The sequence below is a fragment of the Mycobacterium simiae genome (assembly GCF_008370645.1).
Lineage (GTDB): Bacteria > Actinomycetota > Actinomycetes > Mycobacteriales > Mycobacteriaceae > Mycobacterium > Mycobacterium simiae_A.
The window spans coordinates 1-46863 of the sequence record NZ_VTZN01000018.1 but is presented as its reverse complement, the minus strand read 5'-3'; the positions used below and the strand labels follow the sequence as shown (position 1 = coordinate 46863).

The window sequence follows — 46863 nt, the reverse complement described above, 5'->3', positions numbered from 1 at the left end:
CGGCACCGGCGTCGCCGCCGGCGCCGCCACTGCCGCCGCGACCCGCAGGGTCGTTCTCCCCAGCAGGCAACCCCGTACCGCCGGTGCCCCCGATGCCGCCGGCGCCGCCGTCGCCGCCGACACCGCCGTGGCCGAACAGCCCGGCAGTGCCACCGACGCCGCCCTGACCACCGGCCCCACCGGCGCCGCCGTTTTGGCCGGCCAAGCCCGGGCCGCCGGCCCCGCCGGCCCCGCCGATCCCGCCGGCCCCGGCGGCGCCGAACAAACTGGCACTCCCGCCGGCGCCGCCATCACCGCCGCTGCCGCCAGCGGCGCCGGCCGCACCGATAGTTCCGGCGCCACCGGCGCCACCGGCGCCGCCGGCGCCGAGTAGAAAACCGGCGTTGCCGCCGGCGCCACCGGTGCCGCCAGGCCCGCCTATCCCGCCCGCGCCGCCGTTTCCGATGAGGCCGGCAGACCCGCCGGCGCCGCCCGGCGTTCCCGGATTCGTGCTGGCCCCACCGTTGCCGCCGCTGCCGTACAAGATGCCGCCCGGCCCGCCCGGCGTCCCCACACCATTGACCGTTGTCCCGTTGGCGCCGTTACCGATCAGCGGACGCCCCAGCAGTGCTTGGGTGGGCGCGTTGACCACCCCGAGCAGGCCGTCCAGCGCGTTGGCGGCTTCGGCGGATGCATACGAATTCGCACTGGCCAACATGGTGTTGGTGAACCGGTCATGAAACCCCGCTGCGCGCGCGGCCAGCACCTGATATTCCATTGCGTGCTGGGAGAACAACCCTGCGATTGCTGCCGACACTTCGTCGGCCGCTGCGCTGACCACAGTCGTCGTCGCGCTTGCCGCCGCGGCGTTTCCTTTGATCAGCAGCGCGCCGATACGTTGCACATCGGCGGCTACCGAGGCCATGGTTTCCGGTGAGACAAGTACGTACACCATCGGGCACCTCGCTGTACTCGCGACGACCATCGCCGGGAATGCGCCGAGCGATGGATTGCCCGAATGGTATGACATGGGCGCTGTGCGCGGGCCAGAAATGCCCGGCGGCACTGGTCAACATCGCTCTGTGTCCGGGCTAGTTGACGGCTAATTTTCTTTGCTGACTCTTCGCGACCAAGCGTAGTCTGAGAGCAGCTGGATGGGTTGCGGTATGCCCAAAAAGCCTGCCGCATAACAGAAAGGTTGCAAAATGAGTACAGTCCATTCATCAATTGATCACCACCCCGATTTGTTGGCTCTGCGCGCTAGCTACGACCGCGACGCGGAGTCGGCGCGAGCGCAATTCACCTTTGGGTTGGCGCTGCTGACCGGGCTGTATGTGGCCGCGTCGCCATGGATTGTGGGGTTCGAGGCCATGAGACACCTGGCCGGCTGCGATCTCATCGCCGGGATCGCGGTCGCAGTTTTGGCCTATGGGTTCGCCTCGGCGCTGGACCGCACCCACGGCATGACCTGGACCCTACCGGTGCTCGGCGTTTGGATCTTCTTCTCGCCGTGGATTCTTCAGGGCGTCACGATGACCGCCGGCATGATGTGGTCGCACCTCATCGCCGGTGGGGTGGTGGCTGCCTTGGGCTTCACCGCCGCCTACTTCGGGATGCGCACGCGAGCCGCGGCCCGACCCTCGTAGTCTCGAATCCCGCTCAGCGATGAGGGATTGCAGGTCCTGGCCGGTTCGCCCGGCCAGGGTTGGGGGCTATCCGCAGACCGCGCCGCCCGCGGCGGAGCCGACCAGCTTGACGTACTTGGCCAGTACGCCGGTCTGGTAGCGCGGCGGTGGCGGAGCGAAATCCTGCTGCCGGGCCGCAAATTCGGCCGGATCGGCCAGCACGTCAAGAGTGCGGGCGGCGACGTCGAGGCGGATCCGGTCGCCGTCGCGCAGGAAGGCGACCGGTCCGGCGTCGACCGCTTCCGGCGCGATGTGGCCCACGCACAGGCCGGTCGTTCCACCCGAGAACCGGCCATCGGTCAGCAACAGCACGTCCTTGCCCAGTCCCGCGCCTTTGATGGCACCGGTGATGGCCAGCATCTCACGCATCCCGGGGCCGCCTTTGGGGCCTTCGTACCGGATGACCACCGCATCGCCGCTACTGATGGTGCCGTCTTCGAGGGCATCCAACGCGGCCCGCTCTCCGTCGAAAACCCGTGCCACACCTTCGAAGACCTGGGAGTCGAAACCTGCTGTCTTGACCACCGCGCCATCGGGTGCCAGCGAACCGCGCAAAATGGTGATCCCTCCGGTCGAGTGGATCGGATTGTTAAGCGCGCGCAGTACCTTGCCGTCCGGATCTGGTGGGGCGATGGCGGCCAGGTTCTCGGCCACGGTCTGGCCGGTCACTGTCAGGCAGTCGCCGTGTAGCAGACCGGCATCCAGCAGTGCTTTCATAACGACCGGCACCCCGCCGATGTGATCGACGTGGGACATGACGTGGCGGCCGAACGGCTTGACGTCAGCTAAATGCGGCACCCGCGAGCCGATCCGGTTGAAGTCGTCGAGCGAGAGCGCGACGCCGGCTTCGTGGGCGATGGCCGGCAGGTGCAGCACCGCGTTGGTGGAGCCGCCGAATGCCATCACTACTGCGATGGCATTCTCAAAAGCCTCCTTGGTGAGGATGTCGCGCGCGGTGATGCCGCGGCGCAGCAGTTCCATGACGGCCTGACCGCTGCGGCGCGCGAACCCGTCGCGGCGGCGGTCGGTGGCCGGCGGCGCCGCACTGCCCGGTAACGACATGCCCATTGCCTCGGCGGCGCTGGCCATGGTGTTGGCGGTGTACATGCCACCGCACGCGCCTTCGCCCGGGCAGATGGCCCGCTCGATCGCGTCGACATCCTCCCGCGGCATCAAGCCGCGGGCGCATGCGCCCACCGCCTCGAACGCGTCGATAATGGTGACTTCGCGCTCGCTGCCGTCGGAGAGCTTGACTCGCCCGGGCAAAATCGAGCCCGCGTAGAGGAACACCGCCGCCAGGTCCAGGCGTGCCGCGGCCATCAGCATTCCGGGCAGCGACTTGTCGCATCCGGCCAACAGCACCGAGCCGTCGAATCTCTCGGCCTGGACCACGGTTTCGACGCTGTCGGCGATCACCTCTCGCGACACCAGCGAGAAGTGCATGCCCTCGTGGCCCATCGAGATGCCGTCGGAGACCGAGATCGTGCAGAACTCGAGGGGATAGCCGCCGGCGGCGAACACCCCCTCCTTCACCGCCTTCGCCAGCCGGTCCAGTGGGAGGTTGCACGGGGTGATTTCGTTCCACGACGATGCGACGCCGATCTGAGCCTTCGCGAAGTCTTCGTCCACCATCCCTACCGCGCGGAGCATGCCGCGGGCAGCGGTCTTTTCCAGACCGTCGGTGACATCACGACTGCGGGGCTTGATATCGGGTTCGGGCATCGTCCAAGTATGCTCGCGCCGCCACCGGCGCCAAAATCAGCGACCTCATACCCCGTTGGGGTATGAGGTAAGATCAATGGCAACAGCCCGATCGGAGATTCGTGCCGGATTGGGGCGTTTCGATCGTTTGGGAGAACCATGACAACCGGCTACGGGTATGCGCAGCAGAAAGACAATTATGCCAAGCGGCTGCGCCGCATCGAGGGTCAGGTGCGCGGGATCGCGCGCATGATCGAGGAGGACAAGTACTGCATCGATGTTCTCACCCAGATCAGCGCGGTCAACAGTGCCCTGCGGTCGGTGGCGCTGAACCTGCTCGACGAGCATCTGAATCACTGCGTCACCCGTGCGGTGGCCGAGGGCAGTACCGAGGCCGACAGCAAGCTCGCCGAAGCCTCCGCGGCTATTGCACGACTCGTGCGTTCTTGAGCATGTGGGCGTGTTGACACGCCGATATGTGTAAAGGCGTCGAGGCGGTGGCTACGGTGAATGCAGCGCAATCGGCGCGGCGCACTACAGCGGTGCGCCGGCGATTCGCGGCCAATAGAAGCCAACACCATGACTGCAGAGACCCGAACCGTTGCCGCAGCCGCGCGAACGTGGACGCCACGGATCGCTGCGCAGCTGACTGTGCTGGCCGCCGCGGCCTTCATCTACGTCACCGCCGAGATCCTGCCGGTCGGTGCGCTCGCGGCGATCGCGCGGAATTTGAACATCAGCGTCGTCCTGGTTGGGACCTTGCTGTCCTGGTATGCCTTGGTCGCGGCGCTGACGACGGTCCCGCTGGTGCGATGGACCGCGCACTGGCCGCGTCGCCGCGCCCTGGTGGTCAGCCTGGTATTTCTGACCATCTCACAGTTGATTTCGGCGGTCGCGCCTAACTTCGCGGTGCTGGCCGCCGGGCGGGTGCTGTGCGCGGTCACGCACGGTTTGCTGTGGTCGGTCATCGCCCCGATTGCCACCCGGCTGGTGCCGTCTAGTCACGCCGGGCGCGCCACTACCGCGATCTACGTCGGAACGAGCCTGGCGCTGGTAGTGGGCAGCCCACTGACGGCTGCGCTGAGCCTGATGTGGGGTTGGCGGCTGGCAGCGATATGCATCACGGTCGCGGCGGCCATCGTGACCGTCGTGGCCCGGTTGCTGCTGCCCGAGCTAGTGCTCAGCGCCGACCAGCTGCAATTCGTAGGCCGGCGCTCACGTCACCACCGCAATCGAGCGCTAATCATCGTCAGCCTGATCACCATGGTTGGCGTCACCGGCCACTTCGTCTCCTACACCTACATTGTGGAGATCGTCCGGCACGTCGTCGGGGTGCATGGGCCGAATGTGGCCTGGCTGCTGGCCGCCTACGGCTTTGCCGGTGTGATCTCGGTGGGCCTGGTGGCGCGCCCATTGGACCGCCGCCCGAAGCGCACCGTTATTTTCTGCACCGCCGGACTGACCGCGGCGTTCGTGGTGCTGACGGTGCTGGCGTTCGGCGGTCACCGCGCGCCGGTGACGACGCTGGTCGTTGGGACCGGCGCCATTGTGCTCTGGGGTGCCGCGGCCACTGCCGTGTCGCTGCTGCTGCAGTCCGCGGCCATGCGCACCGCGGCCGACGATCCCGACGGTGCCTCTGGCCTGTACGTGACCGCGTTTCAGGTGGGCATCATGGCCGGCTCGCTGGCGGGTGGGCTGTTGTACGAGCGCAGTGTGGCGATGATGCTCACCGCATCGGCCGGTTTGATGGGCGCGGCGTTGGTGGCGATGACGGCTTCCCGGCACGTGTTTGAGGCCCCGGCTCCGGCTGCGGGCGAAACGTCACACGTTCAGTAACGTTGCACGTCAGCGATGTGAACTGGGCGTCACGCGGGCTCGTGAGCGGTCGCCGAATGGGTGCTGAGCCGCGGCGCTGTGCCACACTGGGCTGGGTCGAAGAACGTGACCGGAGCGACCGGAGGGTAAGCGTTATGTCGTGCTGGACGAGAGGCCGCACTAGGGGAAGCCTTGTTGCCGCTGCGAACGCGGCCGGGGTGGCGGCTGTGCTGATGCTGGGCGCCGGTCCTGCCGTTGCGGATCCTGATGAGGCGCCCGGCGATCCGGCGGTGGTGGCACCGGCTGAACCGTCGTCCGAACCGTTGGCGTTGCCGCCGCTGCCTGACCCGCTGGCGCCGCCGGCTGATCCGGCGCCGATACCGTTGGCAGCTGGCCCGGTTGCCGGTCAGGATCCGACGCCTTTTACCGGTCAGCCGCCGTTCCGGCCGCCGACGTTCAACCCGGTCAACGGCGCGATGGTCGGGGTGGCCAAGCCGATCATCATCAACTTCCAAGTGCCCATCGCCGACCAGCCGATGGCCGAAAGCGCCATCCATATCTCGTCGATTCCGCCGGTGCCCGGCAAGTTCTACTGGATGAGCCCGACGCAGGTCCGCTGGCGCCCGCTGCAGTTCTGGCCGGCCAATACCGCGGTCAACATCGATGCGGCCGGCACCAAGTCGAGCTTCCGTACCGGTGATGCGCTGGTGGCCACCGCCGACGATGCCACCCATCAGATGACGATCACCCGCAACGGCGTGGTGGAGAAGACCTTCCCGATGTCGATGGGAATGGCGGCGGGTAACCATCAGACCCCCAACGGCACCTACTACGTGCTGGAGAAAATGCCTACCGTGGTGATGGACTCCTCAACCTACGGTGTCCCGGTCAACTCGCCGCAGGGCTACAAGGTGACCGTCTCCGATGCCGTCCGCATCGACAACAGTGGAAACTTCGTGCACAGCGCGCCGTGGTCGGTGGCCGACCAGGGTAGGCGCGACGTCAGCCACGGCTGCATCAACCTGGGCCCCGCCAACGCCAAGTGGTTCTACGACAACTTCGGCAGCGGTGATCCCATCGTCGTAAAGAACTCCGTCGGGACTTACACCAAGAACGACGGCGCGCAGGACTGGCAGATTTAGCAGCTGCAACGCCCGGGCAGGCGCGCCTGGCGATAGCTCATCGTCGCCTCTGCCCGCCTAGGAATCCCTGCTTAGATCGCTGCGGGCCTTGCTTCCCGGCTGCTATGTATAGCAACATACATAGACCGGGCGTTAGGCATCGAGGAGCGGCTGATGGGAAGCCCACGTCAACGGATGGTGGTGTCGGCGGCACTGCTGATCCGCGAGCGCGGTGCTCATGCCACCGCGATCTCCGATGTGCTCCAGCACAGCGGTGCGCCGCGCGGGTCGGCCTACCACTATTTCCCCGGCGGACGGACCCAGCTGCTATGTGAAGCGGTGGACTATGCCGGTGAGTACGTCGCGACGATCATTACCGAGGCGGACGGCGGCCTCGAATTGCTGGATATCCTGACCGAAAAATACCGTGACCAGCTGCTGGCCAGTGACTTTCGAGCAGGCTGTCCTATCGCAGCCGTGTCGGTCGAGGCCGGGGAGGGGTCCGACAGCGAGCGGATGGCCCCGGTGATCGAACATGCGGCGGCGGTGTTCGAACGCTGGTGCGATCTGCTCGCCCAGCGGTTCGTCGCCGACGGCATAGCTTCGGACCAGGCCTACGAGCTGGCGGTGGTGGCGACATCGACCCTCGAGGGCGCCCTGCTGCTAGCCCGGGTGCGGCGTGACCTGACGCCCCTTGATGCCATGCACAACCAGCTGCGCACCTTGCTGCTGGCTCACCTGCCGGAAAGGAACCCGCGATGACCACCACTGAATGGCAGCACACGGCCTGCATCCTGTGCGAATGCAACTGCGGCATCGTCGTGCAAGTCGAAGGCCGCAGACTTGCTCGCATTCGCGGCGACAAACAGCATCCGGGCTCGCAGGGTTACACCTGCAACAAGGCGCTACGCCTGGATCACTACCAGAACAACCGCGCTCGACTGACCTCTCCGATGCGCCGCCGCGCAGACGGGACATACGAAGAAATCGACTGGGACACCGCGATTGTCGAGATCGCCGAGGGATTCAAGCGTATCCGCGATACATACGGGGGCGACAAGATCTTCTACTACGGCGGCGGCGGACAGGGTAACCACCTTGGCGGTGCCTACAGCGGCGCGTTCCTAAAGGCCCTAGGTTCGCGCTACCGATCAAACGCGTTGGCGCAGGAGAAGACTGGCGAAGCGTGGGTTGACGCTCAGCTGTACGCCGGTCACACCCGGGGCGAATTCGAGCACGCGGAAGTGTCGGTATTTGTCGGAAAGAACCCGTGGATGTCGCAGAGCTTCCCGCGAGCCCGGGTGGTGCTCAACGAGATTGCCAAGGATCCAGCCCGGTCGATGATCGTGATCGATCCCGTCATTACCGACACTGCGAAGATGGCGGACTTCCACCTTCGGGTGCGGCCCGGCTCCGACGCCTGGTGCCTGGCGGCGCTGGCCGCCGTGCTGGTGCAGGAGAACCTTTGCAACGAAGTATTTCTCACCGAGCACGTGCACGGTGTCGACGCGGTGCGCGCGGTCCTACGCGAAGTCCCGGTCGCCGACTACGCGCAGCGGTGCGGCGTTGACGAGGAGTTGCTGCGCGCGGCGGCGCGGCGCATCGGAACCGCCGCCAGTGTGTCGGTGTTCGAAGACCTCGGGATTCAGCAGGCGCCCAACAGCACCGTGTGCTCCTATCTGAACAAGATGCTGTGGATCCTCACCGGCAACTTTGCGAAAAAGGGCGGCCAGCACCTGCATTCGTCCTTTGCGCCGCTGTTTAGCACCGTCTCGGGCCGCACGCCCGTCACGGGTGCGCCCATCATTGCCGGGTTGATTCCGGCCAATGCCGTCCCCGAAGAGATTCTGACTGACCACCCGGACCGGTTCCGCGCAATGATTGTCGAAAGTGGCAATCCGGCTCATTCGCTCGCGGATTCGACAGCGTGCCGGGAGGCGTTTCAAGCGCTGGAACTGATGGTAGTCGTCGACGTCGCGATGACCGAGACCGCCAGGCTTGCCCACTACGTATTGCCGGCCGCCTCTCAGTTCGAGAAGCCGGAAGCCACCTTCTTCAATTTCGAGTTCCCGCACAACGGTTTTCAGCTGCGCAGGCCGCTACTCGAAGCGCTGCCTGGAACCTTGCCCGAACCCGAGATCTGGGCGCGGCTGGTGCGCGCACTCGGGGTCGTCGCGGACGCAGATCTGCGGCCGCTGCGCGAAGCCGCGCAGCAAGGCCGTGAGGCGTACACGGCAGCGTTCCTTGGTGCGGTGGGCTCCAATCCGACTGTGGCGAAACTGCTTCCGTATGTGCTGTACGAAACACTGGGTCCCACGCTGCCGGACGGGCTAGCCGGCACCGCCGCGCTGTGGGGGCTTGCCCAGAAGACCGCGATGACCTATCCCGAGGCCGTCCGCCGCGCCGGCCACGCGGATGGCAACGCGTTGTTCGACGCGATCCTCAACAGCCCGTCGGGAGTCACGTTTACCGCGCACAACTACGAGGACGACTTCACGCTGATCGGCCACTCCGATCACAAGATCGCGCTGGAAATGCCCGAAATGCTGGATGAGATAAGGGCATTGACCCGGACGCCGGCACGGCTGACCAGCGCGGAATTGCCGATCGTGCTCTCGGTGGGTGAACGCCGCGCCTATACCGCCAACGACATCTTCCGTGATCCGTCCTGGCGTAAGCGCGATGCTGACGGGGCGCTGCGGGTCAGCGTCGAAGACGCCCAAGACCTCGGACTCATCGACGGCGGCCGGGCCCGCATCACCACGGCGGCGGGGACCGCCGAGGCAACCGTCGAGATCACCGAGACGATGCTGGCTGGACATGCCGCCCTGCCCAACGGTTTTGGGCTCGATTACATCGACGGCGAGGGACGCACCGTCATTCCGGGCGTCGCACCTAACGCGCTCACGTCTACTGGATGGCGCGACCCCTACGCCGGCACGCCGTGGCACAAGCACGTCCCGGCGCGCATCGAAGCGTGCCGAGCAGACGCAGAATCGCACGTCTAGCGGGCAAATTATGCGATTCTGCGTCTGCTCGCGCGAAGGGTGCCCCAGCCGCTGGGCCCGGCCCCAGGAACAGAGCGTCGTAGCAGGCCGCGACATTGCCGAGGTTTCCGGGCGGGTCGGTGTGGTGGTTGTGAGCCGGCGGCGGGGAACTTCCGTACTGCAGATTGGCGGAAACGGGGATACTGTGTCGCGTTTGCCATAGAGTTTGTTCGTTGCCAAGTTGCTCGACCGATCCGCCAGTCATCCGAGCATCTTGGCGGGAGGCGCGAAATGGTAGCTGCGGTGACGGCGGCGGGAATGGCGCCGGTGATGCGTTCCCGACGCACGTGCGGTGCCCGGGCGGTCATACCTGCGGAAACCGGGCTGTGGGTGGGCCGCCTTCGTTGGTGTTTAACAGCCACTGCGCGGCGGTCGCGCGCCGTGGAAACCCAGCTGGCAAAGGATAGGTGTGATGGACTTCATCGTCTTGCCGCCGGAGGTTAATTCGGCACGGATGTATGCGGGTGCGGGGTCTGCTCCGATGCTGGCGGCCTCGGCGGCCTGGGATGAGTTGGCCGCCGAGTTGGGTGTGGCGGCGGCCGCGTTTTCGTCAGTGACCGCGGGGTTGGCGGACGGGATGTGGCAGGGTGCGGCCTCGGCGGCGATGGCGGATGTGGCTGGCCGGTACCTGAGTTGGTTGAGTGCCGCGGCGGCGCGGGCCGGGGGCGCGGCCGCTGGGGCCAAGGCGATGGGCGCAGTCTATGAGGCTGCGCGTGCGGCCACCGTGCATCCGTGGGTGGTGGCGGCCAACCGGAATCAACTGGTGTCGCTGGTGATCTCGAACGTGTTTGGGCTAAACGCTCCGGGAATCGCGGCGGCTGAGGCCGACTATGAACGATTGTGGGCCCAAGATGTGGCGGCGATGGTGAGCTATTACCGTGGAGCGTCGGCGGTGGCGGCGCAGTTGGCGCCGTGGCAGCGGGCGATGCAAGCCTTGCCCGGCTCGGTGGCTGCCCCGCCTCCCGTTACCGCGCTCGCGGCCGCCGCACAGGCGATCAGCGTCCCGGCCCTGAATCTGGGTATCGGAAATATCGGCAGCCTCAATCTGGGCAGCGGAAACAGGGGCAATTACAATTTCGGCAGCGGAAACTTCGGCAATACGAATCTGGGCGGCGGAAATACCGGCGATACCAATTTCGGCGGCGGCAACGTCGGCAATACAAACCTGGGCAGCGGAAACAACGGCAGCTTCAATCTGGGCAGCGGAAACGGAAACACGACGCTCGGCGCCCTTGGCAACCAGAACATCGGTAACGGAAACATCGGTAGCCGAAACTTCGGCAGCGGAAACATTGGCGACGCAAACGTCGGTAGCGGCAACGCGGGAAGCCAGAACCTGGGCAGCGGAAACACCGGTAACGGCAACATGGGTAGCGGGAACAACGGCTCGTCGAACGTCGGTTTCGGAAACGTCGGGACCAACAACCTCGGCTTCGGTAACAACGGCAACAACAACATCGGCTTTGGGCTCACCGGCGACAACTTGATGGGCATTGGCATGCTGAACTCCGGCACCGGAAACATGGGCTTCGGGAACTCGGGCGACAACAATATTGGTTTCTTCAACTCGGGCAACAACAATGTGGGCTTCTTTAACTCCGGTGATCGCAACTTCGGCTTCGCGAACTCGGGTGACACCAATACGGGCGCTTGGAACGCGGGCCCCATCAATACCGGATTCGGCAACGCAGGCAGTGGCAACTTCGGTGTCGGGAACGGGGGCGGCGTTAATATGGGCTTCGGAAACGCGGGCGACGTGAACGTGGGCTCGGGAAACTCGGGCTTCGTGAACACCGGCAGCTTCAACTCGGGTGACATCAACACCGGCGACTTCAACGCGGGGAGCATCAACACGGGCTTCTTTAACGCGGGGAGCATCAATACCGGCCTCGCCAACGCGGGCAACCTGAACACCGGTATCGGCAGCGCGGTCGGCCAAAGTGGCCCAAACTCGGGCTTCGGTAACACGGGCAGCGGTAGCTCGGGCTTCAACAACTCCGGCGACAGCAGCTCCGGCTTCCAGAACCGGCAGCCGGTTGCCCTCGGTACCGGTAACTCGGGTTTCAACAATTCGGGCCAGGGCAGCGCAGGCATCGGTAACGTTGCCCAAGGCCTCTTCGGAGCCTTCAACGCGGGCATATTCAACACGGGCGGCGCCAACGCGGGCATCGCAAACGTGGGCAGCAACAACTCGGGCGTGGCGAACTCGGGCCTTCTCAACTCGGGTGGCTACAACACCGGCACCACCCTGTCAGGTTTCTTCCAGTAACGGCCCACCGCTGGGCCATGCGCCGGTGAAAGGCGCCGCGGTAGCTGGCGTGCCGAACTAGTTCCAGATCTGGACCCGGCTCGCCGGGTCCAGGAACAGCTCGTCGTCCTCGGTGACGTCGAAGGCGTCGTAGAACGCGTCGATGTTGCGGATGACGCCGTTGCACCGGAACTCCGGCGGTGAATGCGGGTCGACCGCGAGCCGCCGGATCGCCTCAGCCTCACGGGATTTGGTACGCCATACCTGAGCCCAGCCGAAGAATACCCGCTGCACACCGGTGAGGCCGTCGAGAACCGGTGCCGGCTGGCCGTTCAGCGAGAGCTGGTAGGCCAACAGGGCAATGGACAGCCCACCCAAGTCGCCGATGTTCTCCCCGACGGTGAATGCGCCATTCACGTGGTGGCTGCTGTCGAGTGCGCGCGGCGTGTACTGCTCGTATTGCTCGATCAATGCCGTTGTGCGGGAGGCGAATTCGGTGCGATCGCTATCAGTCCACCAGTCGACCAGGTTACCGTCACCGTCGTATTTGGCGCCCTGGTCGTCGAAGCCGTGCCCAATCTCGTGTCCGATCACCGCGCCGATCCCGCCGTAATTGGCCGCATCGTCAGCCTCGGCGTCGAAGAACGGTGGCTGCAAAATCGCTGCCGGAAAGACGATTTCATTCATGCCCGGGTTGTAGTAGGCATTGACTGTCTGCGGTGTCATGAACCACTCGTCGTGGTCCACCGGACCACCGAGCTTGGCAAGCTCGCGGTCGTGATTGACCGCATACCCGCGCTGGTAGTTGCCGTAAAGATCGTCGCGGTCGATCACCAGCTTCGAGTAGTCCCGCCACGTGACCGGATAGCCGACCTTGGCGGTGAATTGGTCGAGCTTGGTCAGCGCGCGTTGCCGGGTCGGCGGAGTCATCCAGTCCAGTTCGCTGATGCTGATCCGGTATGCCTCCTGCAGGTTGTGCACCAGCGCGTCGATGCGGGCCTTGGCGCCCGGCGGGAAATGCCTTTGCACATAGAGCTTTCCAACTGCGTCGCCGATCAGGCCCTCCACCAGCGCCACCGCCCGCTTCCAGCGGTCGCGGATTTGCTCGGCGCCGGTCAACCTGCGGCCGTAGAAGTCGAAATCTGCTGCCACGAGTTCACGGGTCAGCCAGGGAGCGCGGGCGCGGATCAAACGCCAGCGCGCCCAGCGCTTCCAGTCTTCGAGATCTTCGCCGGCCCACAACTGGGCGAAGGCGGTGAGGTAATCAGGTTGGCGCACAACCAGTTCGGATACTGCCTCCGGAGTGCTGCCCAGCGCGGCCACCCAGCCGGCCCAGTCGAAGCCCGCCCCCTCGGTTTGCAGCTCCGCGAAGGTGCGCAGGTTGTAGGTGAGCTCGGCGTCGCGCCGCTTGACCACATCCCAGTGCGCGGCGGCGAGTTTGTACTCCAGCGCCAGGATGCGGGCAGCGGTTCCGGCGTGGTCTTCGCTCTCGCCCCCGTACACCAGGCTGAACATCCGCGCGATGTGCCCCGGATAGGCGGCCAGCACGTCGGTGTGCTGCTCGTCGCGGTAGTAGGACTCGTCGGGTAATCCGATGCCGGCCTGCGAGACGTGCACCAGGTAACGCGTCGAGTCTTTGGCGTCGGTGTCGATGTAGAGGCCGACGCCGCCGCCCATTCCGGTGCGTTGCAGCGCACCGATCACAACTGCCAGCGCATCGCGGTCGGCGGCGTCATCGATGGTGGCCAGTTCGTCGAGCAGCGGTTGCACGCCGGCGCGCTCGACGGCCTCTTCGTCGAGGAAGCTGGCGTACAGATCGCCGATGCGCTGTTCGTCGGTACCCTCCGTGGCGCCTGCTTCGCTGGCCTCGATGATCAGGTCACGCACTTGTTCTTCGGCTCGGTCGAATAGCAGCCGGAAAGCGCCGTCGGTCGCCCGGTCGGCGGGGATCTCGAAATCCCGCAGCCAGCGGCCATTGACGTGGCCGAACAGGTCGTCTTGCGGGCGGGTATCGGCGTCGACGTAGCTCAGGTCAATACCCGAGCGGATGGCCTCTACTGTCACCCCGCCATCCTTCCACCTGGTTTCGGGTGCGACGATCGGGCCATGCCAGACGACGACGCCGACGTGGACTCGCAGCCAGCCACTTCCAGCCCCGACTCGGCGCGCGACGCGATGTTCTCCAGCTACGGCATCGCCTCAACTTTTCTCGGCTTGGTGTCGGTGGCCGCAGTTGTGCTCGGCGTCCTTATCTGGAAGAGCCACCGTGACGAGATTGCCGAACGTGGCTACCTGACTCGGGTTATGGCGGCCGCGGCCGAATGGACCGATGTGCTGATCAACATGAATGCCGGCAATATCGACGCCAGCCTGCAACGGCTGCACGACGGCACCGTTGGGCAACTCAACACCGACTTCGATGCCTCCGTGCAGCCCTACCGGCAGGTGGTGGAGAAGTTGCAGACGCACAGCAGCGGCCGGATCGAGGCGGTGGCGATCGAAACCGTGCACCACGACCTGGATACCCAGGGCGGCAGCGCCCGGCCGGTGGTGACCACCAAACTGCCGCCGTTTGCCACCCGCACCGACTCGGTGCTGCTAGTAGCTACATCGGTCGCCGAAAATGTTGGAGCCAAGCCGCAAACCGTGCACTGGAGCCTGCGCATCGATGTCTCCGACGTGGACGGAAAACTGATGATCTCCGGCTTAGCATCGGTCCGATGAGACTGCGATGAGAAACGCCTGGCGGCTGGCCGCATTCGACGTCGTGGCGCCGCTGGTCACGATCGGGGCGCTGCTGATGATCGGATTCGTCCTCGGCTGGCCGTGGTGGTGGATATCGGCGTGCTCGGTATTGGTGCTGCTGGTGCTGGAAGGTGTAGCTGTCAACTTTTGGCTGTTTCGCCGTGACGCCGTCACAGTTGGCACCGACGACGACGCTCCGGGATTGCGGTTGGCCGTTGTCGTCGTGTGCGCCGCCGCCCTGGTGGCGGCGGTGCTGACCGGCTACACCCACTGGACGACGCCGGACCGCGACTTCAACCGGGACTCGCGAGCGGTGGTACAGGTCGCCACCGAGATGGCCGAGGCAGTGGCGTCGTTCTCGCCGACCGCGCCCGACGCCTCCGCCGAACGGGCCGCGGCGATGATGGTGCCGGAAAAGTCGCAAGAATTCAAAGAGCAATATGCCAAGTCCAGCGCCGATCTGGCCCAGCGCAAAGTCACCGCTCAGGCCGCCACGTTGTCGGCCGGGGTGGAAGCACTGGGGCCGTCGGCGGCCAGTGTGGCCGTGGTCCTGCGGGTTACCCAGAACTCGCCCGGGCAACCCACCAGCCAAGCTGCGCCCGCGCTGCGCATAGCCCTGATCAAGCGCGGCAGCGACTGGCGGGTGCTCGATGTGACGCCGATCAACGCCCGCTAGAGGCGCGATTTCCCACTGCTCGCCGAGTGGGCACCGGCGGCGCCGAGTGTGCAGCGGCGGCGGTGAGTGGGCGCTGGCGGCGGCGACACGCCGCGCGGTGCCGCCATGGTCGCTCCCTCGGCGTTCAGTTGGAGTCCGCCGCGTTTTTCACCCGGACGAAGCGATCGGATAGCCGCCGCATCCGAATCATCAGCGCGGCGGACGGGCTGACGCTGCCGTCGAGATAGGTGGCTAAGTCCTCGACCCGCACGCCGACGCGCGACGCGAACTCTTGCTGACCCAAGCCGGACCGATCCATCAGCAGCTTCACGTGACGAGCAACTTCAGCACGCTCGTTGGCCGCCAGGTGGGTCCGGGCGCGATCGAGCACCTCCCACAGCGCCTTGGAAATGCCGTACGGCCGCGCTCCTTCGAGGACTTCTTCGACCTGGCGGGCGGTCCTGCCGTAGGGGTCGCGCTTGAGCGCGGCGGCAATGCGCTTCCAGGTGGCGATGTCGCCGCCCTCCAACGCCGTTCGGATCGCGGCGGTTGACCAAAACTCCACCGGCCGGTCGGCGTCCGGCCCGCTCGGTTGTCTGCCGGGCCGGCGCGGTGGCGGTGCGGGCGCAGGTTGCCGCTGGTCAGCTGCCAACGTCACCTCGCCTCCTCCAACATCGCGACGGCCACCGCCAGGCAGCGCTGCCTGACCTCCTCCCAGTTTGCCTTGGCATCGGTTGCGGGCCACTCATCATCGACATCAGACGGAACTGGATCGGCGAGCCGGCGAACCAGCTGCGTAGCCATCCAGCGCCCTCTAGGTGGTTGACAACAGTAATACCTATCCATTCCGGCCAGCACCACCGCCGCGGTCTCGGGCTCCATTGCGTCCACCATGTCAGCAAATTCGACGTAGTCGCGACGACTGTTACGGCTCATGATCAGGTAGCCCTTGAGCCGCAAAGTTTCGGCCCCGGTCGGAATCAGCAGCCGGTCGCCGGTGGGTAATTGGACGTTGGTGGTTTCCACCGGGCTGCGCCGCTCATACCGCATGCGGTTGGTCGTGGATGCTGCGCGCTGGGCGGCGATGGTCTCCAGTGCGTCGAGGGCGACCGAGAGGCGGCCGCGCCACAGGGTCACCGGATGGACCGGCCGCTCGGCCCACGACATCGCCCGGGCGATGCCGCTTCGGTAGGCCTGCCCGACCTTCCGGGCAGCCAACTGAGCGTTGCTCTCAGTCGGCTCGTCAGCGGAGACGGTGGCGCCGACGGGCGCGGCGACGTCAGCAGTGTCCTTACCGTCTTTGACCAGTTCTGGTAGGTGTTCCGGCCCTTTGCCGTAGCGCTGACAGCCGGTGAAGGCCAGCGGGTCGGCGACGCAGATCGAGTCGGGGGCCAGGCGCCGGAGCTTGGCCGCCGATTTCAGCACCATGCGTAGGTCCGCGCTGGGTGCGATCGCGGAGGCCATGTCGTCGGGAATGACCACCACGTCAGCGAGGTCCACTTCCGGGAGCGGCCGGTCGAAGTCGACCGAGGGCAGCAGCCGGGCCAGCCACCGGGGCAGCCACCAGTTCCACTGAGCGAACATCGCCATCAGGGCGGGCACCAATATCAGCCGCACGATGGTGGCGTCGACAGCAATCGCGACGGCACACGCGACGCCGATCTCGGCCACTAGCGGCATCCCAGCGAAAGCGAAGCCGCAAAACACCGCGATCATGATCAGGGCAGCGCTGGTAATGGTGCGCGCGCTGGTGCTCACGCCGTAGGCAACGGCGTCGCGGGTCTGGCCTGTGCGTAAGAAGCGTTCGCGGATGCGGGTCAGTAGGAAGATCTCGTAGTCCATCGACAACCCGAACGTCATCGCCAAAACCAGCGGGGGCACGGTGCTGTCGATGGAACTCAACTGCGGGAAGCCCAGACTTTGTGCCCAGCCCCACTGAAAAACCATTACCAGGCTGCCGTAGGCGGCCGCCACCGACAGCAGGGTCATCAGGACGCCTTTGAGCGCCAGGAACACCGAGTGAATCGAGATGAGCAACATCACGAAGGCGATCACGGCGACGAAGGCCAGCACCAGCGGCTGGGTCTGAGCTACCCGGTCATCGAAGTCCTGGATGAGCGCGGTCGGTCCGCCGACCTCGACCTGTGCCCCGCCGGCCGCCTTCGGCAACTGCGTCCGCATCCAGTCCACGGTGTTCCGGGCGCCCATGTCCTCGGGATCGACCGACAGCACCGCGCTGAGCAGTGCGCTGGTGTTGTCCCCGGCGAACTTGGCGGGCGCCACCGAGACAACATGGGGCCCTTGCATCATCTGCTGCCGGATCGCGGCGATCGTCTGGTGGTGGGCCGGTGTCGAGGCGCCTCCGTCGGGGAAGGTGACCAGCACCTGAACGGGGCCCAGGGCACCGGGTCCGAGCGCCTGGCCGGCCGCGGCCACCCCGGCCCGGATCTCGTGCGCGGAGTCGAATTGCCGCAGCAGGCTGTTGCCCAGCACCATCGATGCGGCCGGGGCGGCCATGAGCAGCAGCGCAATCGATGCCGCTACGGCGGTGATCCATGGCCGGCGCATCACCCAGCTGACCCAGCGGGTCCAGAACCGGGATGGGGTGCTATCCGGTTTGCGCGACCAGTGCAGCAGCGCAGAGCGCTTGGCGGCCGCCCTGGCGAAGGTGGCCAGCAACGCCGGCGTCAAGGTGGCCGAGGTGAACATCGCGACGGCGACGGCGAGAATCGCGCCGGTGGCCATCGACCGCAATGCCGGGGTATTGATCAAGTAAATGCCGGTCAGTGAGGCGATTACGGTCATGCCGGACAGCACCACCGCAAGTCCCGAGGTGGCCATCGCGGCATCGACGGCTTCAGGTGGCCGACGCCCGGAACGCAGCTCCTCGCGAAACCGCATCAGGATGAACAGCGAGTAGTCGACCGCGAGCGCGATACCGAACATCGATACCGTGGAGGTGACGAACACCGACATGGTGGTGTGCATGGACAGCAGATAGACCACTCCCATGGTGACGACGACCGTGCAAACCCCCAGAGCCAGTGGGATTGCCGCGGCGGCGAGCGAGCCGAAAACGGCCAGCAAGACGATCAAGATGATGGGCAAATTCCAGCGTTCGGCGCTGGCGATGTCGCGTTTGGTGTTGGCCGCGGCGGCGGCGCTGAGCGCACCCTGTCCGATGACGTAGAGCCGTACCCTGCCATTCGCGGTCTGCCCGGATTTGTCACCCGTTACCCCAACTCGTTCCCGCAGCTTCTTGGCGATGTCGCTGGTACCGGCATTGCGGGCGTCGAGCCGCAGCGACACCACATAGGGCCGGTCGGGCTGTGGGGGCCGCTGCGTGGGATTGGGTATCTCCGACACACCGGGGAATTCACTGGCGATCTGCCGCAGTTGCGCGACCGCGTCGTTGATGTCCTGGTAGCTGGCATCGGGGCGAGGGGTAGCCACCAGCGCTAACGCGGAGGCTCCCTGGTCTGGGTACTGCGCGTCGAGTACATCGTGGACCCGCAGCGACTGCGAACCGGCGACCTCGAAGCCGCCGCCGGTTAGATTTCCCGATTGCGTCAACGCCAAAAAAATTGCCGGCACCAAAGCCAGCAACCAGCCGGTGAAGACCAACCAACGAAATCTGCGCAGGTTGCGGCTCAGGCGCATCATGAACTGCTGGATGGTGTACTCCCCGTGTTTCTTGCGCACTGCGTGCTCGCGAGCCTACCGCAGTGCGCGCTGAATTATGCCGCCATATTGGTTGCTGAGCTGCAACGATGCTGACACTGCCGAGGCGTTGTTGGCGGCGCCGGCGCCCGAGGTGGCTGGATGCACAACCACTGAGCACGCTTGCGGCGCAGTGCAAGCTGCCGGTCTCGATTCCGCAGGCGCGCACCCTGGCGCAGGCTGTGCACGGCGCCGCTGGGCTGCCGGGTCTGCCGGCCGCCGGAGCGGCTCCGCCGGCAGCGAGTGGGCCGCTTCCAGGTCCGGGCCAAGGCAACCATGCCCGCTGACCTATCGCCCTGCCCCCGAACTGTGGTCGGGCGGGGGTAGCGGACCCTGCAAAGCTGTTTCGGCGGGGTCCTCGGAGTGGTCGCGCTGGGCGGCGATAATGCGCCCCAGTTCGGGGTCGGTCGGCGGGTCGTCGGTGTCGGAATCGCCGACTTTTTCGGTGCGGAACATGAAGAAGAACACCACCCAGCCGATGGCGGCAATGAGTAGCCAGCTGATCAGCCGGTAAATGAGCATCGCCGAGATGGCGTTGGGCAGCGCCATGCCGGCCGATACCAGGCCGGGCACCAGGACCGCCTCGACGACCAGCAAGCCGCCCGGCATCAACGGAATGGTGCCCACTGCGCGAGCCGCAGCGTAGGCGACCGTCAACCCGGCCACCGAGGCGTGGTCCCCGGCGGCGTAGGCGGCGAAACCCAGACATGCCACATCGGCGATCCAGTTGAACAGCGACCAACTGAACGCCACCCCCAGATCGCGCCGGCTCAACCTGACCGACTCGAGCTGCATCAGCAGCTGACGCCACTTCGCGACGCCGGTGTCGGCCGGCTTACCGCGAATTGAATTGACCCAGGCCAGGACCTGATTTCCGATTCCTTCGATCAGGTCCGGTCGCGACGCCACCGCCTGGGCCAGCAGCAGCAGCGCCACAAAACCGCCGAGCGTGAAGAGCAGTGAGAACGGGTTGTTTTTGGCGCCCAGGAAAAAGGCGCCGCCCAACCCGAGCAGGGCCAGGCCGACCGCCTGCAGGACTCCCGACATCACCAGCTGCCACGACGCCACCACCGTCGAGGCACCCCAGATGCGTTGCTGGCGCAGCAGGAAGGTGGCCGATAACACCGGGCCGCCGGGAAGCGTGGTGCTCAGCGAGTTGGCCGCATAGAACGCGGCTTCGGACCGCAATTGCTTGACGTGAACGCCCGCGGATCTCAACAGCGTGCGTTGGATCTGCGCGAAGCTGTGCATCGACGCGGCCGCTGCTGCCGTCGCAGCGACCAGCCAATACCAGCTGGCCTGGTAGATACTCACCCAGGCTTTAGCGAGCTGGTCTTTGACCAGCACCACCTCGACGGCAAGCACGACCGCGACGATGCCGAGGACTACCCAGCGCAGCCACCAATATCTGCCGCGCGACGGCGCGGCGTCGCGCTGGCCGACGAGCTTGCGGGCAGGGGCGTCGTGCGACACCGAATAAGGGTAACCGCGCAGGTGGTGACGCGATATCCGCACGTCGTGCACTGTGTCTGGCTCGTTCTGGGGTCGTGACCGGAATGTGCCGGCCGTGCTGCCACGTTGCTGCCGTGTTGTTGTCTTGGCGCCCGGTTAGGCTTGCCGAATGTCGGCAAGTCTCGACGATGCTTCGGTAACCCCGCTGGTACGCAAGACTGCGGCATGGTCGTGGCGCTTGTTGGTCATTTTCGCGGCCGCGCTTGCCCTGATCTGGGTCATCAGCAGGTTGGAGATCATCGTCGTTCCGGTGTTGCTGGCGCTGATACTGAGCGCGTTGCTGGTGCCGCTGGTGGACTGGTTGGACGAGCAAGGTATGCCACGCGGCGTCGCGGTGACGTTGGTGTTATTGGGCGGATTCGGGATTCTCGGCGGCATCATGGCGTTCGTTGTCAGCCAGTTCATCGTGGGGCTGCCCGATTTGGTCAAGCAGGTTGAGCGCAGCATCGACTCCAGCCGCAGATGGTTGATCGAAGGGCCGGCGCATCTGCGTCGCGAACAGATCGAAAACGCGGGTAACGCGGCAATCGAGGCGCTGCGCAACAATCAAGCAAAGTTGACCAGCGGGGCCATCTCGACCGCGGCGACTATCACCGAGTTGCTCACCGGCGCGGTGTTGGTGCTGTTTACGCTGATTTTCTTCCTCTACGGCGGCCGTGGCATCTGGCAGTACGTGGCCAAGATTGTGCCGGTCGAAGTACGCGACCGCGTCCACGCGGCCGGCCAGGCCGGATATGCGTCACTCATCGGATACGTGCGGGCCACCTTCCTGGTTGCCCTAACTGACGCGGTTGGTGTCGGAGCCGGGCTAGTCATCATGGGCGTGCCGCTCGCCTTGCCCCTGGCCTCGTTGGTGTTTCTGGGCGCCTTCATTCCACTGCTCGGCGCCTTGGTCTCCGGACTGGTGGCTGTCGTGGTGGCGCTGTTGGCCAAAGGGATCGTTTATGCGCTGCTCACGTTAGGTTTGCTCATCGCGGTGAACCAGGTCGAGGCGCATGTCCTGCAGCCACTGGTAATGGGTCGTGCGGTGTCCATTCACCCGCTGGCGGTGGTGCTGGCGATTTCGACTGGCGGCGTGCTCGCCGGCATCGTAGGTGCGTTGCTGGCGGTTCCCACGGTCGCATTCTTGAACAACGCGATGGCGGTTTTGCTGGCCAAGGATCCGGTCGCCGAATCCGAGCAGGAGGAAGACGCGGCTGCGGGCCTCGTTCACGCGACACCGGACAAACCCGACGACTCCGCTGCAGGCGACGCGAAAGAGCGTTAGAGGCGTCCCTCGCGGCGCAGCAGGTCTTGGGCGCTGAGCCCACCTGCACCGCGGCGGCGCTGACGCGCATTGTCGGCGCCGTTCTCGCCCTGCGCGCCGCGGGCATTCAGCTGCTCGGTGGCCGCCTCAGAATCGTCGCCTTCGGATCGTTGGACCGGCAGCGCAACCGTCACATCAGCCGAGTCGCCAGTTTCGCTGGAACGGTTCCCCGGAATAGGCATGGCGCGCGTCTCACCGGCCGACGGCTTGGGTGGTGGCGGGGCCGGGGGTATTGGCGTCGGCGGCTGGGTCTGAGCTCCTGACGGCTCGGCTGGCGCCGCGCCGCGGGTTTGCGCGCCTGGTTGCTCGGCGGTGGTGAGCCGAGCAGTGGGCGGTTCGCTTGGTTGGCTGGGCCTGGTCTGGATCTGTTTGGTGCTAGCACTGGACGGCCTGATCTCCGGCCGCGCCGTGCTGCGTGCACCTGACGACTCCGCTGAGCCGGGATCGTGGGGTGGCCGCTGGCCTCCGGCAGCACCCGCGGCCACCAGCCCGGCGGTGACCGGCGGCCGCACGCGTCCCGTGCTGACCGGGCGCTTGCGTTCGTCGGGCAATTGGATTTCACCCAGCCCGATGCGGGTCTGCAGTCGTCGCATCCAGCGCGGAGCCCACCAACAGTCGTCGCCGAGCAGCTTCATCACCGAGGGCACCAGGAACATCCGCACTACGGTCGCGTCCAGCAGCAGCGCCGCCATCAAGCCGAAGGCCAGATACTTCATCATCACCAGGTCGGAGAACACGAACGAACCGGCCACCACGGCCAGCACCAGGGCGGCTGCGGTGATGAGGCGGCCGGTGGTCGCGGTACCGATCCGGATCGCTTCCTGGGTGGACATGCCGCTTTCTCGGGCCTCGACCATCCGCGAGACCAGGAACACCTCATAGTCGGTGGCCAACCCATATCCGACCGCTACCACCAGCGCGATCACCGGGGCCGTCAACGGGGTCGCGGTGAAGTTCAGCAACCCGGAGCCGTGCCCGTCGACAAAAATCCACGTCAAGATGCCCATGGTGGACCCGAGCGTCAGTGCGCTCATCACCGCGGCCTTGATCGGTAACACCACCGAACCGAACGCCAGGAACATCAGCAGCGTGGTCGCGGTGAGCAGGATGACCAGCATCGCCGGCATGTTGGCGAACAGGCTGTGAATCGAATCCTGTTCTAGTGCCGGCGTGCCGCCGACGTAGACCTCGAGTCCCTTGGGTGGCGTGATCGCGCGCAGCTCTGCCAGCTTCTTCGGCGCATCACCAGGGTTGATCAAGCCGTTCTGCAACACCCGTACCGACGGATCCTTCGAGGCGCCGGGCGCAACGCTGCGCTCCTGCCACATATTTGCCGGGTCGTTGTCCGGTTCGATGAATCCGCTGATCGTCATCGCCTTACTGCGGATGTCGGCCACCTGCTGGTCGGTGACCGGCGCATGGTTGGTCGATTGGATTACCAGGGTCAGCGGATTGGTGCGGTATCCGGGGAAGAGCTGGTCGAAGTGCTCCTGCGACTGGCGCACCGCGTTGTTCGGCGGCAGATACTTTTCGCTCATACCGCCGAGCGACAGGTTGAACAATGGGATGACCAGCAAGATCATGCCGAGAATGATGGGGATGGCGAACACCAGCGGCCGCTTCATCACCCAGTTGACCAGCTTGCCCCAGAAGCCGGCCTCGACCTCTTCACGGGTCTTGGTCTTCTGCAACCGGTCGGCAAGCCAGTTCAGGTAGGCCCGCGACACCTTCCAATTGCGCAGGAACGGCACCCGGAATGCGGTGCGCACGCCGAGCGCGTCGACGTGGCGACCCAGGACGCCCAGCACGGCCGGCAGCAGCGTAATCGACAGCAGCGCAGCCAGCCCGACCGCGGCAATTAGCGCGTAGGTCAGCGATTTCACGAAGCCTTGCGGCAGCATCAGCAGGCTGATCCCGGAGGCGATGATCAGCACGGCTGAGAAGGCGACCGTGCGCCCCGCCGTCATCACGGTGCGCCTTACCGCGGCCTCAGTGTCGTAACCCTCGGCGATCTCTTCCCGGAACCGGCTCACCACGAAGAGCCCGTAGTCCACGGCGATGCCCAGACCGATTAACGAAACGACGGGCTGGGCGAAGAAGTGCACCGGACCGAACACCGCGATCAATCGCAGGATGCCGAGGGCGCCGGCGATACTCAGGCCACCCACCAGCACCGGGAGGCAGGCCGCGACCGCGCCACCGAATACCAAGAACAGCACCACCGCGACCAGCGGCAGCGCCAGCACCTCCATGCGCCGCTGGTCGGTGGCAATCGTGCCGGTCAACGCCTCGGCCACCGGCTCGAGCCCGGCGAGTTGGACGGTGCCGCCGTCGAGCTTCTGCAGCGACGGGGAGATGTCCTTGTAGTTGGTCAAGATGGTGTCGTCGTCGTCGCCCTTGAGCGGTATAGAGACGAAGGTGTACTTCTTATCCTCGGTGGCCATGCCTTTGATGACCGCGCTGGTGCTATCGGGCGCCCGCAGGTAGCCCGCCCAGCCCAGCACCTGGTCGGGATGGTCCTGCACGAACTGGTTGAGCTCGTCGGTGATCTTCTTCGACCACGCCGGGTCGTTGACCGTCTTACCGTCGGGTGCTTTGAAAATTGCGACGATGTGGCCGGTCCGGTCGCGGCCGTAGACCTGGTCACCCAGTATCGACGCCTTCACTGACTGGCTGCCCTCGTCGTAGAACCCGCTTTGGGTGACGTGCTGGCCGAGGCTGAGTCCGAAAATGCCGCCGCCAAGGCATAGCGCCACGGTGACGCCGATCACGATGAACCGGTAGCGGTACACAGTTCGACCCCACCAGGCGAACACGTAAGCTCCTTACTGGATCGCTAGCGACCCCGCACTGCTGTTTGGTTGTCATACACGCGAGGTCAACAGGGAAGACAGCGGCCGGAATGGCTGCAGCCAGGCCCCCTGCTCGGGTAGCGAATCAAGGCCGATTCGCGGGAGCGGTTCCCGGAAAACACCAGCGATGTCCTCCAGGTCGACAAACTCCAAGGTATCCGACGCTAGCGCCCAACTAGCGTGTTCACGAAATCCGAGCACTTGAACCGGAGTTCCGCCGCGAGCAATTTCTTCCAGCGGCTGCCGAAACGCCTGGCCGTCTGCCGACGCCACAACCAGCGCGGCCAGCCCTTCGCGGTAGCGCTGACCGATGTGTTCGAGCATGTCCCGGTCGACATCGCTGTCCTCGTCGACCTTGGGTTTCGCGAAGACCGCGAATCCGACGTTGCGCAGCGCGTCGACCCAGGGACGGACCACTTCGGCGCTACCGGGCGCGATATTGGTAAAGACGGTGGCCTCCGGTTCGACGCGGATGTCTGGGCCGCTGGGCGTCCGGGCTGAGACTTCGGCGGTACGGGCCAGCAGCCAGCGGCCCAGCGCGTCGAAGCGAGGGCGCTCCAGGGCTGTCGGTCGGCGGCCCAGGATGGAGCCCAGCCCCATGTCGAGGTTGGGAGCGTCCCATACCAGCAGGACACGGCCCAGCGCTGGGGTAAAAGCAGTAAGGCTGTCCTGCGATAACCCCTCCGCCTGCACTGATGGCTGAGCCACGGGTTCGGTCGCTGGTGCGCTCACTTCTTTGGTCAGGCTCATCTAGTCATCTGATTTCGGGTCTCTTCCAGATCAGGTCGTGGACGGCGCTGCCGGCGTTGTGGGCTTTGGTCTCGTACTTGGTAGTGGGGCGGACGACCGAGATGGGCAGGGAATCGGCGCGCGGATCGACACGTACCAGATGCGGTTCGGCGTCGCCGGCGGCGGCAATGTGTTCGGCATAACCGAGGTGGTCGGTCGCGGCGTGCAGCACACCGCCGGGGATCAACCGGTCAGCGATCAGCGCCATCGTCGCAGGCTGCAGCAGCCGGCGTTGGTGGTGGCGGGCCTTCGGCCAGGGATCGGGGAAGAAGAGCCGGACAGCGGCCAACGAACGCGGCTGGATCAAGGATTTCAGCACGTCGAGCCCGTTGCCGCGGATCAACCGGATATTGGAGGTGTTCGCGCTGTCGATCGCGCACAACAGTTGCGCCAAACCCCGGCGATAGATTTCTACGGCGATCACGTCGACGTGCGGCTCGGTTTGTGCCATCGCCAGTGTCGAGGTACCGCTGCCGCAGCCGATTTCCAGCACCAAGGGAGCGTCCCGGCCGAACCAGGCCCGGGTGTCCAGTGGTTCCTCGCTGCTGTCGTGGGGTTGGGCTTGGCGACCGAGTTGCGGCCATCGCCGATCCCAGGTCTGGCGCTGCGCGTTGGACAGTGCCGAACGGCGGGAGCGAAAGCTGGTGGCGGGCAGATAGCCCCACGCGCTTCCCGCCTTATCGCCTGCGGACGGAGCCGGCGGGTCGGGACGTAACCCAACCTCGGGTTGCGCATGCATTTGTCCATGGTGGCCTATGAACCCCGGGTGTAGCCGGTCCTGGTCCAGATTGATACCCAACAGTTGCCTTCGGCTGGTAGCAGGCCTCGCATATTTGGTTCGGCGAGCTCGGAGGATTGATGAGCCACAACAGCTATTGAGCATCTCTCGTGCGCGCTTGCAGTAGTGCATGATACGAGTCACACGCTAAGGCGGGAGGCCTTGACATGTCGTTTGTGACCGTGGTTCCCGAGATGCTGGTGACGGCGGTGCAGGACGTGGCGAGCATCGGTACGTCGGTAAGCGCGGTCAACGCCGCCGGCGTTTTCGCCGTTAGCGTTGGCGGCAACGGGGGCCACGCCGGCACTGGCGTGGGGCCTGCCAACGGCGGCACACTTGCCGGCGCTGACGGGACGAACGGATTGTCCTAGCTGCATGGACATTCCGGGGGTGTCAGCCCGGGATGACTCGGCTTCTTGCCGACCGGTTGCTCAGCGCCGGCTACCGGGTCGGTCGGGGTGCCAGACCTTCGGCGAGACGCCTTGTCCTGCCACGACAGAACTGATGCACTGGCCCGCTGCAGGGTGACTCGCGTAGCTGGGGCTGAGCTGCCACCATTCGTTGGCGGTATTCGGCCGTCAGTTGGTACGAACAGGGAGACATGACGGGACAGGGGCACCAGCTTTTCGCCGACCAGCTGACGGCTTTTGCTGCCGCGACCGCCGACCAGCGGATTCAGCCGGTCGCCGAACGGGCCGCCGAGCCGTTGCGGGTGGTGGTGCGGGGGCGTCGCGGGGTGGGTTGCAGCACGGTGGCGCACGCATTGGGGCGCGCCGGAGTCCCGGTGGCGTCCCACCCAGATGCCGCCGATGTGCAGGTGTATGTCCTCGCTGAGGTGCTCAAACCCGAGGACCGCGACGCTATAGCTGCAGCCAACGCCGCTGGGGGAACGGTGGTGGTGGTCTTGAACAAGGCAGATTTGACCGGGTTCACCGGGGCGGGGCCGATGGCGGCGGCACGGACCCGCTGCGCGCATCTTGCGGCGTTGGTCGGCCAGCCTGTCGAGCCCCTGATCGGGCTGCTCGCGGTCGCCGCGCTCGACGACCTCGACGAACCGTGTTGGCCGGCGCTGCGGGCGCTGGCCGCCGACCCCGCTGGCCTGGCCTGCCTGGACCAGTCTTTCGACGGGTTCTTGGCTGGGGACCTCGGAGTGCCCACCGACACGCGGCTGCAGCTGATCGAGGCCCTTGACCTGTTTGGTATCGCGGTTGGTGTGGCGGGATTGCGGCGGGGCGGCACACCGGCGCGGGTGCGGGCGTTGCTGCGCACGCTCAGCGGCATCGACGCCGTCGTCGCCAAGCTCACCGCCGCCGGCGCCGAGGTGCGCTACCGCCAGGTGCTGGAGGCGGTCGCGGCGCTGGAGGCGTTGGCGGTCACCGATGAGTGCATCGGCGAGTTCTTGTCTTGTGACGCCACGGTGATGGCCCGGATGGCCGCCGCCCTGGACGTGGCGGATGCATGCGGGCTGAGCCCCGCAATGGAAGCCGTCCCGTCGGCTGGTCCGGCGGCCCACTTACAGCGTGCGATGTGCTGGCAGCGCGGCCGCCAGGCCGCCTGGAGCGACCTCCATCGAGCCTGCGCTGCCGATGTCACCAGAGGATCGCTTCGCCAGTGGGCGCAGGCGGGCGGGTCGGCCCAGTCTGGGGCGTCACAGTGATCGCCGCGACCCCCGGGGATCCGGTTGCCCGGGTGGATGCGCTGGTGGCCGCGATTGGGCCCCCGCTGGATGCGCCGCCGATCGGACGCCGCGATGTGGTGCTGGTGACCGGTCCCTGGCTGGCAGGGGTCAGCAGTGTGGCCGCCGCGCTGCGGGAACGGGTGCCGCAACACCGGTTCGTCGAGGCGCCGGAGCCGGGACCCGCGCATGCACCGGTAGCGGTGGTGTTCGTTGTTTCCGCGACGACCCCGCTGACTGAATCTGACTGCGCACTGCTGGATGCAGCCGCCGAGCACACCGACGTGGTGATCGGCGCGGTGTCCAAGATCGACGTGCACCGCACTTGGCCAGATGTGCTGATAGCCAACCGAGCCCTGCTGGCCGGGCACGCGCCGCGCTACCAGAAGGTGCCCTGGGTGGGGGTGGCCGCAGCCCCCGAGCTCGGGCCCCCGCTGCTGGACGAGCTGGCCGCGACGGTCCAGCACCAGCTCGCCGATGGCAGGATCGCCCAGCGAAACCGGCTACGGGCATGGAAATCGCAGCTGCAGACGGTGGCGCAACGGTTCGATCGTGACGTCGAGGGCGCCGGTCGGCAGGCGCAGGTAGCCGAGTTACGCGAGAAACGCAGTGCGGTGCTGCGGCAGCGGCGCCGGTGGCGGACAGCGCACGCCCTTGCGCTGCGGTGCCAGCTCCAGCGGGCCCGGGTGCAGTTGTGCTATCTCGCCCGCCATCGTTGTGCGTCCCTACGCGGTGAGCTGCAGGAGGAGATCGCGGGCTTGGCCCGACGGCGGATTCTCCACTTCGAAAGCGATTCCCGCGGCCGCGTCCACGAGGTACTCGCCGAAGTGAGCGAAGTAATCGAGACGCACCTGGCTGAGGTGGCGCAGGCGCTGCGCCTGCCGGTGCAGCGGCCCGCCGTCGACCAGCTGCCGACCGTCACCATCTTGGCCCCGCCCTTGACCTCACGTGGCCTGGAAACCCGGCTCATGCTGGTACTAGGTGCCGGTTTCGGGCTGGGTGTCGCGCTGGGGCTGGGTCGGTTACTGGCCGGGCTGGCCCCAAGCTCGAACCCGTGGCTAACTGTGGCCGGGATCGTCGGCTGCGTTGTGCTCGGGCTGGCGGTGACCCTGTGGGTGGTCAACACCCGTGCGGTGCTCGGCGACCGAGCAACGCTGGACCGCTGGACGGGTGACGTGACGTCGTCGCTGCGGGCCGTGCTGGAGCAATTGGTAGCCACCCGGGTGCTGGCCGCCGAGTCGCAGCTGAGCACCGCGCTGGGTGCACGCGAGGAGGCGGAGAACACCCGGGTGGCTGACCGGGTCAGTCTCATCGACAGCGAGCTACGCGAACACGCCACCGCCGCCGCCCGGGTCGCCGCCTTGCGGGACGAGCTGATGCCGACGATCCGGGCGGCACTCGACGCGGTAGGTGCAGAACTGGGTGAACCGGGTATACCGAGCACTAACACCCGATCGGTGTCGTCGCGTGCCGCCGCCGGCAGCAACCTCGGAATGTCTTGGTCTTTCTGAATCGGTCTTGTGAGGAGGCTTATACCCGCCTAGGCCTTCCCCGACAAGTGATGCACGATAACCTGTATGAAAGCTCACCGGGTCAACAGTTGTGCTGGCGAACACATAAGCAGACCCAAAATGGATTTCCGAAGCCGTTAACTACGCAGCAGAATCTCAGGAGAGTTCGATGACCTCAGCGACCATCCCCGGTTTGGACACCGCGCCGACGAATCACCGGGGGCTGTTGTCCTGGGTGGAGGAGGTCGCCGAGCTGACCGAACCGGACCGGGTGGTCTTCGCCGACGGCTCCGACGACGAGTTCCAGCGGCTGGCCGATCAACTGGTCGCGGCCGGGACCTTCATCCGACTCAACCCCGAAAAGCACCACAACTCCTACCTGGCGCTGTCGGACCCGTCCGATGTCGCGCGGGTCGAGTCGCGGACGTTCATTTGCTCCGAGCGCGAGATCGACGCCGGCCCCACCAACAACTGGATGGACCCCAACGAAATGCGGTCCATCATGAAAGACCTGTACCGCGGCTCGATGCGCGGCCGCACCATGTATGTGGTGCCGTTCTGCATGGGTCCGCTGGGCGCCGATGACCCCAAGCTCGGGGTGGAGATCACCGACTCCCCATACGTCGTCGTCTCGATGCGGACCATGACCCGGATGGGCAAGCCCGCCTTGGAAAAGATCGGCGACGACGGCTTCTTCGTCAAGGCGCTGCACTCGGTCGGCGCGCCCCTGGAGGAGGGGCAGCAGGACGTGCCGTGGCCGTGTAACGACACCAAGTACATCACCCACTTCCCGCAGACCCGCGAGATTTGGAGCTACGGCTCCGGGTACGGCGGCAATGCACTGCTAGGCAAGAAGTGCTACTCGCTGCGGATCGCCTCGGCCATGGCCCACGACGAAGGCTGGCTGGCCGAGCACATGCTGATCCTCAAGCTGATCTCGCCGGAGAATAAGGCCTACTACTTCGCCGCCGCGTTCCCGTCGGCGTGCGGCAAGACCAACCTGGCAATGCTGCAGCCCACCATCCCCGGCTGGCGTGCCGAGACTCTCGGCGACGACATCGCCTGGCTGCGGTTCGGCAAGGACGGGCGCCTGTACGCCGTCAACCCCGAGTTCGGCTTCTTCGGGGTGGCGCCGGGCACCAACTGGAAGTCCAACCCTAACGCGATGCGCACCATTGCCGGCGGCAACACGGTGTTCACCAACGTCGCGCTCACCGACGATGGTGACGTGTGGTGGGAGGGCCTGGAGGGCGACCCGCAGCACCTGATCGACTGGAAAGGCAACGACTGGTACTTCCGCGAGACGGAGACCAATGCGGCGCACCCCAACTCCCGCTACTGCACCCCGATGTCGCAGTGCCCGATCCTGGCTCCCGAGTGGGACGACCCGCAGGGCGTGCCGATCTCCGGCATCCTGTTCGGCGGTCGCCGCAAGACCACCGTTCCGCTGGTCACCGAGGCCCGCGACTGGCAGCACGGCGTGTTCATCGGCGCCACCTTGGGCAGCGAGCAGACCGCTGCGGCCGAGGGCAAGGTCGGCAATGTGCGCCGAGACCCGATGGCCATGCTGCCGTTCCTGGGCTACAACGTCGGCGATTACTTCCAGCACTGGATCAATCTTGGCAAGAACGCGGACGAATCCAAGCTGCCTAAGGTGTTCTTTGTCAACTGGTTCCGCCGTGGCGACGACGGTCGCTTCTTGTGGCCCGGCTTCGGGGAGAACAGCCGGGTGCTGAAGTGGATCGTCGACCGTATCGAGCACCAGGCCGGCGGCCGCACCACGCCGATCGGCACCGTGCCAGCCGTCGCGGATTTGGATCTAGCCGGCTTGGATGTTGATGCTGCCGATGTGGCCGAGGCGCTGAGAGTCGACGCCGACGAATGGCGCGCGGAACTGCCGCTGATCGAGGAGTGGCTAGAGTTCGTCGGCGAGAAGCTGCCGACCGGCATCAAAGACGAGTTCGAGGCGCTCAAAGAGCGGTTGGCCGAAGCAGAGTAGCTACAGGCTGTTGCTGCCCGCATGACGCCCGTCAAGGCGCGCGTCGTACAGTCGGCCCATGCAGATTCGCCAGTACCTGGGCGATAAGCCGGCGGTAATCCTGCACCCGAGTGGCACGGTGGTCAGCTTCGGTGAGCTGGAAGCCCGTGCCAACCGGTTGGCGCATCGATTTCGTGAAGCCGGTCTGCGTGAAGGTGACGTGGTCGCCATCGTCATGGAGAACAACGAGCACATCCACGCGGTCATGTGGGCGGCTCGCCGCAGTGGCTTGTACTACGTGCCGATCAACACCCACCTGACCGCGGCCGAGGCCGCCTACATCGTCGACAACTGCGGCGCCACAGCGATGATCGGATCGGCGGCGTTGCGCGATACTTGTGCGGGCCTGGCTCAACATTTGCCGGGCGGGCTACCGAAGCTGCTGATGATCGCTGACGGCGACCTCCCCGGTTGGGAACGATACCCGGAATGTGTTGCTGCCCAACCCGACACCCCGATCGAGGATGAACTCGAAGGCGACCTGCTGCAGTACTCGTCGGGAACCACCGGCCGACCCAAGGGCATCAAGCGCGCATTACCACATCTGCCCCCGGATCAGGCGCCTGGATTGATGTCGGCGCTGATCGACTTCTGGATGGACCGTGATGCGGTGTATCTGAGCCCGGCCCCGCTTTATCACACCGCTCCATCGGTGTGGTCGATGAGCGCGCAGGCCGCCGGCATCACCACCGTCGTGTTGGAGAAATTCGACCCGGAGGGGGCCCTCGACGCGATCGCGCGCTACCGGGTGACCCACGGCCAGTTCGTGCCGGCCATGTTCACCAGGATGCTGAAACTGCCTGAAGCGGTTAGAAATTCGTATGACATCTGTAGTCTCCAGCGGGTGATACACGCGGCCGCGCCGTGTCCGGTGCAGATCAAGAAGCAGATGATGGACTGGTGGGGACCGATCGTCGACGAGTACTACGCATCCTCGGAAGCAATCGGGTCCACGTTGATCACCGCCGAAGACTGGCTGGCGCACCCCGGATCGGTAGGCAAGCCGATGGGGGGCGCGGTGCACATCGTCGGTGCAGACGGCGCGGAGCTGCTGCCCGGCCAGGCCGGCGAAATCTACTTTGAAGGCGGGTTTTCCTTCGAATACCTCAACGACCCTTCGAAAACCACTGCGGCGCAACATAAAAAAGGCTGGGTGACGGTGGGTGACATCGGCTATCTCGACGACGAGGGCTACCTGTACCTGACCGACCGGCGCCACCATATGATCATCTCCGGCGGAGTCAACATCTATCCGCAGGAAGCCGAGAACCTGTTGGTGACCCATCCAAAGGTGCTCGACGCAGCGGTGTTCGGCGTTCCCGACGACGAGATGGGGCAGCGCGTGATGGCGGTCGTGCAGACCGTCTACTCCGCCGATGCCACCGGGCAATTCGCCGACGAGCTACTGGGGTGGTTGCGAGACCGCTTGTCGCACTTCAAATGTCCCAAAGCTATTGCGTTCGAGGCGCAGCTGCCGCGCACCGACACCGGAAAGCTCTACAAGAACGAACTGATCGAGAAGTATTCGGTGTGATCTATGCTCCGGGTGGTCGACCTGTCTGGTCCATCGAGCTCCGACATCGGCTCACTACCGGGTGTTGTCGTCGCGCATGGCCCGCTGGTGAACGAATCATGGTTTAATACAGCGACTTTCACGCTATCTGAAGAGCCCTGTGCTGATCGTAGAGTGGTCACGGTGGATTCAGTACCCGAGACAGTGGCCGAGCTGACGGAGCGTTGCCGGCGCTGGCCGCACGCCAGCGCCGTCTGCGACGATGTGCTGCGCACCGTCGATCCCGCTGGTGCGACGCTAGCCGGCGTGGTAAACGAGTCCCTGGCCTATTCCACCTTGCTGGCCGGGCCGGAGTTCGCCCGTTGGCTCGACGAGCGCGGGCCGGCCCGCGTGCCTGTTAGCGCCGATCCGGTGTTGGCGCAGCGCGACGAAAACACGGTGCATGTCAGGTTCAACCGACCACAACGGCACAATGCGTTTTCCGCCGACACGCGCGCCGCGCTGCTGGAGGCGTTGACGGTTGCGCAGCTGGACCCCTCGGTCACCGCAATCGTGTTGGGCGGCAACGGTCCCTCGTTTTGCAGTGGCGGAGACCTTGCCGAGTTCGGCACCTTCGCCGATCCAGCAAGCGCTCACTTGGCCCGCACCCGCCACAGCCCGGCCCTGGTGCTCGATGCGCTGACCGCCCGGCTCGGCCGGGCATGCCGCGCCGAGGTGCATGGCCGAGTACTGGGCAGTGGCCTGGAGCTGGCCGCGTTTTGCGGATGGGTGCAGGCCCGGCCGGATACGGTGTTCGGGCTGCCGGAGTTGGGTCTGGGCCTGATACCCGGTGCCGGCGGCACCGTCAGCGTCACCCGCCGGATTGGGCGTTGGCGCACCGCTTATCTGGTGCTGTCCGGCCGGACCATCGACGCCGAGACCGCGTCGGCGTGGGGCCTGGTGGATGCGGTATCGCCACGCGGGCGCTCAGAAACCCGAATAGGTGGTGATGGTTGAGGGGGTGTTGTGATCCACCGACACGGCCACCGCGATGATGATCACGTAGAGCACCGCGAAGATCACGGCAAGGACCGCCCCGACGATGGCGCTGATGATGGCCCACTTCTTGGCGTTGGCGGATGCGGCCTGCGCCTCGGCATAGCGGCCTTGGGCCCACAACCCGGAAACCTTGGTGGAGTACACGATCGACACGATCCCGAACGGCAGACAACACAGCACGGTGGCCAGAATCGCCCAGACGAGATAGTTGTCCGGCTCTTGGGCATAGCCTGGTTGCGCAGCCGGCCAGCCCGGCTGCGGCTGCTGCTGGGGCTGCCACCCCGGCTGCTGGCCCTGCCACTCCGGGGAACCTCCGTACGGCCCTGGCGGATAACTCATGCAGCTGCCTTCCTCGGGTTTGCTGAGCGAAGTCAGGCAAATATACAGCACGGGCCGCCTGCATAGCGGTTAGATGCCGCCGCGGGCCACCAATTGTGCGGTGATCACGTTGCGCTGGATCTCGTTGGTGCCTTCGCCGACGATCATCAGGGGCGCGTCGCGGAAGTACCGTTCGACGTCGTATTCGGTTGAGTAGCCGTAACCACCGTGGATGCGCACCGCGTTCAGGGCGATCTCCATCGCCACCTCGGAGGCGAACAGCTTTGCCATTCCTGCTTCCATGTCGCAACGCTGGCCGCTGTCGTAGCGTTCGGCGGCATAGCGGGTGAGTTGGCGGGCGGCAGTGAGCTTGGTTGCCATGTCGGCCAGATAGTTGCCGACGGCCTGATGCTTCCAAATCGGGCGACCGAAGCTTTCCCGCTGCTGGGCGTAGGCGAGTGCGTCTGCTAGGGCTGCGGTCGCCACGCCCAGGGCGCGGGCCGCGACTTGGATCCGGCCTGTTTCGAGTCCCTTCATCATTTGCGAAAAGCCTTCGCCCGTAGCATTTCCCAGCACAGCGGAGGCGGGCGTCCGGTAGTTGTCGAAGGACAGCTCGCAGGACTCGACCCCCTTGTAGCCCAACTTGGGCAGGTCGCGCGACACCGTCAGCCCTGGTCCGGGCTCGACGAGGACGATCGAGATGCCGGTGTGGCGCGGGTTGGCATTGGGGTCGGTTTTGCACAGCAACGCGATCAGCCCGGAGCGGCGCGCATTGGTGATCCAGGTCTTGGCGCCGTTGATCACCAACGTGTCGGGGTCGTCCGGCAGCGCGGTGGTCGACATGTTTTGCAGGTCTGAACCGCCGCCCGGCTCGGTGAGCGCCATGGTGGCCCGCAGCTCGCCGGTGGCCATCGGCGGCAGATACTTGCGCTTTTGGTCGTCGGTGCCGAACAAGGCGAGCAGCTTGGCGACCACGGTGTGTCCGCCCATCGCGCCGGCCAGGCTCATCCAGCCGCGGGCCAGCTCCTGGGTGACCTGTACGTAGCATGGCATCGACACCGGAGAGCCGCCGTACTCTTCGGGAACGGCCAGGCCATAGATGCCGATGCGTTTCATCTGCTCGATCCACCCCTCGGGGTAGCGGTTGGCATGTTCGACTTCGCGCACGGTCGGTTTCACGTCGCGGTCGATGAAGGCTCGCACGGTGGCGACCAGCATCGCCTCTTCGTGGTTGAGGTCGTTGCTCACCTGTGTCATATTGACCGTCCATTCGACCGGCTGCCAGCATGTGGCGTTGTGACATACGCGGAAACCCGGCACGGCGGGCCATACTTCGACGATCTTTCCGTAGGCCAAGTATTCGACTGGGCGCCGTCATCGACCCTGTCGTTCGGGTTGGCCGCGGCGCATCAGGCGATCGTGGGGGACCGGCTGCGGTTGGCGCTGGATGCCGAGCTGTGCGCCGCGGTGGTTGGCGCCCCGGCGCTGTTGGCACACCCGAGCCTGGTGTGCAACGTGGCGATCGGGCAGTCCACGCTGGTGACCCAGCGGGTCAAAGCCAACCTGTTCTACCGCGGGCTGAGGTTTCACCGATTTCCGCTGATCGGTGACACCATCTATACCCGTACCGCAGTGGTCGGTTTGCGGGCTAACGCGGCCAAACCGGGCCGTGCCCCTACGGGTATGGCGGCGCTGCGGATGACCACCGTCGATCAGGCCAATCGGTTGGTGCTCGACTTCTACCGGTGTGCCATGCTGCCCGCCAGCCCCGGCTGGCGTGCTGATGGACCCGGCTGGGCCGACGATCTGTCGCGCATCGGCGCCGACGCGGTGGCCCCGGCTGTCGACCCGACCGCACGTTGGGACGCCGACGCCTATCGCAGCCGGGTACCCGGGCCGCACTTCGACATCGGCAGCTCGGGAACGCTGCTGCGCAGCACCGCCGACCTGGTTAGCAGCGCACCGGAGCTGGCCCGACTCACGTTGAATATTGCTGCCACCCATCATGATTGGCGCGCCAGCGGACAGCGGCTGGTGTACGGCGGGCACACCATCGGGCTGGCGTTGGCGCAGGCGAGCCGCCTGCTGCCCAACCTGGCGACGGTGCTGGGCTGGGAGCACTGCGACCACACCGGGCCGGTGCGCGAAGGCGACACCCTCTACAGCGAGCTACACGTCGAGTCGGCCGAGCCGACCGTAAATGGGGGGGTGCTGGGACTGCGATCGCTGGTCTATGCGGTCAGCGACGCGGCGGACGAACCCGACCGGCAGGTGCTGGACTGGCGCTTCACCGCGCTGCAGTTCTAACGGCTCAGCCGGCGCTGCCGGGGATGCCCTCGGTGCCGAGTGCGCCGGGGGTGCCGGGTGCGACGGGGCTTGCCGGGATGCCACCCAGCCCGCCGTCACCGCCGTCGCCGTGCCTGCGGTGTGCCCCGTCGGTGCCGTGCCGAACAGCGGCCGTCCGAACAACGTCTCGCTGGGGGCATTGATCAGATCGAAGATCTGCTGCATGGGTGCGGCATTGGCGGCCTCAGCCAGGGCATATGAGCTCGCACTTAGCCATTCAGAACGTCTCCATCGCTGGGCCAGCCCCACTGCACGTCTCGAGGGGCTGGTCGGTGCTGCGGCAAGCATGAGCTGCGCGCACCATGGTGGGGTGAGTTCGGCGCCGTCATCATTGGCCACACGATGGGGCAGTAGCGGGCTGGCGTACCTGACCGGTCTGCCGGGCGGGCCGCCTGACTTCTCTCGCGCCAACATCCTGGGCCGCGTAGAAACGATCGCCGCCGATGCGGCCACCCTGCTGACCGGACGGGCCGGGCTGTTACAACTGACGCGCCGGGGCCGCGTGTCGGCCGGCGGTGCCACCCAGTTGCTTGCGGCCGCAAACGGATGGCTCGCGATCACCCTGTCTCGCGCTGACGACGTCGATGCGATTCCCGCGCTAGTGCACGCCGATTGCGTGCCTGAAGATCCGTGGCCGACACTTCAGCGTTGGGCGGCCACCTGCGCGGTATCCACAATCGTCGAGCAGGCGCAGCTACTCGATATCCCCGCTGCGGCTCTGGCTGAGGCTACGGCCACACCGCCGCGGGTACGTCGTATCGCGCCACCAGGATCCCCGCGGGCGGCGGCCGGTCTGCTCGTCGCCGACTTGTCGTCGATGTGGGCCGGTCCCCTCTGCGCGCAATGGCTGGCTCGAGCCGGCGCAATCGTGGTTAAGGTCGAAAGCCCGCGCCGCCCCGACGGTACCCGAGCCGGCAACCGCGCATTCTTCGACTGGATTAACGGTGGCAAGCTGTCCTATTGTCTTGATTTCGACCAGTCCGCCGAGCAGCTACGTGCCCTGTTAGAGGTCGCTGACGTGGTGATCGAGGGATCGCGGCCCGCCGCGCTGGCGCGGCGCCGGTTGGGGCTTGACTATCTTGCGCCGCGACGGGGACGAATCTGGTTGCGGATCACCGGACATGGTCAGGCTTCGGGCCGCCCGGCGTTTGGGGATGACGCCGCGGTGGCCGGCGGCCTGGTCGGATCCGCTGCCGACGGGCCGGTGTTCTGCGGCGATGCGATCGCCGATCCGCTGACCGGTCTGGAGGCGAGCCTGGCAGTGGCGGAGTCGTTGAGCCGCGGCGGCGGCGAACTCATCGACGTATCCCTGGCATCCGTCGCCGCCACCTATGCCGCGTTGCCGGTAACCGCATCGGCATCGGCGCAGCCGGCCCCGCCCCCGGCGCCGCCGCCGCCGTCCAGGGCTGCAGCCGAACTCGGCGCCGACAATGCCATGGTGTACCGCCTAGTCAGCGAGAGACGCTGCCTGTCATGCTGATTCGGCGGGCCGCCATGCTTGACGGCGCAGTCGTTGATATCCGGGTGGGCGCTGTCATCGATGAGGTCGGCGACGGACTTGTGGCCCGGCGCGGAGAATGCGTGCTCGACGCAGGCGGTGGCACCGTGCTACCTGGCCTGTACGACCACCATGTGCACCTGCGTTCGGCAGCCTCAGCGCTCGATTCGCTGTGCGTCGGACCGCCTGCCGTTGGTAGCAAAGACCGCTTGGCTCAGCGCCTTTCGGAGGTCTCGCCGGGCGCGGATGGATGGATTCGCGCTGTGGGCTATCACGAGTGCGTTGCCGGGCGGTTGGATCGGGACGTCCTTGACGCACTGGTGCCCGAAATTCCCCTGCGTATCCAGCATCGCAGCGGCGCACTGTGGATCCTCAACTCTGCGGCATTGGGCCGCGTCGGCCTGCCTGACCACGTCGACGGTCGCCTGTCGAGCGCCGATCCGACCTGGTCCAATGCGCTGCCCCGGCGCCAGACCAACCTCGCGGAGCTGAGTCGCCGGCTCACCGCCGTGGGAGTTACTGGAGTCACCGACGCCACACCGGATTTGGGAGCCGACGAGATGGATCGGCTGACAGCGTCGCATCGCCGCGGCCAATTCCGACCGCGCGTGCGGTTTCTGGCGCCTGGGAAGATGATCCTGCGAGAAGACGGTCTTGATCTGGACGCCTTGGCGGCTTGGATCACCGAGTGCCACAACGTCGGCCGGCCGGTCGCGGTGCACTGCATCACGGCGGCTCAGTTGATCGTGACCATCGCCGCCCTGCGCGATGCCGGTCCGCATCCGCTCGATCGGATCGAGCACGCCGCCATTGTGCCCACCGACACCGTGTCTGACCTTTTCGATCTGGGCCTTACCGTGGTGACTCAGCCCAACTTCGTCGCCGAGCGCGGCGACCACTATCTCACCGCGGTACCCACCGCGGACCTACCACACCTATGGCGGGTTGCATCGCTGCTGAAAGCACGTGTGCCCGTTGCGTTTTCGACCGATATGCCATTCGGCAGTGGCGACCCTTGGGCGGCCATGCGGGCCGCGGCGCGTCGCACCACGCCAAGCGGCGCAGTTCTCAACGCACGAGAGTGTGTCTCAGCGCGAACGGCTTTGACGCTGTTCCTGGGGCAGCCGGATCAACCGGGCCGGGTACGTACCATAGCGGCCGGACAGCCAGGCGACCTATGCCTGCTATCGCAGGAACCGGCGGCCGCGCTGGCTGAGCTAGACGCCGATATGGTGACCGCTACCATCATCGGCGGTGAGATCGCCTACTTGGCAACCTGAGTGAGGGCCGGCGTCATGCGCCGGTAGCGGTGTCGCCGACACGTGGACGGCCAAGCTTGCCCGTTTCCGGCAGCGGGCAACGCCCCGGCCAGGGACGCGATGGTCTCACTCACCCAGTGACGCCCGAAGCTTGGGGTCAAAAAGTTTCGGTATGGCGAACCATCAAGCGTATCCGCGTGCTGCGCCACGGTATCGGCTAGTGACGAAATCTGGCCGGATTACGACTTTGCTGAGACAATCTGTCCGCCGGCGCCGTAATAGTTGGCAGTCTGTGGTGTAGGCGAGCGAGGATCGGGGTACGGATGGAGGTGCTGGCGCGTGCGGTCCCTGACATTGAGTTATCCGGGCGTGGACGTTCTGCCCGGTCGGGCACGATACGAGGGGCGTGAAGTGCTGGGGCATCTGTACGATCGGGCGCTCGATGGCGAACGTTGCTGGATCCGTCATGACGATGGTGAGTTACGGCCGTTGCCGACCCACCGTTGGTTGGGCAGCCGTTCCGCCGAGCAGGTGGTTGCCCCTGATGAAGTTGACGAGACCTTCGATGAGGCTTTCGATGAGGCAGTCGCCCAGATGTGCAGCGGGCCGACTATCGAACTGGGATGCGGCCCGGCGCGGCTGGTGGCGCGGCTGGTGCAGCGGGGCGTCCCCGCGCTCGGCATCGACCGTTCCGCGGCCGCGGTCCGATTAGCCGGTCGCGGCGGTGCCCCGGTCCTCCTGGGCGACGTGTTCGAGCCGCTGCCGGGCGTGGGTTCTTGGCAGACTGTCTTGCTGGTCGACGGGAATGTCGGCCTGGGTGGTGACCCGCTACGAATTCTGGGTCGGGCGTCGGAGCTGTTGTGCAGCGGCGGACGTTGTGTGGCTGAATTCGAGGCCCAGGCTATCGGTATCCGATCCCGCTGGGTTCGCCTGGAGTCGGCGCGCGATATTGGGCCGTGGTTCCGATGGGCGTCGGTTGGTGCGGACAGCGCCGCCAGCTTGGCCGCGCAGGCGGGTCTCACGCTGACCGGCGTCCGATTGGTCGCCGGTCGGGTGATCGCGATCCTGGTGGCCCGGTGACTGTTCCGGACAAGGATCTTCAACAAGACGCCGCATACGGCTTTCCGCAGCGACTTTGGCGCGCGGTGGAGCGACATCCACCACCGGGTCTGCGGCGCTCGGCCCGGTTTCGCAGTCCGCTGCGCGGCCCCTGGCTGACGTCGGTATTCGGGCTGGTGCTGCTGGTGGCGCTGCCGATCGTGATCATCACCGGGTTGCTGTCTTATATCGCCTATGCCCCGCAGTTTGGTCAGGCTATTCCGGCCGACGTCGGGTGGCTGCGACTGCCGGGGTTTTCCTGGCCCACCCGCCCGTCATGGCTGTACCGGCTGACCCAGGGCCTGCACGTCGGGCTGGGCCTGGTGCTCATCCCGGTGGTGTTGGCCAAGCTCTGGTCGGTGATCCCGAAACTGTTCGTCTGGCCGCCCGCTCGTTCCATCGCCCAGCTGTTGGAGCGGCTGTCGCTGTTAATGCTGGTTGGCGGCGTGCTGTTCGAAATCGTGACCGGAGTGCTCAACATCCAGTACGACTACATCTTCGGGTTCAGCTTCTACCAGGGCCACTATTTCGGGGCCTGGGTGTTTATCGTGGGGTTCCTGATGCATATCGCCGTCAAGATTCCGCGCATGATCGCTGGATTGCGTGCACTGCCGTTCCGAGAAGTGTTGCGTACCAATGTGATTAACACCAGCACCGAACGGCCCGATGCCACCGGCCTGGTGACCGCTGCGCCGGCCGAACCGACAATGAGCAGACGCGGGGCGCTGGCCATGGTCGGGTCCGGAGTACTGCTGATCGCGGTGCTCAGCGTGGGCCAGACCCTCGGCGGACCGGCGCGCGGCCTGGCCCTGCTGCTACCCCGGGGCCGGGGTCGCGATTTCCCGGTCAACAAGACCGCCGCAGCGGCCGGGATCACACCCGACAGCGTCGGGCCGGGTTGGCGGCTGGTGCTACGCGGTGGACCGTCGGAGGTGGTGCTGGAGCGCGCCGCTCTGGCCGGATTACCGCAACATACCGCGCGGCTGCCGATCGCCTGCGTTGAGGGCTGGTCGACGGTGCAGACCTGGAGCGGGGTGCGGTTGACCGATCTGGCCCGACTGGCCGGGGTGCCCACGCCGCGCGCGGCGCACGTGACGTCGCTGCAACGGGGCGGTGCCTTCGGCGCAGCGACTCTACAACCCAACCAGGTCAGCGATCCCGACGCGCTGTTGGCGCTGCGGGTCAACGGTGCCGACCTGCCACTGGATCACGGCTATCCCGCCCGGATCATCGTTCCTGCGCTGCCCGGTGTGCACAACACCAAATGGGTTGCCGCCATCGATTTCGAGCCGAGTTGAGATGCTAAGGCTGCCAGAGCGTTTCGGCTACTATTACGGCGCACGTTGGTTGCACCTGCTGACCATGCTGTCCGGTTTAGCGCTGTTCGGCTACATCGTGGTTACCGCTGGGCCGGCCACCCTGTGGAATCCGCAGACCTGGTGGCAGTCCATCGCCGTCTGGTTCGCTGCCGCCGTGATCGGCCACGACCTGGTGCTGTTCCCGCTGTACGCGCTGGCCGACCGGATGCTCCCAGCGCGCCCGCGCCGCCAACCAAAGCTCAGCGCCCGCAACCACATTCGAATTCCGGCCATGGGCGCCGGGCTGACCCTGCTGATCTTCCTGCCCGGTATCGTCGAGCAGGGCGCTGCGACCTACCAGGCTGCAACCGGAGAAACCCAGCAGCCGTTTCTGGGCAGGTGGCTGCTGCTGACTGCGGCGATGTTCGCCGTCAGCGCCGTCAGCTATGCCGCCCGGCTCGCCAGAGGGCACCGACAGCAACGAGCGCTCCGGACGACAGTGGCGATTAACCGTGGTTAGCGCCAACTAGCCGGGGTACGCTCCCCCCATGACGGCGAGCGGCCCGACGATGATGTCCCAGGTCAAAAGGTTGTTGCACGCCCGTCCGGGGGACTATCTGCTGGCGTTAAGCGTTGCGGGGGCCGCGCTCCCGGTGGTGGGCAAACACCTTGAGCCCCTGGGCAGTGTCACCGCGATGGGCGTCTGGAGTGTCCGGCATGCGCCGGAATTCATGTCCGCCCGGGCCAGGGAGTGGCTTAACCCGGGGATCAACGAGGCCCGCCGCCGCGACCGCGCCAGCACCAGCGAGGTTTCCGCGGCGGCGCTGCGCGGCATCGTGTCGCCCGCCGACCTGGAGCTCGAATGGCCGGCACCGGAGCGCATCCCGCCTGTTTGGGGAGCCCTGCGGCACCGTCGCTACCTGCATCGTCGTGGGGTCCACTACGGAAACAGCCCCGCCCAGCTGCTGGACGTGTGGCGTCGTAGCGACCTTCCCACCCAGCCGGCGCCGGTGCTAATTTTCGTCCCCGGCGGCGCCTGGATACACGGCAGCCGCACCATCCAGGGATACGCACTGTTGTCGCGCATGGCCGAGCAAGGGTGGGTGTGCCTGTCGATCGACTATCGAGTCGCGCCGCACCACCGCTGGCCGCGCCACATTCAGGACGTCAAGGCCGCCATAGCCTGGGCTCGCGCCAACGTCGACAAATTCGGTGGAGACCGCGACTTCATTGCGGTAGCGGGATGTTCGGCTGGCGGGCACCTGTCGGCGTTGGCCGCGCTCACTGCCGACGACTCGGACTACCACTGCGAACTACCGCAAGGTGCGGACACATCGGTTGACGCCGCGGTCGGCATCTATGGTCGCTACGACTGGGAGGACCGTTCGACCCCCGAGCGTGAGCGATTTGTCGACTTTCTGGAGCGGGTAGTGGTCAAGCGGACGATCATGCGTCACCCGCACGTGTTCCGCAACGCGTCGCCGATCGCCCGGGTCCATAAGGATGCGCCACCATTCCTGGTGATCCACGGCAGCCGGGACAGCGTCATCCCGGTGGGGCAAGCACGCACGTTCGTCGAGCGGTTACGCGCTGTGTCTCGGTCCCTGGTCGCCTACGTCGAGCTGCCCGGGGCCGGCCACGGCTTCGACCTGCTCGACGGTGCTCGCACCGGGCCGACCACACACGCGATCTCGCTGTTCCTCAACCACGTTCACCGCACCCGGAAACAGTTAGCTAAAGAGATCATCTAGGCACCTACCGGCTGTAAGGTCGCGCTATGACCAGGGGACTGCGGTGAAACGGCTCAGCGGCTGGGACGCTGTCTTGCTTTACAGCGAAACACCCAATGTGCACATGCACACCATCAAGGTCGCAGTGATCGAGCTGGACCCGGACAGCCGTGAACTCGGCATCGATGCATTTCGCGAGGTCATCGGTGAGCGCCTGACCAAGCTGGAACCGCTGGGGTATCAGCTTGTCGACGTTCCGTTCAAGTTCCATCACCCGATGTGGCGTGAGCACTGCGAGGTCGATCTCAACTACCACATCCGGCCCTGGACGCTGTCGGCCCCGGGCGGCCGGCGTGAACTGGACCAGGTGATTGGTCAGATCGCCAGTACCGCCCTGGACCGCAGGTACCCGCTGTGGGAGATGTACTACGTCGAAGGGCTGGTCAGCCATCGGGTGGCGGTGGTCGCCAAGATTCACCACGCGCTCGCCGACGGCGTGGCGTCGGCGAACCTGATGGCGCGGGGCATGGATCTGCTGCCGGGACCCGAAGGCCACCCGTATGTCCCGGACCCGGCTCCGACCAAGCGAGAGCTGATGAGTTCGGCTTTTGTGGACCACCTGCGTCACCTGGGGCGCATCCCCGCGACGATGCGTTACACGGCACAGGGTCTGGGGCGGGTGCGACGCAGTTCGCGCAAGCTTTCTCCAGAACTGACCCGGCCGTTCACCCCGCCGGCGACTTTCATGAACCACAAGATCACGCCCGAGCGCAGGTTCGCCACGGCGACGTTGGCGCTCGACGATGTCAAGCAGACCGCCAAGTTGCTCGGCGTCACGATCAACGACATGGTCTTGGCCGTGTCCACCGGAGCGCTGCGGAGCTTGTTGTTGCGATACGACGGCAAAGCCGAACCGCTGCTGGCCTCCGTTCCGGTGGCCTACGACTTCTCACCGGAGCGGATCTGCGGCAACCACTTCAGCGGAATGCTGGTGGCGCTGCCCGCCGACTGCGACGATCCGCTGCAAAGGGTACGAGTCTGCCGCGAAAACGCGTTGTCGGCCAAAGAAAGTCACCAGCTCCTAGGGCCGGAGCTGATCAGCCGATGGGCGGCCTACTGGCCGCCGGCGACTACCCAGGCGATGTTTCGCTGGATGTCCGGCCGCGACGGGCAGAACAAAGTGCTCAACGTGAACATCTCGAACGTTCCCGGGCCGCGCCAACGCGGCAGGGTGGGCGGCGCGCTGGTGACCGAGATCTATTCGGTGGGACCGTTGACCGCGGGCAGCGGGCTGAACATCACCGTGTGGAGCTATGTCGACCAGCTCAACATCTCTGTGCTGTCCGACGGCGCCACCGTCCAGGACCCGCACGAGGTGACCGAGGCCATGATTGCTGATTTCATCGAAATACGCAGGGCCGCGGGGCTGTCCGAAGAGCTTACAGTCGTCGAGCTGGCGATGGCTCAAGCTTGATCAAAGGCCTGATCTACACCCGAAGGAGCTGTGCAGCACGGTGAGCGAAGAGACCGGCACCACTGAACCCGAAGTCCTTGTCGAGCAACGTGATCGGATTCTGATCATCACGATCAACCGGCCGCAGGCCAAGAACGCGGTCAACGCCGCGGTCAGCCGCGGCCTGGCCGACGCGATGGATCGCCTCGACTCCGACGCCGCCCTCTCGGTGGGAATCTTGACTGGCGCGGGTGGGTCCTTCTGCGCCGGAATGGATCTCAAGGCGTTCGCCCGCGGCGAAAACGTTGTGGTGCCGGGCCGCGGCTTAGGATTCACCGAGCGTCCCCCGATCAAGCCACTCATTGCGGCGGTGGAGGGGTACGCCTTGGCCGGTGGCACTGAGCTGGCGCTAGCCACCGACCTGATTGTGGCCGCCCGGAATTCGGCGTTCGGCATCCCAGAAGTCAAGCGTGGTCTGGTTGCGGGTGGCGGGGGACTGTTGCGGCTACCCGAACGCATCCCGTACGCGATCGCCATGGAGCTGGCATTAACCGGTGACAGCCTGTCGGCTGAACGCGCCCACGAGCTGGGTCTGGTCAACATCGTGGCCGAGCCGGGTGAGGCGTTGCCGGCCGCGATCGCGCTGGCCGAGAAGATCACTGCCAACGGGCCGCTCGCGGTGGCCGCTACCAAGCGGATCATCACCGAGTCGCGCGGGTGGAACCTGGACAACAGGTTCGCCGAGCAGATGAAGATCCTGGGCCCGGTGTTCGTGTCCAACGACGCCAAGGAGGGCGCGATCGCGTTCGCCGAGAAGCGCCCGCCCCGCTGGACCGGTAGCTAGTGCGTCGGGCTGCGTCAGCCCCCAGGCTGCATAAATCCCGTGCTCGCGCAACGCTGTCAGCATCAGCTCCGGGCCCGGCCGAAAATGAAATTGGGGAAACCCGGGAATGTCGTTCGCCGAAAGCGATACGGTGTTGTCCGGAGCGCGGGCGATCCTTATGACTCATCGGGGAGGCTTGAATGGGTTTTTCGTTCGCGGTGCCTGAGGTTATGACTGCAGCGGCTGGGGAATTGGCTGGCCTCGGCTCGACGGTGAGCGTCGCTAACGCGGCCGCGGCAGCCAACACATTAGGGATACTGGCCGCCGCCGAAGATGAAGTGTCGGCAGCGGTTGCGGCGCTGTTTTCTGCCCACGGGCAGGCATATCAGACGCTCAGTGGGCACGCCGAGGCTTTTCACGCCCAGTTTGTGCAGGCATTGACCGCCAGTGCGGGCTCCTACGCCAGTGCCGAGGCTGCTAGCGCCTCACCACTGCAGCAATTACTGGACACGATCAACGCGCCGAGCTTGGCGCTGACCGGGCGCCCACTGATCGGCAACGGCGCCAACGGCGCCCCGGGATCCGGTCAAGACGGCGCACCGGGGGGCTGGTTGTTCGGTGACGGCGGCGCGGGTGGTTCTGGCATCGGGAGCCAAAACGGTGGGGCAGGCGGGGCAGCCGGACTGATCGGCACCGGCGGTGCCGGCGGGGTCGGCGGCAGCTCCCAAACATCGGCTGGGGGCGCAGGCGGCCAGGGCGGGGCCGGCGGATTGCTTTGGGGCAGCGGTGGATCCGGCGGCGCCGGCGGGACGACGGCCGTCGGCGCGACCGGCGGAGCGGGCGGCGCTGGTGGGTCGGGTGGATTGCTGGGCGCCGGCGGCGCCGGCGGAATGGGCGGTGCCTCAGATGCCAATGTTGGCGGAGCGGGCGGCGCCGGCGGGACCGGCGGACTGCTCGGCGGCTTAGTCGGCGCGGGGGGCGGCGCCGGCGGGGTCGGTGGGCTCGGCGGGACTTTGGGCGGTGTCGGTGGCGCTGGCGGCGACGCCGGCTTGCTCGCCGGCTCAGGCGGGTCCGGTGGGGCCGGCGGCGTTACCAATGGGGGTCCGTCGGGTGCGGTGGGCGGCAATGGAGGCAACGCCGGCCTGCTGGTCGGCGACGGCGGCGCCGGTGGGGCTGGCGGGTTCAGCACGGTCGGGGTCGGCGGCAGCGGCGGAACAGGCGGCAGCGCTGGTTTCGTGTTGGGCAGCGCCGGGGCCGGTGGATCCGGTGGGGCAAGCATGAGCGGTGATGGCGGGTCCGGCGGGGTGGGCGG

General features: G+C 66.1%; 37 protein-coding genes. 26 read left to right on the top strand and 11 right to left on the bottom strand.

Going from position 1 to position 46863, the window contains the following annotated elements; genetic code table 11:
- Positions 1-934 (bottom strand): PE family protein (locus tag F0Q45_RS05220; protein WP_149652925.1); only part of this gene is annotated, 934 nt, incomplete at its 3' end.
- A gap of 250 nt (positions 935-1184) precedes the next feature.
- Between F0Q45_RS05220 and F0Q45_RS05215 the strand changes: the two genes are divergently transcribed.
- Positions 1185-1625 (top strand): SPW repeat protein, encoded by a 441-nt coding sequence (locus F0Q45_RS05215; RefSeq protein WP_149652924.1) that lies wholly within the window; start codon positions 1185-1187, stop codon positions 1623-1625.
- Positions 1626-1691: 66 nt separating this feature from the next.
- On the opposite strand, the gene ilvD is transcribed toward F0Q45_RS05215, so the two are convergent.
- Entirely contained in the window at positions 1692-3386 is a 1695-nt protein-coding gene (gene ilvD, locus F0Q45_RS05210; protein WP_149652923.1) for a dihydroxy-acid dehydratase, read from the bottom strand.
- 138 nt (positions 3387-3524) lie between these two features.
- Here ilvD and F0Q45_RS05205 point away from each other — a divergent pair, with 138 nt between their 5' ends.
- From F0Q45_RS05205 to F0Q45_RS05180, 6 genes are all read left to right on the top strand, one after another.
- Entirely contained in the window at positions 3525-3815 is a 291-nt protein-coding gene (locus F0Q45_RS05205; RefSeq protein WP_149652922.1) for a metal-sensitive transcriptional regulator, read from the top strand.
- A gap of 129 nt (positions 3816-3944) precedes the next feature.
- Positions 3945-5201, top strand: a complete 1257-nt coding sequence (locus tag F0Q45_RS05200; RefSeq protein ID WP_149652921.1) for an MFS transporter — start codon at positions 3945-3947, stop codon at positions 5199-5201.
- Positions 5202-5335: 134 nt separating this feature from the next.
- The gene (locus tag F0Q45_RS05195; RefSeq protein ID WP_149652920.1) at positions 5336-6322 is read left to right on the top strand and encodes a L,D-transpeptidase; all 987 of its coding nucleotides are present in this window, start codon (positions 5336-5338) and stop codon (positions 6320-6322) included.
- 153 nt (positions 6323-6475) lie between these two features.
- A complete protein-coding gene (locus F0Q45_RS05190; protein WP_149652919.1) occupies positions 6476-7063 on the top strand; it encodes a TetR/AcrR family transcriptional regulator in 588 nt (195 codons plus the stop codon).
- On the top strand, positions 7060-9309 hold the full coding sequence (locus tag F0Q45_RS05185; RefSeq protein WP_149652918.1) for a molybdopterin-dependent oxidoreductase: 2250 nt from the start codon (positions 7060-7062) through the stop codon (positions 9307-9309). Before F0Q45_RS05190 ends, F0Q45_RS05185 begins: the two co-directional genes overlap by 4 nt.
- A 451-nt stretch (positions 9310-9760) precedes the next feature.
- The gene (locus F0Q45_RS05180) at positions 9761-11617 is read left to right on the top strand and encodes a PPE family protein (RefSeq protein WP_149652917.1); all 1857 of its coding nucleotides are present in this window, start codon (positions 9761-9763) and stop codon (positions 11615-11617) included.
- Between the two features lie 57 nt (positions 11618-11674).
- On the opposite strand, the gene F0Q45_RS05175 is transcribed toward F0Q45_RS05180, so the two are convergent.
- Positions 11675-13660 carry a M13 family metallopeptidase gene (locus tag F0Q45_RS05175; protein WP_149652916.1) on the bottom strand — a complete coding sequence of 662 codons (1986 nt, stop codon included), beginning with the start codon at positions 13658-13660 and terminating at the stop codon, positions 11675-11677.
- 42 nt (positions 13661-13702) lie between these two features.
- Between F0Q45_RS05175 and F0Q45_RS05170 the strand changes: the two genes are divergently transcribed.
- Together F0Q45_RS05170 and F0Q45_RS05165 are read left to right on the top strand one after the other, a co-directional pair.
- Positions 13703-14320, top strand: a complete 618-nt coding sequence (locus tag F0Q45_RS05170) for a hypothetical protein (protein WP_149652915.1) — start codon at positions 13703-13705, stop codon at positions 14318-14320.
- A 7-nt stretch (positions 14321-14327) separates the two neighbouring features.
- On the top strand, positions 14328-15017 hold the full coding sequence (locus F0Q45_RS05165; protein ID WP_149652914.1) for a hypothetical protein: 690 nt from the start codon (positions 14328-14330) through the stop codon (positions 15015-15017).
- Between the two features lie 124 nt (positions 15018-15141).
- Here F0Q45_RS05165 and F0Q45_RS05160 read toward each other — a convergent pair whose 3' ends face one another.
- From F0Q45_RS05160 to F0Q45_RS05150, 3 genes are all read right to left on the bottom strand, one after another.
- Entirely contained in the window at positions 15142-15654 is a 513-nt protein-coding gene (locus tag F0Q45_RS05160; protein ID WP_149652913.1) for an XRE family transcriptional regulator, read from the bottom strand.
- Positions 15651-18659 carry an MMPL family transporter gene (locus F0Q45_RS05155; RefSeq protein ID WP_149652928.1) on the bottom strand — a complete coding sequence of 1003 codons (3009 nt, stop codon included), beginning with the start codon at positions 18657-18659 and terminating at the stop codon, positions 15651-15653. The genes F0Q45_RS05160 and F0Q45_RS05155 overlap by 4 nt, the downstream gene beginning before the upstream one ends.
- Before the next feature lie 345 nt (positions 18660-19004).
- Positions 19005-20189, bottom strand: coding sequence for a lysylphosphatidylglycerol synthase transmembrane domain-containing protein (locus F0Q45_RS05150; protein ID WP_149652912.1), 1185 nt, complete (start codon positions 20187-20189; stop codon positions 19005-19007).
- A gap of 148 nt (positions 20190-20337) precedes the next feature.
- Here F0Q45_RS05150 and F0Q45_RS05145 point away from each other — a divergent pair, with 148 nt between their 5' ends.
- The gene (locus F0Q45_RS05145) at positions 20338-21495 is read left to right on the top strand and encodes an AI-2E family transporter (protein ID WP_149652911.1); all 1158 of its coding nucleotides are present in this window, start codon (positions 20338-20340) and stop codon (positions 21493-21495) included.
- Here F0Q45_RS05145 and F0Q45_RS05140 read toward each other — a convergent pair.
- From F0Q45_RS05140 to trmB, 3 genes are read right to left on the bottom strand one after another with little or no spacing between them, the layout of a single operon-like run.
- Complete coding sequence (locus tag F0Q45_RS05140) at positions 21492-24350, bottom strand: MMPL family transporter (protein ID WP_149652910.1); 2859 nt, start codon at positions 24348-24350, stop codon at positions 21492-21494. The two genes, F0Q45_RS05145 and F0Q45_RS05140, sit on opposite strands and share 4 nt — an antisense overlap.
- A 48-nt stretch (positions 24351-24398) precedes the next feature.
- A complete protein-coding gene (locus F0Q45_RS05135) occupies positions 24399-25136 on the bottom strand; it encodes an NYN domain-containing protein (protein WP_149652909.1) in 738 nt (245 codons plus the stop codon).
- A 4-nt stretch (positions 25137-25140) separates the two neighbouring features.
- On the bottom strand, positions 25141-25932 hold the full coding sequence (gene trmB, locus F0Q45_RS05130) for a tRNA (guanosine(46)-N7)-methyltransferase TrmB (RefSeq protein WP_262490875.1): 792 nt from the start codon (positions 25930-25932) through the stop codon (positions 25141-25143).
- Positions 25933-26120: 188 nt separating this feature from the next.
- Here trmB and F0Q45_RS30100 point away from each other — a divergent pair, with 188 nt between their 5' ends.
- The 6 genes from F0Q45_RS30100 to F0Q45_RS05100 all read left to right on the top strand — a co-directional run bounded on the left by F0Q45_RS30100 (position 26121) and on the right by F0Q45_RS05100 (position 33686).
- Complete coding sequence (locus F0Q45_RS30100) at positions 26121-26324, top strand: PE domain-containing protein (protein ID WP_149652908.1); 204 nt, start codon at positions 26121-26123, stop codon at positions 26322-26324.
- 230 nt (positions 26325-26554) lie between these two features.
- Positions 26555-27610, top strand: a complete 1056-nt coding sequence (locus tag F0Q45_RS05120) for a hypothetical protein (protein ID WP_149652907.1) — start codon at positions 26555-26557, stop codon at positions 27608-27610.
- Positions 27607-29139, top strand: a complete 1533-nt coding sequence (locus F0Q45_RS05115; RefSeq protein WP_262490874.1) for a hypothetical protein — start codon at positions 27607-27609, stop codon at positions 29137-29139. The genes F0Q45_RS05120 and F0Q45_RS05115 overlap by 4 nt, the downstream gene beginning before the upstream one ends.
- Positions 29140-29308: 169 nt before the next feature.
- The gene (locus F0Q45_RS05110; protein WP_149652906.1) at positions 29309-31138 is read left to right on the top strand and encodes a phosphoenolpyruvate carboxykinase (GTP); all 1830 of its coding nucleotides are present in this window, start codon (positions 29309-29311) and stop codon (positions 31136-31138) included.
- 58 nt (positions 31139-31196) lie between these two features.
- Positions 31197-32711 carry a fatty-acid--CoA ligase FadD4 gene (fadD4, locus tag F0Q45_RS05105; RefSeq protein ID WP_149652905.1) on the top strand — a complete coding sequence of 505 codons (1515 nt, stop codon included), beginning with the start codon at positions 31197-31199 and terminating at the stop codon, positions 32709-32711.
- Between the two features lie 3 nt (positions 32712-32714).
- The gene (locus tag F0Q45_RS05100; protein WP_149652904.1) at positions 32715-33686 is read left to right on the top strand and encodes an enoyl-CoA hydratase/isomerase family protein; all 972 of its coding nucleotides are present in this window, start codon (positions 32715-32717) and stop codon (positions 33684-33686) included.
- On the opposite strand, the gene F0Q45_RS05095 is transcribed toward F0Q45_RS05100, so the two are convergent.
- Both F0Q45_RS05095 and F0Q45_RS05090 read right to left on the bottom strand, forming a co-directional pair.
- A complete protein-coding gene (locus F0Q45_RS05095; RefSeq protein WP_149652903.1) occupies positions 33657-34067 on the bottom strand; it encodes a CD225/dispanin family protein in 411 nt (136 codons plus the stop codon). The two genes, F0Q45_RS05100 and F0Q45_RS05095, sit on opposite strands and share 30 nt — an antisense overlap.
- Positions 34068-34136: 69 nt before the next feature.
- Positions 34137-35303, bottom strand: coding sequence for an acyl-CoA dehydrogenase family protein (locus F0Q45_RS05090; protein WP_188112793.1), 1167 nt, complete (start codon positions 35301-35303; stop codon positions 34137-34139).
- A gap of 39 nt (positions 35304-35342) precedes the next feature.
- On the opposite strand from F0Q45_RS05090, the gene F0Q45_RS05085 reads away from it, so the two are divergent.
- The 10 genes from F0Q45_RS05085 to F0Q45_RS05040 all read left to right on the top strand — a co-directional run.
- Entirely contained in the window at positions 35343-36353 is a 1011-nt protein-coding gene (locus tag F0Q45_RS05085; protein ID WP_149652901.1) for a MaoC family dehydratase, read from the top strand.
- 325 nt (positions 36354-36678) lie between these two features.
- A complete protein-coding gene (locus F0Q45_RS05080; RefSeq protein WP_149652900.1) occupies positions 36679-37872 on the top strand; it encodes a CoA transferase in 1194 nt (397 codons plus the stop codon).
- Positions 37866-39170 (top strand): amidohydrolase family protein, encoded by a 1305-nt coding sequence (locus F0Q45_RS05075; RefSeq protein ID WP_149652899.1) that lies wholly within the window; start codon positions 37866-37868, stop codon positions 39168-39170. Before F0Q45_RS05080 ends, F0Q45_RS05075 begins: the two co-directional genes overlap by 7 nt.
- Positions 39171-39560: 390 nt before the next feature.
- Positions 39561-40229: an SAM-dependent methyltransferase gene (locus F0Q45_RS05070; protein WP_149652926.1), complete on the top strand. Its 669-nt coding sequence runs from the start codon at positions 39561-39563 to the stop codon at positions 40227-40229.
- A complete protein-coding gene (locus F0Q45_RS05065) occupies positions 40226-41545 on the top strand; it encodes a molybdopterin-dependent oxidoreductase (RefSeq protein ID WP_149652898.1) in 1320 nt (439 codons plus the stop codon). The genes F0Q45_RS05070 and F0Q45_RS05065 overlap by 4 nt, the downstream gene beginning before the upstream one ends.
- A 1-nt stretch (position 41546) precedes the next feature.
- A complete protein-coding gene (locus F0Q45_RS05060) occupies positions 41547-42065 on the top strand; it encodes a hypothetical protein (protein WP_149652897.1) in 519 nt (172 codons plus the stop codon).
- A 28-nt stretch (positions 42066-42093) separates the two neighbouring features.
- Complete coding sequence (locus F0Q45_RS05055; RefSeq protein WP_149652896.1) at positions 42094-43296, top strand: alpha/beta hydrolase; 1203 nt, start codon at positions 42094-42096, stop codon at positions 43294-43296.
- 43 nt (positions 43297-43339) lie between these two features.
- On the top strand, positions 43340-44749 hold the full coding sequence (locus F0Q45_RS05050) for a WS/DGAT/MGAT family O-acyltransferase (protein WP_149652895.1): 1410 nt from the start codon (positions 43340-43342) through the stop codon (positions 44747-44749).
- 40 nt (positions 44750-44789) lie between these two features.
- Positions 44790-45572, top strand: coding sequence for a crotonase/enoyl-CoA hydratase family protein (locus F0Q45_RS05045; RefSeq protein WP_149652894.1), 783 nt, complete (start codon positions 44790-44792; stop codon positions 45570-45572).
- A 179-nt stretch (positions 45573-45751) separates the two neighbouring features.
- On the top strand, positions 45752-46863 hold a 1112-nt coding region (locus tag F0Q45_RS05040; protein ID WP_149652893.1), incomplete at its 3' end, for a PE family protein.

Coding starts and splice junctions, on each gene's coding strand:
- F0Q45_RS05215 (WP_149652924.1), top strand. CDS start 1,185: ATGAGTACAGTCCATTCATCAATTGATCACCACCCCGATTTGTTGGCT.
- ilvD (WP_149652923.1), bottom strand. CDS start 3,386: ATGCCCGAACCCGATATCAAGCCCCGCAGTCGTGATGTCACCGACGGT.
- F0Q45_RS05205 (WP_149652922.1), top strand. CDS start 3,525: ATGACAACCGGCTACGGGTATGCGCAGCAGAAAGACAATTATGCCAAG.
- F0Q45_RS05200 (WP_149652921.1), top strand. CDS start 3,945: ATGACTGCAGAGACCCGAACCGTTGCCGCAGCCGCGCGAACGTGGACG.
- F0Q45_RS05195 (WP_149652920.1), top strand. CDS start 5,336: ATGTCGTGCTGGACGAGAGGCCGCACTAGGGGAAGCCTTGTTGCCGCT.
- F0Q45_RS05190 (WP_149652919.1), top strand. CDS start 6,476: ATGGGAAGCCCACGTCAACGGATGGTGGTGTCGGCGGCACTGCTGATC.
- F0Q45_RS05185 (WP_149652918.1), top strand. CDS start 7,060: ATGACCACCACTGAATGGCAGCACACGGCCTGCATCCTGTGCGAATGC.
- F0Q45_RS05180 (WP_149652917.1), top strand. CDS start 9,761: ATGGACTTCATCGTCTTGCCGCCGGAGGTTAATTCGGCACGGATGTAT.
- F0Q45_RS05170 (WP_149652915.1), top strand. CDS start 13,703: ATGCCAGACGACGACGCCGACGTGGACTCGCAGCCAGCCACTTCCAGC.
- F0Q45_RS05165 (WP_149652914.1), top strand. CDS start 14,328: ATGAGAAACGCCTGGCGGCTGGCCGCATTCGACGTCGTGGCGCCGCTG.
- F0Q45_RS05155 (WP_149652928.1), bottom strand. CDS start 18,659: ATGATGCGCCTGAGCCGCAACCTGCGCAGATTTCGTTGGTTGGTCTTC.
- F0Q45_RS05145 (WP_149652911.1), top strand. CDS start 20,338: ATGTCGGCAAGTCTCGACGATGCTTCGGTAACCCCGCTGGTACGCAAG.
- F0Q45_RS05135 (WP_149652909.1), bottom strand. CDS start 25,136: ATGAGCCTGACCAAAGAAGTGAGCGCACCAGCGACCGAACCCGTGGCT.
- F0Q45_RS30100 (WP_149652908.1), top strand. CDS start 26,121: ATGTCGTTTGTGACCGTGGTTCCCGAGATGCTGGTGACGGCGGTGCAG.
- F0Q45_RS05120 (WP_149652907.1), top strand. CDS start 26,555: ATGACGGGACAGGGGCACCAGCTTTTCGCCGACCAGCTGACGGCTTTT.
- F0Q45_RS05110 (WP_149652906.1), top strand. CDS start 29,309: ATGACCTCAGCGACCATCCCCGGTTTGGACACCGCGCCGACGAATCAC.
- fadD4 (WP_149652905.1), top strand. CDS start 31,197: ATGCAGATTCGCCAGTACCTGGGCGATAAGCCGGCGGTAATCCTGCAC.
- F0Q45_RS05100 (WP_149652904.1), top strand. CDS start 32,715: ATGCTCCGGGTGGTCGACCTGTCTGGTCCATCGAGCTCCGACATCGGC.
- F0Q45_RS05095 (WP_149652903.1), bottom strand. CDS start 34,067: ATGAGTTATCCGCCAGGGCCGTACGGAGGTTCCCCGGAGTGGCAGGGC.
- F0Q45_RS05090 (WP_188112793.1), bottom strand. CDS start 35,303: ATGACACAGGTGAGCAACGACCTCAACCACGAAGAGGCGATGCTGGTC.
- F0Q45_RS05080 (WP_149652900.1), top strand. CDS start 36,679: ATGAGCTGCGCGCACCATGGTGGGGTGAGTTCGGCGCCGTCATCATTG.
- F0Q45_RS05075 (WP_149652899.1), top strand. CDS start 37,866: ATGCTGATTCGGCGGGCCGCCATGCTTGACGGCGCAGTCGTTGATATC.
- F0Q45_RS05060 (WP_149652897.1), top strand. CDS start 41,547: ATGCTAAGGCTGCCAGAGCGTTTCGGCTACTATTACGGCGCACGTTGG.
- F0Q45_RS05055 (WP_149652896.1), top strand. CDS start 42,094: ATGACGGCGAGCGGCCCGACGATGATGTCCCAGGTCAAAAGGTTGTTG.